Below are 57671 nucleotides of genomic sequence, written 5' to 3'. Positions count from 1 at the left end.
GTGCACTGGTCAGCTTTTCCCAACCATATACAACAAATCCCTCTTTTTCGTTTACAATAATTTTATACGGTGCTGCAACTGAAAAATTTGATACCCTTTCACCTGTAAACTTCCACCGCTTGCCCGTTATTACACATCTTAAAATTTTAACTCCAAACTGCTTTTCGAGTTCATCAACACCTTTATCTGAAGCCATAAGTAAATACCTCCACTTTGGTTTGACCTAAAAATAGAGATCTCTCTGTCCCTCAGCTGTTTTAGTATAGTAGTTCATGAAATCATCAAATATGGCAGGCATTTTCTCTCTAATTTCTTCTATTTCTTTGGTAATAATTTTCTCACCGATTTCTTTTGTTGTATCGCTTGCAAAATCGTCAAGCCATTCGCGATAGGTTATAACCGCGTTTAGTTTGCAAAATTTCCCTTCAGCTCCGGTTCTAAGCAGATCCATTATACATTGCCCAGTTCTTCCACACCTATAGCCAGCAGTACAAAAAGAGGTAATATGACCCATTTGGGCTAATTCTCTGACGACTTCATCAAGGCTTCGTGTATCTCCAAGGATAAACTGTTGTCGGTCGGCTTGCTGATTCGATCCCTCATAGGAATTATACGCGCCAAGTCCAATTTTGCTTGATGCATCCGTCTGCGTAATCCCATAAGGAATCAATGATCTCCTCATTTTGCTGTTTTCTCTTGCGGTCAAAATCATCCCGGTGTAAGGAACCGCCAGCCTTAGGACGGTAACTATTTTCCTGAAATCTTCATCACTTACCTGGTATTTACTATTCAATGTAAAGGGAGTGTTTTCAGCAGGTTCAAGTCTGGGAAAGGAGATAGTATGAGGACCAATACCAAACTTTTCCTCCAATTCTATTGCATGATGCAGTAGGCCCATGACTTCAAATTTCCAGTCATAAAGACCAAATAATGCGCCTATACCTACATCATCAATACCAGCCTCCAGGGCTCTGTGCATACAATAAAGCCTCCATCTGAAGTTGCCTTTTATCGTTGAGGGTGGATGAACCACGTTATAGGTATTGTGATGATACGTTTCCTGAAAAACCTGATACGTACCAATCCCTATCTGATTAAGTCGCTTAAGATCTTCAGTAGACAAAGGTGCCGCATTTACATTAACCCGCCGTATCGATGTTTCTCCCCCTTTTACAGAAGCTTTAACATTATAGATAGCCTCCATTGTGTTGGCCATATAATCGACGTCGCTTTCGGGATGCTCACCGTACACAATAATCAATCGTTTATGACCGATTGTTCCAGCTAGAACCTCTATTTCCCTTTTAACCTCCTCAACAGAAAGAACACCTCGCCTGACGGCGTTGTTATCGGTTCTCAAGCCACAATAAAGACAGTTATTTACACAGGCAGTACTGAGGTAAAGTGGCGCGAAGGTAACTATTCTGTTGTCATAAACCTTTCTTTTTATTTGGCCTGCAGCAACTTCCATCTCTTTCCACATCTCCGGATCCTCTACATTCAGCAGTGCAGCAGTCTCCTCAGGTGTAAGCGTCTCAATTGCAAGCGACTTACTAATAATATCTCTGATATACTTATTATCCGGATTAGAACCATTATTAAGTTCAGTTTCAATTTGTTTATCGTTAATAAAGTCACTACCATCGGGGCGAAGATATTTCTTTATCTGGTCTTCACGCACCCTGTTTTCTACCCACATTTCCTTGTTTAAATTACCCATCAATCTTTCCTATCTACGGCATCATTTACCGCTGTCCTTACAGTGTTTGTATTTTTTGCACTTATTATCTTATGTCTCTAAAGGGATTCGTAAGCCTCAAGAGCTGCAGGGAAAGGCTTTAAAACACGTTTTATAACGCCCTGGAGACAGGATATCGCCACTCCGTAATTTGTTATCGGAACACCCCAGTATTGAGCTTTGGAAAAGCGGGTTAAAACCTCTTTTCGTGAAAACATACACCCCCCGCAGTGTATTACAAGTGAATACTCCTTTAAGTTGGACGGAAAGTCCCTGCCACTGCATACATCAATATCCAAGTTAAACCCTGTGTGCTGGCGCAGCCACCCTGGTATCTTAACCCGACCGATATCATCTTTGGTAGCATGGTGAGTGCATGCCTCAGCGATTAAAACTTTGTCCCCTGGTTTAAGTCGATCTATTTGAGCAGCCCCCTTTGCTGCCGTTATCAGATCGCTTTTATATCTGGCAAAGAGAATCGAAAATGTTGTGCAGAGAATATCCTGAGGTGTTTCAGCAACCATTTTCATCACTACCTGTGAATCGCATACCACAAGGTCAGGTTTTCTTGAAAGCAAACAAAATGTATTCTGATACTCATTCTCCTTTACAACTATAACAGTACTGTTATTATCAAGAGCGTCTCTCATTGTCTGAACCTGGGGCAAAATAAGTCTACCTTTAGGAGCCTGAAGATCGATTGGTATTATAAGGACCGATACACCACCAGGAGGAATGAGATCCCCAATCAGGGCCGGTGGATTCAAATATTCTTCGGGAAGACATTCAACCAACCGTTCTTTAAAACTATTTACATATTCAGATCTTTCTTCATCTTTTTTGCATGAAGTAATGCATATGTACTTAGTAATCCTTTTAACAGAACAGATATAATTATCAGCAACCGGCTTTATATCACTCTTATTTACAATTATAATTAGTGGTACTTTATGTTTATTTGACTCCTCACTTACAAGTTGTTCATATCTACCCCATATCCCATTTTCCACAATAAGTACAAATACATCAGCTCTTTCAAATACAGCTTTAGTTCTTTTAATTCTTTTTTCAGAAAGCTGTGATGAATCATCAACCCCTGCAGTATCCAGAAAAAGAACGGGCCCCAAAGGCAAAAGCTCCATAGCTTTCTCTACGACATCAGTGGTTGTACCGGGTTGTGGTGATGTAATGGATACATCCTGACCGGATATCATATTAAGAAAACTCGACTTCCCTACATTAGTTCGACCAAACAGACCGATTTGAAGTCTCATAGACTTGGGGGCTTTTTGCATCATCTCCATTTTTCTCTCCAGTATGCCAAAAGAAGATAAAGAGGAAGAACACCATCTTTACCAATTGGAACTTTGCAATCACTTACTTTTGCTTAATGCCGATTTTACAGTAACTCCCGGAACAGAACCCAACTTTCCTGTAAGCAACCCAAGGTCGTCCGTTGAAGCATCTACCACCAGAGTTATGACACAGCAGTTTTTTTTATCATACGGCACACCAGTTCTTGCCACAATAACGTTTCCACAATCAGATAAGATTTTATTAACCCTATCTGCAGAATCATTTCTATTCTCTACTATTATTCCTACAAAACCGACTCTTGTTTCCATTTTTTTTACCCCTTACAAAAAAAATCCCACACGGCGCACTAAATGTGCGCAGAGCGGGATATTTTTTAATCAGTGATTTTCATTTTCTCTCCCCTTGGTTTCAGAGAACATTTCTCCTGACCGCAGGATAAATACGTTTTAAAATTACCAGCGATACTCCGGACGTGGAGTGTAAGAGGTATGGAGAAGCTGGTGAGATTTTTCACTCAACGGACTACCAAGATATTCTGCATACACTTTTTGAATTTGAGGGTTTTGATGTGAACAGCGTACATTTGATTTCACATCATCCTGATAAAGACCAGCAGCCCTATTATTCCGTTTCTCGTCATCTGCTCCATATGGCTGACCACCACCACCTACGCATCCACCGCGACAGGCCATTACCTCAACGAAGTGATAGGGTGGTTCTTCACCATTTTTTTCTGCAGCTTTGATTTTGTCGAGAACCGAAGCAATGTTAGCCATTCCATGAGCAACGGCTATTCTTACTTCTGTTCCATCGACATCTACTTTGGCTTCTTTTACGCCATCCAGGCCACGAGCTTCTGAAAAGTTTACATCCTTAAGCTCATTTTTGGTTATGAGATGGTATACAGTACGAAGCGCAGCTTCCATAACACCGCCGGTAGCACCAAAGATCGTACCTGCACCAGCATATTCACCCAAAATAGTATCAACCCCTTCGTCTGAAAGGTTGTTGAAGTCGATTCCCGAAGTCTTAATCATGCGACTTAATTCACGGGTGGTAAGTGAAACATCGATATCTTTCTGGCCACTTGAGAACATCTCTTTAGAGCGTAATATTTCAAATTTCTTTGCAGTACATGGCATTATAGAAACCATGAATATTTTTGAAGGATCTACACCTATCTTTTCTGCATAGTAAGTTTTAGAAAGAGAGCCAAGCATTGACTGAGGTGATTTTGCAGTTGAGAAATGAGGTATCATTTCAGGGTAATACTTTTCAAGATAATCAACCCAGGCAGGACAACAAGTTGTAATCATAGGAATCGGAGCCGTTTTTTTAGTAAACCTTTCAACAAACTCTGAACCCTCTTCCATGATAGTAAGGTCTGCAGCGAAATTGGTATCAAACACAGCCTTAAACCCAAGCTGACGCAACGCAGCATAAAGTTTACCGGTCTGAACAGTACCTGATGGCCATCCGAAGGCCTCACCTATAGCAACACGTACTGCAGGTGCAATCTGAACGATTGGGTAAACGTCCTCTTTATGAAGCGCATTCCAAACGACATTTTCTTCAGATTTTTCGTAAATTGCTCCTACAGGGCAGTGTGCACTGCACTGTCCGCATTTGATACAAGGACTGTCATTAAGATTAACATCTGCAGCAGGTGCGATGCGGGTATTTTCACCACGCCCTAGAAATTCTAGAGCCCATACATCTTGGCTGTTCTGGCAAACCTTTGCACATCTGCCACAAAGAATACACTTTTCAGGATTTAGAACCAGTGAAGATGTTGAGGAATCTTCCTGAAGGTCTCTGAGTCGCTGAGGAAATGTCATTTCTCTGATTCCAAATTCTGCGGCGAGACGCTGTAATTCACAGTTTTGATTCCTTAGACAGGTTAAACATTCATTGGGGTGAGTTGAGAGGATTAGCTCTATAACAGAACGCCTTACCTCTACAATTTCGGAATCGTGGGTAACGATATCCATTCCCTCTGCAACAGCAGTTGCACAGGCCCTAAGCATTTTTGGTGAATTCTTTGCTTTAACAATACAGATTCCGCATGCAGCCCATGCTTCCAAGTCTCTGTGGTAACATAGTGTAGGAATATTAACAGAAACTTTTCTGGCAGCTTCAAGTATTGTTGTACCTTGATCTACCGAGACACTTTTTCCATTTATCTTTAAATTTACCTTTTTCATTAACACACCTCAACGTTAAAAATTAGTTAGTGATCACCGCTGCAAATTTACATGCCTGTTCACAAACCCCACATTTTATACAAACGTCAGAATTTATAGTATGAATAGCTTTTTTCTGGCCTGCTATTGCATCTACAGGGCATTTTTTGGCACAGAGCCCACAGCCGATACATTTTTCCGGAATAATAGTATACTTAAGCAGATTCGAACACTTTTTTGCCGGGCATTTTCTTTCATCCACATGAGCCATATACTCATCTTCAAAGTACGTAAGAGTCGAAACTACCGGATTTGGAGCAGTCTGTCCAAGTCCACACAGCGAAGCTTTCTGCATAGCTTTACTGATCTGGCGCATTTTGCGAATGTCCTCTTCTGTACCTTCGCCCTGTGTAACCTTATCCAATAAATTATAGAGCTGTCGTCCCCCGATTCGGCATGGTGAGCACTTTCCACATGATTCATCCACGGTAAATTCCAGATAAAACTTTGTCACATCCACCATACAATCATCTTCATCCATCACTATCATACCGCCTGATCCCATAATCGACCCAAGTTTTTGCAGGTTATCATAGTCGATCGGTGTGTCAAGATAATCTGCAGTGATAACCCCACCAGATGGTCCACCGGTCTGAACTGCTTTAAATTTCTTACCATTGGGTATACCACCACCAATATCGTAAATAATCTCTCTAAGAGTTGTTCCCATAGGAACTTCTATCAGACCAGAATTGGTTATTTTTCCAGTTAAAGCAAAAACTTTAGTTCCCTTAGAATTCTCTGTACCTATTTTTGAAAACCAATCTCCACCCTTTGTGATAATTACAGGAATATTTGCCAACGTCTCAACATTATTTATAACTGTCGGCTTATCCCATAAACCTTTTACTGCAGGAAAAGGAGGCCTTGGTTTGGGCATCCCGCGCTTTCCCTCTATTGAAGCAAGCAATGCTGTTTCTTCACCACATACAAAAGCCCCTGCACCGAGTCTGATTTCTATATCAAAATCAAAACCGCTGTTAAGGATATTTTTTCCAAGCAAACCCATTTCCCTGGCTTGTTTTAATGCAATTTCAAGCCTTTCGATTGCAAGTGGATACTCGGCACGAATATAAATATATCCCTGGTTGGCACCGACGGTGCGTCCTGCAATAGCCATTGCTTCGAGAATAGAATGGGGATCACCTTCCAGTGTACTTCTGTCCATGTATGCTCCGGGATCTCCCTCATCGGCATTACATACCACAAATTTCTGATCACTTTCTACATCTTTTGTAAAGGACCATTTCATCCAGGCAGGAAATCCGGCTCCACCTCTTCCCCTAATTCCCGATTTTTTCATCTCTTCAATGACATCCTGGGGTTTCATTTCAAAGAGGGCTTTTTCGAGGCCCAGATATCCATCCCGAGCGATATATTCATTGATATCCTCAGGATTTATGAAACCACAGTTTCTCAGAACCACTCTGAACTGTTTTTGATAAAATTCTATATCGTCGATTCGGGCTCTTTCTTTACCTTCTTTATTATCATAAAGTAGTCTTGTAACTTTTCTACCCTTAATAATATGCTCACTTACCAACTCTTTAGCATCATCGGGTGTAATATGTACATAAAAGCTTTCATCAGGAAGTACCTTTACAATAGGTCCTTTTTCGCAAAACCCAAAACAACCGGTTTTAACGACCTGCGCATCTTCTGAAGCACCATGTTTTTCCAGCTCACTTAAGATATTTTTGTAAATAAGGTCTGCCTTACTGGACTCACATCCTGTACCACCGCACACCAAGATATAATTTTTATACTTCATTAGTCCCCCTGATTACTTGAGAATGTCCGCTGCAGGTTTATCGAATATGTGATCATTTACAAGAGCTTTTCCAACAACGTGCTCATTTACTATACGTTTAGCGATATCAGCTTTAACATTTCCATAAACAATAGCAGGCATATCCGGTACAATTACTTCTACTGTAGGTTCTGCATAACAAAGTCCCATACACCCGGTCTGGGTAATAGAGACATCAGTAAGGTTATTTTTATCAACCTCATCTAAAAATGCATCAAATGAATCTTTTGCTCCTGCAGCTATTCCACAGGTTCCCATACCTATAATTATCTGAGTTGTTTTACCCTCTGAATCCCTTTTACTGAGTTCTTTTTTCTTCTGCTCCCGCAGTTTTTTAAGATCCTCTAATGTTATTTTTGACATTCTCAAGTCCCCTTTTTGGATAAAGTCTTTTCCTGTGATTGCAGATACTTCCTGAGCGCTATTAAACTCTGTGCATCAGAAATGTCCCCCACGGCTGCAAGCAGTTCAGATTTTAGCACAGAATAGGATAATTCTCCTCTTTTTCTGTTAAACTTAATTTCACAGTTTTCTGACATGTTTATGCAGCTTAGAATGGCAGATGCGATATTGCCTAAAGGTGCCATATCCGGGTTGTCGGTAGAACAAGAAAAAAAGACAGAAGTTCCAACACCTTTCTCACTGGCAACATCAAAGGTAGCACCACATTGTGAAGCAAGCTGAGCCATAAAGGATATACCAAGCCCAACAGTTTCCCTGGTTTTATGTTTCTTGGCGTCAGTGAAAAAAGGATCTTTGACTTTCTTTAGTTCCTCCTGATCCATTCCTGTTCCATTGTCTGAAATATATAGCTTAACCCTGCCCTCTTCCTCTACTAAATCAACTATAACAAGACTGCTTTTAGCTTCGATTGAATTCTGAACAAGATCTACTATGTAATCTGAAAACGTGTAATGCATAGAAGTGAGTCTCAGGAATATTTTTCCAGAATTTCAGGTATTTGTGCACACTTAACTCCCCCGTATACCTCTCCATCAATAGTCATTACAGGAGCAAGACCACAACAACCCACACAACGTACTGCTTCGATAGTGAATTTTCCATCCTCAGTAGTGGAGTTCACACCGGTACCAAGGCGTACCTCAAGTTCTTTAATCAAATCTTCACCACCCTTAAGGTAACAGGCAGTTCCCATACACACAGAAATGATGTGTTCACCCGGTTTTTCGAGCTTGAAGTAGTGGTAAAATGTCATTACGCCATAAATTTTGGCCAACGGAACATTTAGTTCCTTTGAAACGGTAAAAGCTACATCTCTTGGGATAAACTTATAAATCTCCTGCACTTTATGCAAAATCATTATAAGATTACCCGGTTTATCTTTCCATTCTTTGATGAAATTACGCAACTCGGGCGTCAGCTCTGTAAGAACCGGCATGCTTTGAGGCATACGAAAACCTCCTGTGATCTGGTTATGGAATAGATGGAAACTGAGTATATCAGATGACTGTAAGAATTTATCGATATTGTGAATTTTGGCACATTAATTTGAACAGTTCTTCCAGCCATTCCGTAATATAACACATTAATTCATTAAATAAAAGTATTTTTCTCTATTGCGAACGGGTTTTCCATAAATTTATTTATCCTGTGATTAAGTTACTGCTGTAACAAAATAAAAAGGCTTCTCCAATGAAATTTTCTGAAATAATCGAGACGCTAAATGCCAGGGTGGTTTCTGAAGCATCAGATTTCAATTCCTGCCAGGTCTCAAGTGTAGTGGTGAGTGATCTAATGAGTGATGTGCTTGTATCGGATAAACCATCACCTTTAATCCTTACCTCTCTTTCAACCGATCAGGCTATCCGCACTGCAAGTATGGTTGATGCTTCCGGTGTTGTAATAACACAAAACAAACCACTGCCGGAAGGAATCGATAAACTCGCAGAGGAGCTGGATATAACTTTACTCCATACACCAATGGATAAATTTAAGGCCTGTGTTTTACTTGGAAAACTCCTTGAACGTAATGAGATAGAAATATAACAGCTTAATTACGATTTAAAGACATTTTTAATAACGAGTTTTTCTTCTATGACATCAACACCTCTTGATTCTTCCAGCTCTTCACTATTGGCTCTTGAGATCATTTTCAAGCTCAAGGTTAAAGATGCAATGTCTAAAAACCTTGTAACAGCGTGCAGAATTGATTCATTACGCCACGTACAACGTTTAATGAAACAACACAATGTCTCAGGTGTACCAATTGCAGAAAACGGCAGGCTTCTGGGCCTGATAAGTGTCGATAATATCTTAAGAGCCCTGGATTTTGGGTATATAGAGCATAATGTTGAGCCCTATATGACGAGAAATCTCATTGTACTTGAGGATGACATGCCACTTTCATTTGGTATATCGTGGTTTGAAAAATACCCTTTCAGACGATTTCCGGTACTAAACAGAGATGAGAAACTGGTAGGTATGTTAACCAGCCGCGATATTATTTTTAAACTCCTTTCGGAGTTAAATAAAGAAGTCGACCGCATAGAAAGCCGTATACCGCTCAAAAACATCTCTGATGAAGGCTATTACCATAGAGAATTTAAGGTAAATAAGTTCGATTTTAAGAATGGCGGGATCGCATCGAATGAATTTAGGAAAGTTTTGAAGATCAGGGAATATGATCGCCGAATTATCCGCAGAGTAGCCATAGCCTCCTACGAGCTTGAGATGAACCTGGTAGCGCATTCCGAAGGTGGTAATTTGATATTCACAATCGGAGACGATTATATTGAAATCATTGCCAAAGATCGGGGACCTGGTATACAGGATGTCCAAAAAGCGTTAACTGAAGGATTCAGCACTGCTTCTGAGTGGATAAGAAGTCTTGGTTTTGGAGCAGGAATGGGTCTGCCTAATACGAAACGCTCATCTGATGAATTTGAGATCCGGTCCCAGCAGGGGCTTGGAACTATAGTAAAAGCAAGATTTAACCTGAACAGTAAACCAGTAAATTCCAATAGTGATGAAGGTGGGTAAAAAGCCCATAACTTTTGCTAAAGTGAGGAAAAGAAATGAGAGCTAACCAACTCCAGCCAGAACTTGATTTGCAAAAAATGTATGAGTCTGATGACAGCGCAGAGATCGTAACCGGCTATACTTCAGACCTTCTTAGCGATGTCATGGCAAACGCTCAGGAAGATTCTGTGCTTATTACTATACAGGCACATGTGAATACCATCGCAGTTGCATCCATTTCCGGAATAAATGCTATAATTATATGCAATGACCGACCAGTAGGTGATGATATGATAGAAGCAGCACAAAAGGAAAACATTTCATTGTATAAAACTACAATGAATCAATTCACTGTCTCCTACAAAGTTTATGAACTGCTTAATAGGAAATAACTTTTATGCTTTGCAGGGCCGATCTTCATATTCATTCTTGCCTCTCTCCCTGTGCATCGCTTGACATGTCTCCATCGGCAATTGTTAAAACAGCTGTAGACAAAGGTCTAAACTGCCTTGCGCTTACCGACCATAATTGTGCCCTTAACTGTGCTACCATGGAGAGAGTGTGCAGAGAAGCCGAGGTATTCTTCATCCCAGGACTTGAAATCACTACTTCTGAAGAAGCTCATATACTCTGCCTATTTGAATCAACCGATAAAGCACTGGCCTTCAGTAAGGAAGTTTACACCAGAATTCCTGACGTTGAAAACGTACCAGAGAAATTTGGTGATCAGGTTTATGTTGATGAAGAGGATGGTATAGAGGGGATGGTAAATAAATATCTTGGCTTAGCAACAGATATTTCGGTTGAGCAACTTCGGGATATGGTTTTGGCATCAGAAGGACTACTGATCCCTGCCCATATAGACAAACCAGTTTTCAGCCTGATTTCTCAACTGGGTTTTATTTCCGGCCAGTTTAATGCTGTTGAACTTTCAAAAGCCTATATTAAACGTGGTCACCCCTTGAGTATAGCCAAACATTATACAGCAATAAGTTCTTCAGATTCCCATTACATTAGTGATATTGGAAGTATACATATCGAGTTTGCTATAGAATTTTCACCCTTTCACTCTTTAAAAAATGCCTTAGAACAAAAAAGTGTACAAATCAAGGAAACTGTTGCATAAAGAAACAAAGGTATTCAAAGCAGGAAAAAATGAGGAATAAATGACAACTAATAAAAACTGTATTCTAAGACTTTCACAATACAAAAGTGCTCTTTATCGTTTTAAGTCAATTGGCTTTGAAAAGATCTTTTCCAATTATTTGGCAGATGCAGTAGGTGTAACCAGTACTCAGGTCAGGAAAGATTTTTCACTCTTTGGTATTTCTGGTAATAAAAGAGGCGGTTACAGTATAAATTCTTTGATTTCTGAACTCAATAAAATTCTGGGAAAAGATAAAATTCAGAAGGTAATAATTGCGGGGGCAGGCAGCCTTGGAAGTGCTTTGATTAAATACAGAAATTTCGAAAAGGAGGGAATAAAGGTTGTTGCTGCATTCGATATTGACCCGGCAAAGCGCAACACAAAACTCTCAGTTCCAATATATTCACTGGAAGAACTTAGTAACTTTACACGAGAATATGAGATCGAGATAGGAATTCTAAGTGTACCCGAAATCGCTGCACAGCATACTCTTGACCTTATGGTAAAAGCTGGCATCAAAGGCGTTTTGAACTTCGCTCCAATTCAGCTAAAATCTCCGGATAACTGCGTTATAAATAATGTAAATCTTGAACTTGAACTTGAGAATCTAATTTATTTTGTTAATTTGCAGGCCAATGGCCAGAATGCAAAAACACAGTAGTTATCTCCACCTGCAGAGAGATTTTGCTCCCTCTGCAGGAGCAAGAGTAACTACTTCTTCTCAGACTTCTTCTTGGTTGCTTTTTTTCTGGTTGTTTTTGTTGTTGTTTTCTTAGCAGCTTTCTTTGTAGTTGTTTGTCCTTCTTTAACTTTTTTTGTTGTAGCCTTTTTAGCAGGTTTTGCTTTAGCTTCTTCAGCAGGTTTTGCTTTAGCTTCTTCAGCAGGTTTTGCTTTAGCTTCTTCAGCAGGTTTTGCTTTAGCTTCTTCAGCAGGTTTTGCTTTAGCTTCTTCAGCAGGTTTTGCTTTGGCTTCTTCAGCAGGTTTTGCTTTGGCTTCTTCAGCAGGTTTTACCTTCGCTTCTTCAGCAGGCTTTTTCTCCACCTCAGCCATAACTTGTCTCTCTGCTTCGATCCAGTCCTGAATATGATATCCATGCTGGCCACCTCTTTTCAAAAAAAGCTCAAAGGCCCTCTGTTCAATCATTTCCTTTACAGACTTCATATAACCTCCTCCTTTTTGCCTGCTTATATGAATTTATGGTGATTATAACTTACATCGGAGTGAAATTAAACAAAAATTAAGTATAAATAATTCCAGCGCCCCCATTCAACTGATTATCACCTTATCTGCACAGAACTTTTCCCCGCCCTTTTACTCAACCCCTTCCATTGAGATTGAAAATTAAATATTTTTATAAGTATATCGCACTATATAGTTAGTTACATCTTATCCACTCATGGTACTGTGGCCAATAAAAACAGGAAAAAAAACCTATCTACCAGGAGCACAACGTGTGCCCCTGAAGAGAACATCTTATCTTCTGAACCTCTTTCCTTTGATGAGATTGTTGATAAGGCGCTAAAACTATGTAAAAAACTTCCTGATTCCTGTTCTGCTTTCAGAATTCAAATTGGGGAACTGCGCAACCGGCTCGCCGAGGGACAGCTTCATCTTGCTGTTCTGGGACAATTCAACCGGGGTAAAAGTACCTTTATTAACGCTCTTTTGGGAATCAATATACTCCCTACATCCGTTTTGCCTATTACCGCGGCACAAACAAACATTAGATATGATACCAAAAATAGTTGTACAATTCATTTTTTAAACCAGAAACCAGATCTTAAAGTCACAGACTCCCTTAAAAGCATTCGCCAAACACTTAAAAAATACGTAACAGAGGAAAACAACTCAAATAACAGATACGGAGTAAAAAATGTTACCATCACCTGTGACAGCCCGCTTTTAGCCAATGGTACTGTTTTGGTAGATACTCCTGGTTTTGGCTCTACTTATATCCATAACACAAGAACCACTCTTGATCTTTTGGCCGAGTGTGATGCAGCACTTTTTCTTATATCAGCAGATCCTCCAATGACACAGACAGAAGTCGAGTTTCTTAAACAGGTCAGTCTTTATGTACCACAAATCTTTTTTATACTTAATAAAATCGATTTGGTTTCACCAACAGAAGCAAAAGAGCTGCACTCGTTTATTAAAAGTATCCTCATTAAACAATTAAATTATCAGTATGATACTCCTATTTTCCACACCTGTGCATTAAAAGGAGTAAAAGCTAAGCACTGCTCTGATACTGATCCAAACTGGGTTGCAAGCGGTCTTGATTCGGTAAAGAAAGAGGTGCTCGGTTTCATGTCCAGAGAAAAGTATTTTACACTCTCTGAGGGCTTAAACGACAAATTTGCAGAAGCATTACATGGGATCGAACATAGAATCAGTGAGGAGCTTGAGCTACATAAAGCACCAATAAATAAGCGAAATGAGGAGAAAAAAAGAGCTAAGGAAATATTAGAAAGTATAAAAAGTCGTATAGATAAGGAACTAGACATTTTTGATATAGAAAAAAATGCACTACAGAACTATCTAGACGAACAGATCACCAATTCTCTACCCAGAATAGATCAGGAGATTTATCAATCCATAGCAAACACAGTCAACACCACCCCCCGGATATCCAATGCTACAGCGATTCTTTCTGCCATGACTACCACAACACTTAAAAATGCTTTCGAGCGCCTTTACTTAAAGCTGATTAGCTCAGCAAACACCCACCTTCGTAAAGCTATCGATTCACACCAAAGCGAATATGCTATGATTCACTCGCTGGCACTGAACAGATCTGCAACAAAGGAACAGTACGATTTTACAGAAATAGATATCGAATCTTCTACCGATGACACTCTTTTCCAGACATCAGATATCCCCCTACCTTCATTAGGAAAATTTGCGTTGTTTAGTTCCCGAAAAAAACAAAAAGATACTATTCAACACTACTTTAATGAGCTGGCAAAAAAACAGATTGGAATTATGGCGGAGAAAATTCGTGAAAATTCTAAATTGATGATCACTCAAAGTGTCTCAGACCTGAAGACCCATTTTTCAAAAAAGTATGAAAAAGTGATTACCATTTTAGAGGAAACTGCCTTTAAAGAGACCACTTCCCCCCAAGAGACAGAAGCAGAGGCCAGAAGAATCAAAGAGCTCGAAAATATACTGGAATCTCTTTTTGAAATTAGGGGTGAATTAGCAAGTTAACATTATTTGCAGCTGATTTAAATTGTACAACATAAAACAGATACTCCTTTTCCCTGCCCCTCAATAAAACAGGCCTTCTATTTGCTTACTACATTAAGCGTAACCAGGAGGTTTTAAGTTGGCGAAAAGCGAGAAAGGTGAACAGGATTCAAGAGGGCGTCATGCCAAGACCCCAAGGCAGATAAACCTAAAGGGGTGGCGCGATATTCTGCTCAGGGTAAAGAATCAGATTGGTGAGCAGAGTCTCAGTGTAATAGCTGCAGGAGTTGCTTTTTATGGTTTTTTGGCACTTTTTCCTGCAGTGGCAGCACTTATTTCCATATACGGTATCGTGATTACGGTAGAGCAGGTAGAGCAGCAAATCAGAGCGCTGACCGAAATACTTCCCGAACCGGCACAAGTGCTTATTGAACAACAGCTCAGCCAAATAGTTGCTCAGTCTCCAACGGCTCTGGGTTGGGGAATGGTGATAAGTATACTTCTTGGTCTGTGGAGCGCAAATAAAGGAACCAAGAATCTTTTTAAAGGATTAAATATTGTTTATGAAGAGAAAAAAAAGCGAGGTTTCCTCAAAGAGAATGCGGTGTCTTTGCTTTTCACACTTTTTTTGATCATTATAATGATAATTAGTATGGCGCTGATTGTTGTTTTTCCGTTGGTTTTAAATTTTTTGGAATTACCCGGTTGGTTGCATACCCTTACAGCCCAGCTTCGATGGTTGCTGCTGGCAATTCTCGTTCTTTTCACCCTTTCAACTATTTATCGTTTTGCTCCTGTAAGACGTAGCCCCAAGTGGAAATGGGTCAGTTGGGGTGCCGTTTTTTCCACCATTGTGTGGCTCATTGGATCAGCACTGTTTTCATTCTATGTCTCAAATTTCGGTGCTTTCAACGAGACCTATGGCTCACTTGGTGCAGTCGTAGTACTTCTTCTTTGGTTTCTTCTAACAAGCTTTATTGTACTTATTGGTGGGGAAATAAACTCTGAGATGGAGCATCAAACCATCAGAGATACAACAAGCGGCCCCGAGAAAAGATTGGGCAAAAGAGACGCTTACGATGCAGACGATGTAGGAGATATCCCCTGAGCAGATTGTGCACTGTCTCAATCTGCTCAGGTTTAGCTTTCTTAATCGATCATTCCATTTAATTCATCGCTAATAGCTTCAATCTTCTTTTCAACCTCAGGAATTGCACTGTTTAGCTCTCGTTTCGGCTCTGTGCGGCAAGAAGCATAGAATTTAATTTTAGGCTCTGTTCCTGAAGGACGCACACTGATGATGCTCAAATCATCAAGAGTAAATTGCAGTACATTTGAACTTGGCAGATCAATATCCTTTTGAGTTGTTCCGGAAACAATGTTTAGGGTGGTTCCATCTCTATAGTCTTTCATCTGCTCAACACTTCTGCCTGCAAAGGTTTTAGGTGGTGTAGTGCGAAGCTTATCCATAAATTCCTTCATCTTTATAAGCCCCGATTCACCTTTGAAGGTTTTAGAGATAAGTGTTTCCTGAAAATAACCATACTCAAACCAAATCTCTCGAAGACGATCGAAAAGTGACTTTCCCTGTGTTCTGTGATACAGAGTCATCTCTGCAGTTAAAGTCGCAGCCGAAACAGCATCCTTATCCCTTACTTCTGTGTTTACCAGATACCCATAACTTTCTTCACCACCAAAAACATATTGTGGCCCATCTTTCTGTGATTCAAACTCTCTGATTTTTTCACCAATATATTTAAAGCCTGTGAGAGTAGTAAAACACAAAGCGCCAAAGTTCTGAGCTATAAGTTTTTGCAGCTCAGTAGTGACAATAGTAGAGATAAAAGCTGGTTTTTGCGGTAGAATCCCTAACGCTTTTTTGGAGCTAAAAATATAGTCGGTTAAAAGGACACCGAGCTGGTTTCCAGTAATGAGCCGTAATTGCCCCTTTTCCGGAGCGGCGATTCCCAATCTATCAGAATCGGGATCAGTTCCCATTACCAGATCAGCACCCGTTCGTTCCGCCAGCTCAAGTGCAAGGCGCATTGCGGAAGCTTCCTCGGGGTTTGGGTATTTAACTGTAGGGAAATTACCGTCGGGTTCTTTCTGCTCTTCCACAGTAATTACCTCAATTCCCATCTCCGATAACGCAGTCTGTACAGGAACTGTTCCGGTTCCATGCAAAGGAGTGAATACAACTTTTAATTCTTTGCCTTTAGAGCGGATAAGTTCAGGGCGGATTGCCTGAGCTTTAACCATTTCAATAAAAGGGATATCCACCTCTTTATCTATCATAACAAGTTTACCTTGTGATATTGCATCCTCTTTGCTTATTTCGTTTATTGGCCCCGATACCGCTCTTACCTCTGATATTATACCGGTATCATGGGGTTCTACCACCTGCGCCCCATCTTCCCAGCACACCTTATAGCCATTGTATTCGGAAGGGTTATGGCTTGCAGTTACAACTATTCCTGCTGTTGCACCAAGTTTACGTACAGCAAAAGATAGTTCAGGAGTAGGTCTTAGAGATGTAAAAAGGAATGTTTTTATGCCATTTCCACTAAGAACTCGTGCAGCTTCAAGTGCAAAGAGATCGGAAAAGTTTCTCGAATCGTAAGCAATAACAACAGAAGCGCTGTTTGCAGCTGCAGCTTTTTTTATATAATTTGCCAACCCCTGAGTGGCCCGACGTACAGTGTATGGATTCATTCGGTTATATCCACCACCAATTACCCCCCTTAAACCACCAGTTCCAAATGCCAGATCGGTATAGAAGCGGTCATTTAATTCTACTGTATCGTTTTTTTCAAGCAGTTCTTCTACCTGTCCTCTGAAAAAAGCATCCTGTTCCAGAGAAATATATTCCTTTGCTTTAGCTATCAGAGTATCGTTATCCATTGAATGCATCTCCTTGGCATATAGATGGTAATTAAAACAAACAACCTCAGTAGATCGTTTCAAATTAGAAACATTAAAAACAAACTGAAGGGAGAAAATAAGTCAGGACTGAGTGTAATGAGTAGGAAAAAAGGTAAACTTTTATAGATAGATCGGTGAGTGTATGAAAATTGAAGATTCAGAGGTTATGATAAGAAATATGCAGGTAAAAGTGTATTGGGGCTTAATATATAATTAAACCCCGCAGTATGAGATAGTTTTATTTTGAACCAACAAGAGGTTCTCTTTCGAATTTGAGTCCCGATTGCTCCGCCTTCTCAAATGCTTTTGCTGATCCCAAAGCTGTCACACTCCACCTTTGAGAATCAAGTATACTTTTCGCTGCATTTTTTAAACTATCAGTGTTAGCTTGCAAAATCTCATCCCTAATAGTTTGTCTTATTTCTTTGGAGTAATCACTCAGGCTATCCAGAGTTTCTCCTAATCCCTGACCATGAGGACTTTTAGGGGAATCCATTCGTCCAATCGCTCCAATTATACTCTGATCTATTTTTTCCTGTTCAATACCATCGGCAACCTCTTGTAAACCATTTTCAAAATGCTGTAATGTACTTTCCAGATTAGGATCCCGGTAGGAAGCGGTTGCAAATACAGGATGAAAAACAGACATAGAAGCCATACCACCGTATGCACCGCCCTCCACTCTAATTTTATCCCATAAATACCCGGTGGAGAGGTTTCGCGAAAGCAAAAAGAGATTTGCAAGCTGATGTGCACTTTTGTCCTGAAGTTTCCATGCCCGGGAAACAAAATTTACCGCAGAACTTATCTCTATGCCCCTGAGCCCCTCTTCTCTACCATATTCCTCCGGTGGAGGTTCAGTCTCGATACTTTGCTGAGGTAACTTTTCTGCAAATGTTTTCAACATATCAGAGAACTTTTCCGGTTCCTGCGCGGTTAGGGAAAAGAGAAGACTCTCTTTGTTCACTATTATTTTATGAAGCTGGGTACATGCTTCAATCACCTTGTTGATATCATCATTTTTTACCAGCTCATCAAGAAATCGAAGCTGTGAAATCCCACCCATGACCTCTCCGATATATTTTGAACGTATCAGTGCCGATGAAGCATTTGTCATTGCAAAGCTATGGCCTGAACTAATTACCGATGAGGCCATTTCGTTTCGCTCCTCTACCAAAAGATCCCTAATCTGTTTTTCATTAGACAGGTCTGGCTTTGTCAGAAGATCAGTAAATATCTGTAGCATCTCTGCAAAACGAGCTTCTAAAGATTTTCCATGAAAAAAGGCCATAAAAAGCAAATCCTGCTCTGAGGAGATTTTTGTCCTGCATACAGCAGAAGTATCTATTCCCCCGGTCGAAAGTGTAACTCTCTTGGCCATTTTTTCGTAAGAGTATTCACCAGCTCCACATCGATTCATAAGTTCTAAATAGATAGGAACAAAGTAGAGAAGATCTGCTGGCACCACACTTAGATCAAACCCTATGTCCAGATAAGTGATTCCCGAGGTAAATAGAGGGTGTGCCATAAATTTAATACCCTCAATCTCTTCTTTTTTGACCGGGACTTCTTTTAAATGTCGGGGCAAATCACTTTTTTGTAGCTTTGGCAATTTTGCTTTTTGCTCAGCCGAAGATTGTGACTTCTGCTGCTCTATTAATTTTTTAGTTAACCTATTATATTTTTCTTTTTCATCCTGAGTGATATTTGCGGTCAGTTTTTGCGATTGCTTTTGGGTCTGCAATTCAAGCTTTTCTCCCATCTTAGAAGAAGCAACTATGGTGGAAAGAAGGTTGTGAGGGTTATTAACCAGCTTTTCTTCGATTACTTTTTCAAAGTAGTTTCCGATTTTCATCTGTTCCTTTATATAATTCAGTGGTTTTTCAAAGGCAAGGTGTGCCACGGGATCACCTCCATGAAGCCAGGATCTGTAAGCCCGCTCAGCAAGTCGTAAACTATAAGGGAAATGACCGCCAGCAACTTCCCTTCTGCTGAATTCAACCTGACGCAAAGCCCCTTCAAGCAGTTGTTTATCCATTGAATGGAGCTCTGTTTTAAGTGTTTCAAAAATCAGTTCCTTAATCTTTTCAGCATGTTCTGGTTTGGTTTTCCTTAATCCGACCGCAAAGCTGCTTTGAATCAACTCAGCATCAAAACCAGTAACATCGTCCAGATCTTCCCCTAATCCCGAATCAACTAAAGCCCTTTTAAGAGGAGAGGTTTCGGTTCCCAGCAAATAGTGAGAGAGGATACTGCCAGTAAGTGTTGTTACCGGATCTTTACTATCCCCGAAAATCCAGCTAACAGAAACAGTTGCCGTGCCATCGTCTTCTTTGGGGGCCGGTGCTTCTATGACTGTGCTTTTTGGTTTGTCCCAAAGCGGCTGAGGAGAAACGGTGGAATCAATTTGAAGGTGATCGTAACTTCCAAGATAATTAGCATCCAAAAACTGAAGTGTTTTTTTTGATGGAATATTTCCATAAAGGAAAATAAAGGAGTTTGATGGGTGGTAAAATTTTCGGTGAAAATCTCTGAACTGTTCATATGTTAAATCAGTAATACACTCAGGATCACCTCCGCTCTCAAAAGCATAGGTAGTATCTGGATACAGCGCAGACATAGTGCGCCTGAAAACGTGGCTTGAAAAATCAGAAAAGACACCTTTCATTTCGTTATACACAATTCCCTTGATCCCAACGGGGTTATCTATATCTTCCACATCAAAATGCCATCCCTCCTGATAAAAAGTATTTTCACTGAGTAAGGGATTAAAAACGGCATCACAGTACACATCCATAAGATTGTAATAGTCTTTTTCAACCTGTGAAGAAACCGGATAAACAGTTTTATCAGGATAAGTAAGGGCATTAAGAAAAGTCTGAAGTGAACCCTTAAGCATCTCCTGAAAAGGATCTTTAACAGGAAACTTTTTTGAGCCACAAAGAACAGAATGTTCCAGAATATGTGGTACTCCTGTGCTATCATTTACAGGCGTTCTGAAAGCAACAGAGAAAAGATTATTTGGATCTGAATTAAAAAGGTGCATTAAACGGCAAGCAGTTTTAACATGAGTAAATATGTAGGCGGTTGAACGTAGCTCGGGAATTTTTTCGACCCGATCCAGCCTGAAACCACTAATTTCTTCAGTTAATTCAATATCCTGTACAGGCAGATTCGTTTCACTCATGTTTTCCTCTTTCTTTGGCTTTAGGTACAATCTTTTCGTTTTTCATTTATATAAAAATAAAAGAACATGGCTTAAGAGGCAATTATCAAAGCTCCAAGCAAATTAAAAACCAATACTAACATCCGAGTGTTTAGAGGACGAAAAATTAAAGAAGATCAGAAATAAACCCAAACAGGCTTTGTCATTTATATATATTATTCTACTATGCCCATAATATCATTTTACAAAAGCATCATATTATTATTCTCTTTATCTAAATTACTATGTGGAGTATTGTACTTATTTCTCACCAAAGACTAAGCGAAAATTTCTTATATTTTTTTAAAGTGAAAAACACTAAAAGTAGTAACTTTAATGCATCGGCCCCAGGAGCGGTTTTTTGCCACTCTAAAAGTTGGTAAGATTTTTGCTGCATTCTTTCCGTCAGATTAGATCTAAGCATTAACTCTGATGAGAAGCCAGATGCTTGAATTAGATCTGGACAATTTTTTTGGGGCAAACACTATTCATCATTTAGGTTAACGGAGCATTGAAATGAAAACACCCAAGATACTATTAGTAGACGATGAAGAGGCAACACTTTTTGGTTATTCAAGGTTTCTCACAAAAGCAGGCTACTCTATAGAAACAGCCAAAAGCCTAAAAGAAGCCAAAAGTATTACACACGGCAAAAGTTTTGATGCGGTATTGCTTGATTTGAAGCTACCGGATGGAAATGCAATCGACTGGATAGCAGAACTAAAAAGTGCTCATCAAAATACGGCTATAATAGTTATAACCGGTGTTAGTGATATTGCAACAGCAGTTAAAGCTATTAAGCTGGGAGCCAACAACTTTCTCACCAAGCCACTCAATATGGAAGATTTAAATATAAGCATCAAAAAAGGTCTTGAGTTTGAGGAGTTGAAGAAAAGAGATTTCGTACACCAGCGACTTAATCCCAAAAATGGGGATCCCTATTTTGGCTCCAGTCCAGTCATAGAAAAGGTGATTCAGTACGCAAATGTTGCAGCAATGAACCATACAGTTGTGCTGCTCTGCGGTGAAACCGGGACGGGTAAGGGTATTCTTGCTCGCTGGATTCATGATCACAGTGCCAGAAAAAATGAAGCGTTTGTGGAGGTTAACTGCTCAAGTCTTAAGGGTGAGCTTCTTAGAAGTGAACTTTTCGGTCATGCCAAGGGAGCTTTTACCTCTGCTATTAAAGACCGATCAGGACTAATTGAGGTGGCCGATGGTGGTACTTTATTTCTCGATGAAATTGGAGACATGGACCTGGAAGTTCAAACTCAACTTCTAAAAACCATAGAGGAGAAATCATATAGAAGAATCGGTGAAAACAAGGTCAGAACAAGTGATTTCAGACTCATTTGTGCTACTAATCGAAATCTCACCGAAGCATCAAACAAAGGTACATTCAGGAAAGATCTATACTACAGAATCAACATATTTCCCATTTCTTTGCCCTCCCTGCGAGAGAGACGCGAAGATCTACCCGGGCTTATTAAACACATGCTTATGAGTTTTGGGTATGATCAGTTCCCTCTACAACAAAGTGTTATTGACACCCTGGTCAGATATGAATGGCCTGGTAATATCCGTGAGCTTAGAAATATGCTTGAAAGAGCACTTCTTTTATCCCAAGGTAAATCGTTAAACTGCTCACATTTCCCTGGCCTTGAAGGTTCCACACCACTTAACCAGGACAGCTCTACACCAGAAGTGTGGAATCTTGACGATCTGGAAAAATTGCATATAGTAAAAGCATTGAAACATTTTGGGGGCGATAAATACGAAACCAGTAATGCCCTTGGTATTTCACTTTCCTCGCTGTATAGGAAATTGGATAAAATGCAGCAACACGCTACTGCTTAAAATCGTTTTCTCAGAATTATTCCTATTTTAAAAAATAACCCTCCGAAAAGCAGGAGGGTTATTTTTATTTTCGCCCACTCTAAGCATTATTTAACCGGCATAATCTTTGCTTAATTGTACCATGCTAAGTAGAATTTCGCTAAAGTATCTAGTAACTCTATTTAACCGGAGAAAAGTATGCCTAACGAACGCTATAAAGACTTTCTAAGTTTTGCACTACAACGTTCAACTGAAAATACCCATTTTTATGAAATACAAGCTAAGCTTTGCCACAATACAATTAACCGGCGTTTTCTTTACTATCTTGCAGCCAAAAGCCGAGAACTGTATGTGAAAACTAATCTCAAATCCGCTCTACACAATTACAGTGATCTCAAAGAGTACAAACAAGGAGAACTTAAACAATTTAATTTTCCTCTTTTTTGCTTGCAAACAGACCAAATCTGCTCAGTTGCTAAAAAATTAATCCAAAAAGATATAAAGCTGTATAATGATCTTGCAATATTTGAAGAAGATAAGCAGACCAGAGAACTCTTGATTTTTCTCTCTGAAATAGCCAAACAAATGTTACGAGATGTTTTGGAAACCAGCAAAGATTTTATAACATCTCAACATGAACATAAAGAAAAAGAAATAGTATACAACAAACTACCCAATGCCAAAGCTTTGTGTGTTTAACATATTGTCAACCTAAGAAGTTCATTTTTAATCTGCTGCACTTGCCGTTTTTAATGGATAAAAGTTGGCTGTTTCTTTTCCCTCTATTTAGCTGGAGTTTCACACAATTTCTAATCAATCTTTCACCTCATGAATTTAAGCTGTCACATCTATGGGGTTATAGTATTTTAGCAACATGTGGTATTCTTTTTTCTGTAATGATTCATGAAAGCGGCCATATGCTCGTTTCTGTCCTTAAAGCAGGTGAGTGGCCCAAACGTACCATTTACCTTTTTGGTAGTACCGGTCAAAATCCATATAACCCCTATGACCTTTTAACCGTTCTCTCCGGCCCACTCTTTAATTTCCTTTTTGCGCTGTTCCTATCTTTATTTTTTTTAGTTCCTTCAGTGCAGATTACAAACTCTGCTTTGTCAACTATTATAACCTGTATAATTTATTTCAACTTTTTTTTAGCAGTGATAAACCTGATTCCAATACCCCCAATGGATCTGAGCCATCTACTCCACAACTATTTGAAAAAAAAGAGGGGTAACGTTGAGTTGCTTTTTTGGGCGGGTACTATAACCAGCCTTGTTCTTTTTACCTCAGGTATTGCTCTGCTACTTAAAGGTCGATTTATTTTTGGTTTATGGACCCTGATAATAGCTATACTCCAAAACAGTTCTCTTTATAATTCATACCAAACAAAAAAATTACAGGATTTTTTTAGAGGAGAAAAGGTCCAGAAATATATGAGGCGTAATCCCATTATTGTCCCTGGGTCTGTTTCACTGAGTTTTTTTAAAAAAGAATATCTTTCCAAGTATCATTTTGAAACTTTTCCAGTAAATGTTGCAGGTTCACTATTGAAACAAGTAGACATTTCAAGTTTTAATTCAATACCGGAGATGCTTTGGGAAGAAAAGAAAATTTCTGAAATAGCAGTAAACTGCGATGATTGCAATAGTTTAAGCATTAACAGTGATGTTGTTGATGCATTAGTGCTAATGAAAAATCTTCAAAAGGGATGTGTAGTAGTAACAGATAATTTTGGAAATCTTGCAGGTGTGTTATCCTGCAAAGATCTTATCCCCTATATTTCAACGAAAATAGACCTTTCACCTCAGTAACCTCATTTATTTATTTCCTACTGCTTTTCCCTACGCAGAGCAAGCATTGTAATATCATCATAGGGAACAGTACCCTCGCTATGCTCACTCAGAGTTTCTTCGACTTTTTCAATAATCTCACAAGCAGAAGCATAGGGTCTGTTAATCAGTTTTGAAAATTTTGTTTTGGTGAAAAACTCGCCATTTGCATTTCGTGCTTCAATAACTCCATCAGTATATAAGAGGATCATTTCTCCGTGGTTTAATGTTAGCTTCTCCTGATTAAAATCAAGCTCATCAGAGATACCCACAGCCGGTCCTGTTGGATCAAGCCACTTTTTAATCTCTCCATTTGCTCTAAGCAAAGCTGGGGGATTATGACCAGCATTAATATAGATCACCTCGCCAGTTTTTGGATCAACTACAGCAAAGAACATGGTTGCATACATAAACCGTCCTGTTCCGGTGTGGTGATGAAGTGCGATATATTTGTTGGCGAAATCGACTGCACTAAGGGGATCTTTGATGCTCTCTGCTGATTGCTCTGTAAAAGCCCTGATAAGAGTCCTGATAAGAGACATAAATAGTGCAGCACTTACATCCTTTCCCGAAACGTCGGCAATAACATAGGCAGCCCGACCATCTTTTAACATAAATGCATCATAAAAATCACCGGAAACTTCTCTTGCAGGTAAAAACAGCGCTTTGGATTGCCATCCTTTTATCTGCGGCAATGAGTCAGGGAGAAAAGAGGACTGAATTTTTCTTCCCAGCTCTAGCTCCCGTTTTATTGCTTCCAGATAAGCATGTTCCTGCTCCCGTAACTTTTGAAGCTGTTGATTTGTCTGCTCAAGGGTAATGGCCTGTTCCTGAACTTTTTTCATGAGCAATGCGCCTTGCAATGCTCCACAAAGGTGCTGGCTTAATATGTGAAAAACAAAACCCTTACAGCACGTTGATCTAAACAGTGCAAACCCCAGTTGTTCATGTTTGAAGTATAGAGGTTGAATGACCAGTTGCCACGGAGCACTGAGTTTTTTTAATCCCCCGGGCAGTAATTCCCTGCTACTGAAGCTGATATTTTTGGGAAGTGGACTTTTCTTTCCGTCTTTGAGAGCAAAAATAGTGTTGGAGGTATTAAAATTTTCACTGTTTTTGTCATATAATGAGAGATAAAACTCATCTATTCCTATTTTGGGAAATTCACGTTCTATTGCTTTGCTCAAAGTAGGAATGTCAAAGGAGTTAGCAATTGCCTGCCCTGCGGAGCGCAGAAGTGCAGCCTGTTGTTCTTCAATGAGACGTTTATGTGTTTGCACCCGCACAGCAGCTTCACTGAATAAGTTGTAGGCATCATGCAGAAGCAAATCAGCCCTTTTTAGCTTATCACCAACCAAAGTACCCACAAATCGCCTCATAGCAGCCAGTATTTTCTGCCACTGCAAAGCATCTTCTCCTGCCAAAACAATTGTCCTGACTACTCTGTTTAAAGCAGGTAAGAAAACTCCATCACTATCATTTTCCACCTCATCGATAAACGCTTCGACGAGTCGTTTAAGCTCATCCCCTGAGCCAATTTTTTCCTCAATCAAGGGTTCAAACATTTTCAATGAATTGATTAGCCACTCACATTTTTCCTCATGTGTTTCGATCCCTACTGGGTCAGGTAAATCACTATGAATGATGTTTAAGGAGTGCTGAGGGTTAATAAAACATCCACACGACTGGCGTATTACCAAAGGTGCATCAAGCACTGTACGCATTGGAACACTTCCACCCTCAATAAGCGTAGTAAGTATATCCACAGCAGATTTACCGATTTCATAGAATGGCTGCCTTACGGTAGTAAGAGGTGGTGTGGTTAGTTCCCCCTCTTCGATTCCATCAAAGCCGGCGACAGCAACATCTTCAGGAACCCTTATACCCGATTCCTGCAGAGCAGCAATAGCACCCAACGCAGATTCATCATTTACGGCAATCAGTGCATCAAAAGATATTCCACGTTGTAAAAATTTCTTTGCAGCACGCCCGCCCCCCTCTCTGCTAAAATCTTCAGCAATTACCCTGTCGCTTCCCCCTTCAAGTCCATATTCAAACATGATCTTCTGAAAAAGCTCCTGTCGCTGAGAAGCATCCACATTACCCTGAGGACCACCGATAAAGGCGAACCTGTTGTGACCGTGAACTGTAACCAGATGCGATATTACACTCCTTACACCAGAGGAGTTATCGATTAAAACAGCGGGGATATCTTCAAGAGTAGGGGCCAGGGTAACGATAGGAATTCTGTTGAATCGCTCTAAAAAAAGCGAAAACTCTCTATCGGATATGAAATTTTTCAAAGTTCCAGATATAATAAGGCCATCGATGTTTTCGACCGGTATATGATTATAAATCATATTAGACTGAAACTCATAAGGGTTCCAGGGTGATATGCGCAGTGTCCCACCCTCATAGCAGATCAGGTTAGCATCATAAGACCGCGCACCATCAGAAATACCTGGCCAGATTTGAGAGTAGTACAAACCACCAAGACCTTCAATAAGCAAGCAAATCGTTTTTCTTGAGTTCTTCATATCCTTCCAGTTTTCAGAGGTCCTATTAAAAAGTACTATAATAATACATAAAGGTCGAATTTTTTTTCCAATAACAGTAGTAATGTTTCAGTTTTTTTTTATAACGGCCATAAATGTCATCCTTTTGTCGTTGTTATAAGCAGGGGAGGGGGAGGAATTCACAGGATTAGCGGGGAGATACATAAAAAAACGGAAACCGTTCGGGCAGTTAAATTGGGGGGGCTGACCCGAACAGCTCCGAAGTTTTCAAAAATTTTAGTGACCCTTGTTTAAAAATAAGTTCATTATAAATGAACATTCCTCCCTTTATTTGATTTCTATATCCTTTTGTTTCAACCATTTGGAAACCTTTTTTCTTAATCAGTGTATGTTGTTAAATAGTTTTGAATCGGGAAAAAAACACATTCAATTGCATTGGGCATTCACTTTGCTACTATACGTAGTAGTTAACTGAAACAGTCCAATTTACCTGGAGGTAATGTGAAATACATTTCAGAATTATTGTTGGCAATGCTTTTTTTTACCGGTTTTTTCTCACCAGTTTACAGTTATATTGATATGGGAACCGGCAGTTATGTTCTGCAAATTATTTTAGCTTCATTTTTTGGTGTTCTTTATGCAGTAAAAATTTATTGGAAAAAAATCCTTTTAGTACTACGAAAGCCAAAACGTCAAAGAGTAAGAAGTGAATTTCAAAATGATTGAGGGTAGGGTTGAATCATCCTTCAGGGATCCTGCTGGTTTTGTCTTCTCAAGAAACGGCATACTGTATCGACAGATTAATAAACAGTACAGGCATCAATACAACTACCTGTTAAGCTCCGGATTGTATGAGGTTTTAGCGAAACAGGAGCTACTGATAAGACACAAACAGGTTGATATCGATCCATTTCATCCAAATTCATCTCACCTTATAATAAAACCATATACTTTACCTTTCATCTCCTACCCTTACGAATGGTGTTTTAACCAACTTAAAGATGCGGCATTATGCACTCTTGAAATTTTAGAACACTCAATCAAACATTCTATGATCCTTAAAGACTGCAGTGCTTATAATATTCAATTTTTTAAGGGCAAAGCAGTTTTTATCGATACACTCTCCTTTGATTCATACAAAGCTGGCGATCCCTGGGTTGGGTATCGCCAGTTTTGCCAGCACTTTCTGGCGCCACTTTTACTTATGTCTCATAAAGATCCACGCATGGTACAGCTGCTGCAGTCCAATGTAGATGGTATTCCTGTCGACCTTACAAGCAAACTTCTCCCCTTCTCTACCTGGCTTAGCCCATCTATTTTTTTGCATATTCATCTACATGCGAAACTTCAAATGAGATACCGTACACAAAAGCCTTCCAAACAGAAGAAAGCACTTCCAACCCGCTCACTTTCAGGTATGATCGCCCATCTTAAAGGAATAATCTCCAAAATGCCCTCTCCGCCTGCTAATAAGACCTGGATAGAATATTACTCACATTTTTCCTATTCACAATCTTCTTTTTCAGAGAAAAAGGAGGTGATTTCAAATTATCTTGATCAGACCAAGCCTGCCACGCTGTGGGATTTAGGTTGTAATGACGGAACATTCAGTAGACTTGCCCAGGACAAAGGTATTTTGGTTACTGCTTTTGATAGTGACCATTCGGTGATTGATAAAAATCATACTCTTAATAAGGCAAAAAACATAAGGGGCGTACTTCCTTTAGTAGCAGAATTAACTAATCCCAGTCCGCCATCAGGGTGGGCCAATAAAGAACACAAGAGCCTTGAGCAGCGTGGGCCTGCAGATTGCATGCTTGCTTTAGCCCTTGTACATCATATAGCTATCGGTAATAATGTTCCCTTTGAAATGATTGCACAGTATTTCTCCAAACTGTGTAAAGTATTAATCATAGAGTTTGTTCCTGTATCAGATCCTCAGGTCAAGCAACTACTTTGCACCCGCTTCGATTCTTTTGAATGGTACTCACAACCAAATTTTGAGCACTCATTTATGCAACACTTTAAAATAGGTAATATCTATCAGCTAAGGGAAAGTTTGAGAACGTTATATTTAATGGAGAGGATTTAAAACAGGCAGGTTGAATAATGAGTGATGACCGGGAAAATATCCCGGCCACCTGAAAAACTTATTATCCCATTGTAACACTTACTTCATGTGTCTTGTTGTCTTCAAATATGGGCACTATCTGCGAATCGATCTCTTTTCCATCTACAACAACCTTCTTTACCCCCTTGCATACTCCCTTAGGGTTATGGATTGTGATTTTGTAGGTAGCATTACGGAAAAGACGCTCTATTGAGATTTCATCCCATTTTGATGGGATACATGGGTTGATTTCCAAGCCATTGTAGCGAGGTTTCAGACCCAGTATATACTTACTTGCCGCCTGATAGGTCCAGGATGATGTTCCCGATAGCCAGGAGTTTCTTGCAAGTCCAAACTGCGGGTGTTCATCTCCAAGAATGTTCTGCGGATATACGTAAGGCTCACACTCATACTCATCAATTACGTCATTTTTCGCTGCCGGATTGATTTGATTATAGTACTCGTAGGCATGCTCCCCGTTACCAACGATCGCTTCAGCTATCATAACCCAGGGGTTAGTATGGAGGAATATTCCGCCATTTTCCTTTGCTCCGGGAGGATAGGTGGTGATTCCACCCTTTGATGGATCATAGCCGTTAAATCCCGGGGTGCTCAATTTGATTCCATTTGAAGTATTGAGTTTGCTTCTTGCAGAATCAAGCGCAGTCCTCGCACGATCTTTAGGGGCATACTGAGCATACACAGGCCAGGACTGAGCATTAAGATAGATTTGCCCATGGCTGTTTTCTTTTGATCCTAAAGGTGTGCCGTCATGATCAAAATATCTTACATACCATTCACCGTCCCAGGCGGTTTCATTTAACCTTTTTTCTATGAGCTCATAGTCCTTTTTATACTGGTCTGCTTTTTCCTTTATTCCAAGATGTTCTTCAAGCTCTACCATCTCAAGAAGAGCCCTTCCATAGAGGCATGCGTTGAAGATAGACTCAGCGCCAGTGGGAAGATTCACACAATCATTCCAGTCAGCAAAACCAAGCAATGGAAGCCCATGTTCTCCTATATTGCTTTTGGTGAACTGAAGCGAACGATAAAGGTGTTCTTTAACCGAAGTAGCTTCATTCTCGGCTCCATCATAATACTGCACCGATTGTTCGAGAAAATCCATATCGCCGGTTTCTTTAACATATGCAGTTACTGCAAGGACAATCCAAAGATGATCATCACCATAGTACTGTGGGCGATCGGGCATCTCATGAGCATCACCATTGGTAGCTTCCATACTCATTGGGTTAAACTGATGCATCGCAGAGCCATTTTTATTCTGAACTGAAAGCAGTTTAACTATAAGCTCTTTTGCCTTTTCGGGCATGTGATCTACAACACCCATTATATCCTGAGAGCTGTCGCGAAATCCAAGCCCTCTTGTACCCAGCCCAAGTTGGTAGTAGGAGAGATAGCGAGACCAGTTGTAGGTAATGAAACACTGGCGGGGGTTATGTACATTAAACATGCTGTTAAAGGCTGCATCCGGTGTATGAGCCTGATATTGTGAAAGATATTTATGCCAAAATTCTTTAAGATCTTTAAACGCCTTATCAACTTCATCCTTTTTGCGGTAACGCTCAATGGTATCCTTAGCCTTGAGCATATTTTCATCCTGTCCCAGCTGAGTTATTACTCTTTTCTGCTCCCAGGGCTTCAGTACACCCAAATGGTGAAGCAGCACAGCTACGTTGTCACCACGATGAGCCTGATAGTTACTTAATTCGTCATTTTGAAGAGAGAGCGGGTTAGCCCATGTTCCATACTCGTTATCACCCAAAAATTTTGCTCTATCAGTTTCAAAAGACGAAGCCGCAGTATCAGAGGTGAAGTAATTAATTTGTCTGTCTCTGTTCATAAAAGCATATTGAATCAAAACACGCTGGTTATCGGCATTAGAGAAGCACCGTGACTGCATGGTTTGAGGTACCCAGTCAGCATTGGTAAGCTGTTTTACGGCATCGAAATGAGTATATTCTACTACGGGAATAAGATCAATCTCCTGAGGGGTATCAGAAATATTTGTAATACGGATATCTCTGATTTCAACTTCCCCATCAAGCGGAACAAAAACTGTGCACTCGGTTCTAATCCCATAGTACTCTGATACTATACGACTGTATCCCATTCCCACATGGCACTCGTATTTGTCATAATCATCGAGCGTAGGCACAAAGAAAGGAGAAAAAACTTTATAGCTGTTACCCTTTTTGATTCTTATATAAAGAGTTTCTCCCTTGAATTCAGATGCTGGCATCTGCTGAATGTATTTGGTGATCCTGTTAAGCGAAGGATCTCCTTTGCAGATCAACGCCCCACCAGTATGGTCTACAAACCCACCAAAAGAGAGGGTACCGATATAATTTATCCATTTTACCGGTGTCTTTGGATTAGTAATTATATACTCTCGTGCTGCATCGTCAAAATAACCATATTTCATAGTCTATCGGTCCTTTCTATGAACCATGGGCCAAAAATTTAGTACCAGATAATTTACAGTAATAGCATAATATATATATTTAATAGGCCGATTCGTATAAATACCGAAGATTTTGACGTTTTTTCCACCTTTAGCACTAAACACAAACCAAAGATCTTAGATTTTTGCACACTTACATCACACTGATTTGCCTCAAATATGATTTTTGTATTTTTAGCACCATACCATCCCCAAAAGGGTAAAAATTTTTATATATTCCAGTACGAAGTTTGTTTTCAGCTCTATACAAAAAAATTGAGGTAAAACAGACCTCAGACCTCTTAAAGATTTTTGAATCATGAAAACGAGAGTAGATTCGATGTATCTTAAATCACTGTTTGTTACCACACTGCTTTTGCTTCTAAATGTCTCCTTTTACGCTACGGGGGAGCAAATAGAAGTATCGATATCCCCGGACAGAGCTCACTACAGTAGCTTAGATACCGCTATTGTTTCAGTTAAAGTCTCTATCCCACCAAATCACTATCTATATGCAAATCCCTTAGGTCCTGGAATCGGCAGACCTCTGGAATTTTCTGTTAGTCAAAGTGAAGGAATACACTGGGTCGAAGTAAAAAGTGATAAGCCGGAAAAGTTTCATCCACCCGTTGGAGATTGGGTCTGGGCATACGAAAACACTGCATTCTTTTTTCTAAAAGGAGTTATAGAGCCCGATTTTCTGGGAATGATTGAAGGTTCAGTTACCATAGATGCCCTTATTTGCGATAAGGCCTGTGTCCCGGTAAAAGGTACCGCCAAGTTTAATTTTGGTGTTAAACAGCACAGTAGCCCTGAGCGGTTTTCAAATACCCCTTCAAGTATCTCCCGATATAAAGAAGCTGTTACGATGGATTTTAAAACAGCGGACCAACAAGCAGCTATTCAACCATCACCAGGTCAGACACAACTATCTCTTTCTCTTGAAGGATTAGATGCTTTTGTCGAAAATGATGCTGTTGAAACAGAAACAGCCCCCCCTCATGAATGGTCATACACTCCAGTTGAAAACAGAAGAGATTTTAATCTTATCATCGCACTGTTATTCTCTTTTCTTGCGGGGATAGCGCTGAATATAACCCCGTGTGTATTTCCTCTTCTCGGTATGAAAGCGCTCTCGCTATCACAGGGTGCAAGTGAAAATCGCAAAGAAACCATAAAGCGAAGCATATCATTTTCAGCTGGAATTATTTTCGTCTTTTTGTTACTTGCCTCACTTGCTTCTTTTGCCGGCTTTTCCTGGGGAGAGCAATTTCAGAATCCAAAGATAGTTGCCGTTATTATAGCTTTTGTTTTTCTTTTTGCGCTGGGTATGTTTGACCTTTACACGATTTTACTGCCTCCTTCGATAACCAATTTAGGGCAGGGTGGCGGCAAAAGTAGTGATTTTTTTAAGGGTATGATGGCCACTGTGCTTGCCACCCCATGCGGTGGTCCTTTTCTTGGAGCTGTTCTGGCGTGGGCACTGCTTCAACCAACACTGCTTATATTCTTAATTTTTCTTACAATAGGTGTAGGAATGGCTCTTCCCTACATACTTCTTTCTTCTATTAAGTCTTTGGTAAAAATATTACCAAAGCCCGGAAGATGGATGCAGGATTTTAAACATCTTATGGGCTTTTTCCTGCTTGGCTTTGCCATTTACCTTATGACAACCTTACCTTCTGAAATGATTATAAGCGTTGTTATTTTATGCACTGTACTTGCGTTTTCGGTACTTATATACAGGAGATTTGCTCCATTTAGTGCAAGCGCAAGCAGAAAGGCTAAAACGGCAGCTTTCAGTTTACTTATAATTATACTCGGAATCAATATTTCATTTAAATCGATGGGTGTATCCGACACCCCAGATACCCCCCAACCCTATACCACTGTATCATTGGATGAATTGATTGGTGAGCAATGGGTAGATTTCACACCATCAAGGTTAATTGAAGCCCATGAGTCTAACAAAAACGTAATAGTTAATTTTACGGCAGACTGGTGTATGAACTGCAGACTCAATAAAATAATGGTATTTGAAACAGAGGAGGTAAAACAGCTTTTCAGGGAAAAGAATGTGGTACTTTTAAGTGCGGATATTACAAGATCAAACCCACGTGCTGAAGAACTTTTGCACCATCTTGGTTCAAGAAGCATACCCTTTCTTGCGGTTTTTCCAGCCAGTTCACCTCAGGAACCCATAATTTTACGAGACATAATAAATAAAGACAATTTCTTAGAAATTCTTAATGATCTTTAATTATGAAAAAGAACAGGTTTTGTGAAACTCTTATTTACTTTTATTAAAACCCTATTGCGTTAATTATGGCCGAAAGTAAGAGTATTTCCGGCCATAAGTTATGAAATCACGCTTTAATTGATTCCACCGGCTGGACACTGTATTCTTTTATAAACTCTTCAACCCTTCTGTGAGCTTCTTCATCGGTACACTGACGTGGTGGATGTTTGCAAAAGTAGGAAGAAGGGGGATACAGAACTCCACCCAGTCCGGCATTCAGAGCCAATTTACAGCAACGGATAGAATCTATGGCAACCCCTGCAGAATTAGGTGAATCCTCTACTGAGAGTCGTAGTTCCATGTTCATGGGAACATCACCAAAAAGCTTTCCCTCCATACGGATAAAACAGATTTTCTGGTCGTTTTGCCATGGAACATAGTCTGATGGCCCTACGTGAATATCCCGATCTTCAAGCCTTTGTGCGGTAACAGCCTGCACCGCTTCAGTTTTAGATTTTTTCTTTGATTTTAACCGATTTTTGTTAAGCATATTCAAAAAATCGGTGTTCCCACCAGTATTGAGTTGATAGGTTCGTTCTAGCTTTACACCACGTTTTTTGAACAAATCTGTAAGTGTGCGGTGGGTAATAGTTGCACCAAGCTGGGCTTTAATATCATCACCAATTAAGGGGAGGTTGTGCTGTTCAAACTTTTTAGCCCAAACAGGATCACTGGCTATAAACACGGGAATGTTATTTACAAAAGCAACTTTTGCATCCAGTGCACACTGGGCATAAAATCTGGTAGCCTCTTCAGATCCCACGGGCAAATAGTTAAGCATTATTTCAGCACCGGAATCTTTAAGGCTTTTAACTACTGCATCACAATCTTTCTGAGGAGAATCGCTAAGCACAAAAGTATCATTTTCATCATAATTTTTCATATGTTGCGAATAGCCATCAAGCACAGCGCCCATTTGCACCTTCACGCCGGTTTTGGGCATATCAGGGCAAAACACCGTAGTGCAGTTGGGTTTGGCAAAGATCGCATCATTTATATCAAGCCCTACCTTACGCTTATCGATGTCAAAAGCGGCTACAACTTCGATACTATCGGGGGTATAACCACCAATATCCCAGTGCATCAAGCCGATGGCCTCTTCAGCACTTTTTTGACGATAATATTCTATTCCCTGCAAAAGAGAACTTACACAATTCCCAACCCCCACAACCGCGACTTTGATTCTTTCCATACGATGCAACTCCTCCCTGGAGATCAATTGAATGTTAATGTGTTATCGCCTTTAAGTTGGTTCTATTATCAAAAGCCCATCAGTATTTTCCGGAATTTAAGAACAGACGGCCTCTTAATTTCAGAAAAATCACCTAATGGGCTTTTCAGGCGTGGTAATTAAACCAGAGTAGAATTGTCGGTCGCAATTATCATGCCATAGCAGAGCTTACCGATAAGGGTTTGAATAACGCAGGACACCAGATTCCATAGCAAACCAAAGATTGCCGCTCTGATCCATGTGCATGCCAAACACCTGTGCAACCGGGGGACCTAAACGAGCAATATCATCAACCCAAATCTCCCCATTAAAACGCAACAAGCCAGTCCTGGTCCCAAACCATACTCTACCACTGGTATCTACCATAATAGAAGTGATATCTGGTTCTATTCCCATAAAGACACGCCATTCATTGCCATCAAAGCTATTCACATCTCGTTCACCAACGGCTGCCCAAACAACGCCTCTGCGCTCATCATACCCCAGCGCCTTTGTGTCATTCCAGCTTAGACCACTTCTCATATCATGAGTTGTCCAGGAAGTACCATTGTACTCAGAAATTCCTCTGTTAGTACCAAACCATACAGTGCCTTTGCTGTCCACCACCAGTGCCTGAACTTTATCACCTGCAAGTCCGTCCTCAGTGGTAAAAGCTTGCCAGCTACCATTACTATATAGTGCAGCCCCGGATTCTGTACCGACCCAGACCCCGCCATTAGGGGCAGCAGCCACCGATAGTACATTGTTTCCAGGAAGCCCGTCTTCTTCTGTGTATGAGCTAAACGAGTTACCTCTTCTTACAGCTACTCCTTCGGGGCTCCCAAACCAAACATTCCCGGAAGCATCAGTCACAATTGAGGTCACCCCAACCCCTGTAACCGAACCTAATTGGGTATAATTTTGAACCCGCTGTTGTCTCAACGGTTGTGCAACAACTTCTTCATCAGTAGCATACCATAGGGTCTGCCCCTGAAGAGCGAATGTATTTACGGGGAGTGGGGCTGAAAAAATCTGCCATTCAACTGGTGTTTCATAGGATATTGAGTCAGCTACTACCTCATCGCCCTGAACAGAAAAAATAGCACTCAAGGCAAGGACCGGAATTAAACGCTTCAACATAAAAACCTCCTCATGGTATAACTTTGAAGCCGCCCTGTTAGAACATATAAAGAAAATGGAAAAATAATTAGAAATATAAGAGCTTTGAGCACCCAAACGCAAGTTCGGGTGCTCAAAACAGTAGTGTCTACCTACAAATAACAAAATTTAAATCATTCAGTTATAAATCCAGAGTAGAGGTATTCAGGTGCCTGGACCAGTTGTTGGTACGTCCAGTAATTACCAAGAACCTTTTTGATATAATTTCTTGTCTCGGTAAATCCTATATCCTCAATGAAAAGATCGTACTCTGAATCTCCGCTGCGATTTTTCCACCTCCTGGCATTATTTGGCCCAGCATTATAAGAAGCGAGCATAAGAGGGATACTGTTATCAAAGTCATTTAGACGTTTTCTGATATAATAGGTGCCAAAGCGTATGTTTAAATCAGGATTGTACAGGTAATCCACTTCAAACTCTTCCTCAAGATTACCCGCTATTAACTCCCCTGTTGCCGGCATAATCTGCATTAACCCAATTGCACCGGCAGGTGAAACAATTTGATAGTCAAAGATACTCTCCTGACGCATCACAGCGCTCACCAGTAAGGGATCAACATCAAAATACTCTGAATATTCAACAATCCTATCGGAGAAAAAGGCAGGGTACATTATATTATATACCGCTACGGGTAATTTTTCTCTGTGCTCCACCGGGATACGCCAGGCAAGCCTTCTTGCTACACTAAAAGCCTGAGCCTCAGCACCGCCCATCGAAAACATAGTAGCCAACTCAAACTGCAGACTCAGGTTTCTATGATAGTTAACCTCCATCTCCCTTAGAAAATGAACTGCATCCTCTGCCCGCCCCATCATTATTAGCATAGCACCCAGACGCAAATTGGTGCTATCTTCCCTGGACAGTGTTTTTTTCCCGGAAGGCGATATCTTATCAAGCCATGTTCGCACATCTTCAAAGTCAGCAGCAGGGTGAAACGTTAAATCACTTACTACCTCCCCTTGCTCATCTAATATCTGACGAGCTCTGTGAGCATAATAGTCGGCAGGATCAAGCCTGATTAAATCTCTAAATACTTTTGATGCCTCTTCATCAAGATCTAAGGCAAGTAGGTTTTTACCCTGCCAAAACATAGCGGCCCAGCGCATTGTTGAGGAGGGAAACTGACGCTGAAAAGTTCTTAAAACTGAGAGTGCGCTTTCATACTCTCCCACACGATAATGAGTCAAGGCAAGACGGATATGTGACTCATGAACCCTTCTGCCACTTGATCTGGAAATTATTCTCCTGTAATAAGATGCAGCTTTGGCAAAATCATTTGCTTCTTCGCTCTGCCAGGCTCTTAACCAAAGGATCTCCCCGGAGCTTGCGCTTGCCGGATAAAGCTCAAGGTGGCGGTCATACCAGCGATTAGCGGTCTGGTGATCACCCAAGCGCCGATGAGAACGGGCAATCTGCATTATTATTTCAGATTTGTTGCCAAAGCGCCTGTCGTATTGAGAATAGAGATCTGCAGAGCGTTGGTACTGGGCTCTTGAGTAGGCGATATCTGCCTCCAGACGTAAAGCCTGAGACCCTGAAACAACATCCGTAAAATCGCTCCGTTTGCGTGCATCTGAGAGCAGACGATCTGCTGTAGCATGACTTTGGCAGCGGTGAGCCCTTTGAGCCAATGAGAATATAAGCTCTGTAGATAATTCTGAGTTAATACTCCCCTCACCCACAAACAGATCGGCTATTAGCCTGCATACTTCCCGATTACTTAGATTAGGTAATGAGGAATTAATCAGAGTGTTTAGTTCTTCCCATTTTTCCTTATCTGCTAACGAAAGATATCTATTTCTAAACTTTTCAGCATCTACTTTTTCGTACTCTGATGCCCAGGCCTTATAGTCACGAAACCAAGATTCATCAGACTTTAAGGAATCCTGGCTAACTAATTTATGTACCTGTTCAAACACCTGAAACCGAAACCGCTCCGGCAGTGAATAGCTTAATACTGCTCCGTAAGAGGTCAGCGCAGACTCTACATCCCCTTTTTCTGCTTTGATAGTTGCAATCAGCTCATGTGCAAGTGGCACCAAATCACCATCCTGGGATACCACAAACTCAAGATGTTCTAATGCCTTCTCAAAATTATTCATGTTAGCATAAAGTATCCCTTTTTTGAAAAAGTGAAAAGATGAGTCCGCAACCAAACTGTCTTTTTTGGCCTCCTCAAGTGCCTGCTCAAACCTTCCTTCTCTGATATGTGATATGCCGCTCCAGCTAACCGGTTCTGGCAAAAAGGCAGAGAAAACACTCAAAGACAATAATAGTATCGTAATAAACCCAATTTTTGCTTTCAAGTTTCACCCCTAAATTTAGACATTTATATAAAATCCATAGTACTTATTAAAATTGATTAATGTTCAGTTTTTTTTCAAGAAACTTAGTGCCTGCAAAACTGCACCATTTATATTCAGAAATATACTTACAACTCTCAGTAATGCTTTTTTCCTGCAAACAATAAGACTTTGTGAGAAGCTAATGAAGAAGTGCACGCTTTTGCTATGCATTTTACTAATTTGTATAGAGTTTTATTGCACTGATGGGCGCAAAAGAGATATTATTTTTAGCCCGGACGGGAAGTGGCCAGATACTGTTACCGTTGCTTTTTATAATGTAGAAAATCTTTTTGATTTCGTTCTGGATGGCACCGAGTATCGAGAATACAGACCAGGAGCTTTCAACTGGACTGAAGAAATTCAGCAAAGAAAGGTTAGTCTTACAGCAGATGTAATCGAAGCTCTTGAAGCAGATCTGATGGGGTTATGCGAAGTCGAAAACATCAGGGTATTACGAGAACTAAATGATACTTTAAAAAACAGAGGTGCCCATTACCCTTACCTCAGTGTTGCAAAGTCCACTTCTGCTGTTACTACTGCCCTGATGTCCCGTTTTCCAATAATCAGATTCAGAAGTCATCCGGTTCATTTTGGTTCATCACACAGGTATCGCTCTATACTTGAAGCAGATGTACGGATTGAGCAGGATAGTTTAAAGTTGTTTATCAACCATTGGCCTTCAAAATTCAATGAAGAAAGCAGTAGACTTAAAGCAGCTAACATACTTAAACAAAGACTGAATTCCCTCCCCGAAAACACTGAATATTTGATACTAGGTGACCTCAACTCAAACTATAATGAACACACTACCTTCCATACAGAAGGATTTAATGATACAAGGGGCAGAACCGGTATCAACTACGCACTTTCTACTGCTCAGACTTCACCCGATTGTTTTACCATAAGGTATAAGAGACCAAGTGATATGGTGGAGCCAATGGGGAGGTTTATTCATTACAACCTCTGGCTTGAGTTACCCGAGAATGAAAGACGGAGTTATGTTTTCAGAGGTTCAGGGCAGACTCTTGATCATTTTTTACTTCCACCAACTCTTTTTAATACTACGGGCTTTTCCTACCTTAGTAACTCTTTTGAAGTTTTCTGCTGGGAAGGGCAACTTTTAAGAGATGACGTTCCCTTTAGATGGCAAATGCGATTCAGGGGCAACCAACGGTATCATGTTGGAGAAGGTTACTCAGACCACCTTCCCGTAAGAGCCCAGTTTGTTCGCCACCCCTTCACTTTTGACTCCACCACAATTTATAAACCGTGCTCATTGAAAACTGTACCAGGAGTTTTTGGAAGCGGTAGAGATGGATGGGTATCAGCAGACACACGATTCAAAGTTCAACGTGATACATCGGTAGCGAAACTGGGAAAATACAGCTTAAAAGTAAGCGGTTTTCATAGTCAAAGAAATGTAAGTGCTGCTAAGTGTCGTTTTTTCTGCAGTAAAAGAGCTAAAAACGCGTCTACAGTACAGATGTACATTCGCGGTACAGGCAAACTTTCTTTCAGACTAAGAGGGGATCAGCAGGATTGGATTTACTATAATTACCCTGACTTTAAACCCGCATCCCACCCCCGTTATCCACTGGTCACAACTGGTTCGTTGTGGAAAAGAATCTCCTTAGCCCTTCCAGAAAACATTGAAGTTTGTGATTCCATAGAACTGGAAATAAGAGCAGGAAGAGCTCAGTCTTTTCATTTTAATGTTGATGGTGTTTTTCTTAAGTAGCCCCGGGTGTGGTTTCATTTCACCAACCCGGTGCGAATACAAATCCCCAGTGCCTTCCGTAATCAGGGCGCTGAAATGGATGGGCGTAATAAACTTGTAAAATCAGGAGCCCCAGAATATTTATTCGTGCAGCTGCACCGGTACTAAATACTGGTACTCTATTATTAATATTTTCGGTTTCCCAACGCAAATCAGGCCTCTGATCTGCAGTCCAGGCAACCCCCCCATCAAGAAATCCAGCCAGTTCTACAGGTAGATATGGAAAGTTAATTATCCCAAACTGCTCTGTTCCAATTAAGGGAAGTCGTAACTCAAGATTAAACACACCGACTCTTGAACCTATCAGCCTGTCGAATTCAGGACATTCTGAATAGTCATTATCTACCCCACACCCCCTAAGATCGTAGGTAAATGAGCTATAGCCCCTTACCCAAGTTTCCAGGCCAACAAACAGTGGTGAAAGCCTCTGTGATTCTGAATCTCCCAAATATCTGCCATAATGAAGAAATCGATATGCTACTGTGAATGGATTAAGAAAAAAGTATTGGCGGTAATCTGCTATAGCAGTTAAAAAGTTTAATGTTCCGGTTGTGTGCTCTAATTCATAACGATAGCGTCTTCCGGCCAAGGGTCCGGTAAAACCGGTGAACGAGAAGTCTCCAACAAACCCAAGGGAATTTTGAATCAGGTTCAATGAGCGGGGCTCGTCAAGTTGAGCCTCTCTCTGATCATCTAAAATACCATCCCTAAATACATACTCTTCTGCAGAGTAATCATAGCTGTATCTGGTTAACCCTCCTGTGAATTCAAGCCTTCTGTTTATCGAGAACGGGTACTCAAGAAACAACCGTGCACGATTTTCATAAAGTCGCTGTTGGATCAGTTCGTAGACTTCAACCGTTTCTTCACCTTCACTGCCCCTCTCGCCCCTAATCCATGATGAACGATAAGGGATTCTGCTGAGATTAAGACCAAAGTTAGTTCTTCTTCTTTGATACAAATAGAGCCCTTCAGCAGCGATATCGTTTATATTGCCATTTATCTGCAATCCCAATCCAAGCATATGATCCCCAAGCATATCACTGAAGATAAAACTTGCTCCTCCACCTACACCCATTCCATACCGATTAGCAGCAACACCAACCGCAAGCTGTCCAACATGATGCAGTCGCAGTCGTGGGGTATAATTTCTTACCGTGAATTCCGACGCATCAACAAGTCCCTCTGAAGGTTCAACCAAATAATTATCTACCGTGGAGTCGGATCGTAACTGAGGTGGCAAAGAAACAACTCTTGTATAATCTTCCCGGTTTTCTTTAAAAATTTCACCTTCCAGCTCATCGGAGTTTAATCGTTGAATTTTATACACACCTTCAGTAAACACCGACAGTAACATCTCCTCTGTTTCCCAGGACAAAGACATCGCGGGTGCAAGATCGGTAAGACCGGAAATTCCTGTGGCAATATTGGTTACTCGGTAAAACTCCCCGTTTTCAAAGCTATAACGATATATATCACTAACCCCATCGGGATCTGCAATCATAAAGAGACTTTTTCCGTCTTTTGAAAATTGAGGGTTTATATGTTTAGCCCACGGAGCAATAGAAACCACTTCTGTGTTACCGGTGCGTATGTTAAACAATGCTATTTGCTTTTTTCCAAAGGACAGTGATTCCAAATCACTATGTGGTCCCTGGTCTGTTGCGTAGGCAATAACGTCTCCATTTGGTCCCCATGCAGGCTGAATCTGAGCAAACTTATCATCGGTTATTTTCCAAATGGAATCTGTTTCAATTTCATAGAGGTATAAATTACTGACAGCTCCCATGGTTCCACTTAGTGCCATGTATTTTCCATCAGGAGACCATGCCAGCCCGGTAATTTCTTCTACCTCTTCGATTGAAACGATTGTTTCTATAGTGGCTGAATTTACATCAATAAAAGCAAGATCATTTCTACCTTCTCTAAATACCACAAATGCAAGTTTTTCCCCATCAGGAGACCATGTACCGGATGAGTTTATAAATCTCAGTGCATCGAAATGATCATCGGTCTGAGAACTAACCAGTCTTCTATCAACCGCTCCACTCTTTGCATCTGCAATGTACAGATCGATACTAAAGATATCTTTAGTTGACATAAAAACGAACTTTGAGCCATTAGGACTGATAACCGGAGAAAGGTTAATGGCATTGTCATTAATTACTGTTTCGCCTACATCCAAAGGCGATACTCTCCCCTGCAGCGTTGGCTCAAAATGATTAACTGCCGATTGACGCCATCTATTTGAAACGGAATCGATAGGACTACCCAATGCTCTCCTGTAGCCCCCATACCAGCCATGCGTTAACACATTATTATATAGAGTTCCTACTGCTCTATCACCCCAAACCCCTCCTATGTAAGCAATAATTGCGTGACCGAAGCGATAGGGAAAATACCGTCTGTGGGTACCAATGGCCTCAAAATCGGGTACATCATCTCGTAAAACAGCATCCCTCATCCACATTGCAGTATGAGGAGACAGGCTACCAAGGGAAAGGTATTCGGCCATGCCTTCAATAAACCATAAAGGCAACTCACCCATTCTCCCCAAACCGGCTTCATTTGCCCTCATCAGCTCAAACTGAAATGCGTGAACCAGTTCATGCCCAAGTACATGATCATTATCACTGTTTACACCAGTTAAAGGCAGGATCACCCTGTTCATCAATCCCTCAGTGACACCACCTGTAGTCTGATCCAGCATGCCTCCAATGGTATTCGTTTGCTGAAAGTGAGCATGTGTTGAGTATAAAATTACCGGTTGGTTATCCGGCAAGCCTCTGCTGAAAATTTTTTCCAAACGTGTATTCCACCTTTCAAGCATTCTTGCAGCATCTGTAGCAGCGTCCTGCTGAGAAGGGTAAAAATGCACATCCATGTTTTCTGTTTCAAGTACTTTAAAATCGAAAACATGATACTGTACTTTGTTTCGCCCAAAATACTGTGCTTGTGTAAATGAATAAGCCAAAAGAAAACATAGCAGAAGCATTGATTTGTGATACATACTATTCAATCCTTTTTTGAAACTCTTTTATTTCTACTCACACACCTTTTTAAAAAACAAATCGTATGCCATTATAATCGGTTTTATTTCTTTTTTCACTGTGGCATATGCTTTGCCCTTATTATTATGTATATACACTATTTGCACCCAAAGGTAATGGGTATCTTGTAAAAGGAGTTAAATACATGACCGGTTTAAAATATTCAGCATCCGTTCTTTTCTTTACTCTTCTTATTTACTCCTGTGCTCCCGTACCCACCCAACCACAAAATGAGGTAGATGTAGAGTATGAGTTTGCATGGGATTTTCTCAATGTTTTCTTTTTATTTCAAGAGCGGCTTCCAGAAGAACCGTTTCAGTTTGAATCACCAACTGAGCTGTACGAAAGTGTAAATGAACCATATACGGTTTATTACGCTCCCGGGGAAAGAGAAGATTTAGATGACATGCTTACCACCAGTTCGGTGGGACTTGGGATACGTATCGATTCTGTAGAAAACGGTTTTGTAATCACAGAGGTATTTCCTCAATCACCTGCAGATGAAGCAGGGCTCAGGGAAAACGATACAATAATAGCAGTGGATGGGGTTGATGTAAGAGACTTCTCTTATGATCAGTTTATGCCACTGATCGACGGTCAGCGTGGTGATCAGGTGACAATTACTGTCAGGCGCAATTCAGAAACAGTAGATATCACCGTTACTTTGGATCGATTCGTAGCCCCTTCCGTTTTCGTGGATAGTCTTGATGAGAATATTGCCTATATCTATATTTCTTCATTCTTCTCTTCTACTATAGTAGAGGGTGGAACCGCACAAGAGTTTCAAGATGCACTGAATGAAACGCAATGGGCAGAAATAACCATTCTTGACCTAAGAGACAATCCCGGTGGAGAGGTAGAGCCCTGTGTACTTGTGACCAGTCAATTTTTGGAACCCGGTACACCAATTGTAGAAACAAGAGAACGCAGACTAATACCCGATACAGTTGAAGGTGAAACTGTGGAAAGTACATGGGTAGCATTGGATGTTCAGAACAATGCTATTGACAGAGAGTTTATTTTACTTGTGAATGAATTTACAGCCAGCGCTTCTGAAATCCTGGTTTCCTCTTTACTCGCAAACAGAGATGACATTATATCCGTTGGTTCAACCACTTTTGGCAAAGGAAGGGGTCAGGCACTGAGCGTTACTCCACGATCCGGACTTGCAGTGGTAACCTATGCTATGCTTGAACCCGCAAACGGCGTAGCATACGATATGATAGGAATAGAGCCTACCGTTGAAGTACAGGAGGATGAAGATCCTCTGGAGGTTGCTTTAGAAATTGCAGAAAATAATCTGGCCCGTTATACTTCTGATATAAGATTCAGGTATTTACGAAGAATATTTTTCCTGCATCAAAGCCAGAGCAGAAGAGTTGGGGTACCTCTAAGTATCATCAGAAACTCGCTGTATTAGATAATCAATGGAGTGAGGTGAATTTTTACCTCACTCCTGTGCACCGTACCATTCCCTGTTATCATAGACCAATTTCTTTAAAACTACTAAAGCAATGGGATAAAAAACCATTGAGCCAACCCAAAACCTATTAAAAAGCATAATTGTTACTACTGAAGCAACATTCAGTAGTAGATATAATAGCTCACCAATCACAATAAAACAGCCTGTTATTTTTACTTTTGTGGCAAATTTTAATGTACTCCGGTTGTAGAGTATCCACACTACAATCCAAAGGGCCAAAAGTCCTAAAAATGTTATGGTCTGTGCTGTGTAGGGATCTATTAACGGAACTGAGGAGAGACTAAAAAGAAGCACCGGGAAAAGAAGTTGAAGTGATGGAAACAGAAGTTTAATTCCCAACACATTCAACCTTAGCGCCCCTACATTAACCACCACCTTTTTTTACCTGGTTTCTTACTGCTTCAGTGGCTTTTTGAATTGTTTCCTGATCCCCAAGATAATAATGCCTTATGGGCTTTAACTCTTCATCAAGTTCATACACAAGTGGGATACCTGTTGGAATATTTAAATTTGGAATATCCTGATCGGCTATGGAATCCAGATGTTTCACCAATGCACGAAGGCTATTTCCGTGCGCTGCAATAATGATACGTTTACCAGCCTTAATACCGGGTACCAAAAAATCCTGCCAGTATGGCAAAAAACGCTGCACTGTATCTTTAAGACATTCGGTAAGGGGAATACTGTCAGGATCAAGATCTTTGTAACGCGGATCTGAAGCCGAATTCCTTTTATCACTACTTTCGAGCTCAGGTGGCCTAATATCATAACTTCGTCTCCAGATATGCACCTGCTCATCTCCGTATCTTTGTGCAGTTTCGGACTTATTGAGTCCCTGAAGAGCCCCGTAATGCCGCTCATTGAGACGCCAGGAACGATGGACCGGTATCCACATCAAATCCATCTCTTCTAAAACTATCCACAACGTCCTTATCGCCCTTTTTAAAACTGAGGTAAACGCAATATCAAACGTATATCCCTCTTTTTTTAATACCTCTCCGGCAACTTTAGCCTCATAGAGTCCTCTGTCCGAGAGATCTACATCTGTCCAACCAGTAAAAAGATTCTCTTTATTCCAGGTACTCTCGCCATGTCTTAGTAGAACTATTTTATACATACTTCCTCCCTGATTAGGAACAAAAGCAGAAACCATTCCACTTTTAATGACCAATTCTTTTTGGGTCTGCAGCCGATCAGGCATTTTAATATAGAAAGGTAAAACCTGAGCTTCATGCATGAGACAAAAAAAAAGCCGGACACATCAGGGCCCGGCTTGAATTTTCAAACTTATTTTATAACAAATTAACGACGTCCAAATTTAATCTCACCTTCAGCCACTTTTTCTGTTTCAGTTACTCCATCATTTTTGTCGGACAAAATGTCCTGAGATGAATTGGTGTCTGAAGAGTTATCACTTGTTGGGGTCTCGGTATCACCAGAATCCTTCATCTGACGCCGTTTGACCACAAATTTGCGCCCATGCTGTGTATCTTCTGAAGCGGGAACATCCTTTATCCCACTATCAGTTGGGTTATTCACTGCTGGCGCAGGCTCTGAAGCTGGTTTTTGGTGAGGAGTCGCAGATGATTCCTCCTGTTTACCAGCCTGTTTTTTTGAACCATCTTTTCGATTATTGCGTTCCTGCCAGTTGGAGCGACGATTTCGGTTCTGATCATTATTTTTGTTATGGTTTTTCCTATTGCCTTTTCTTTGGTTCTCTTTTGATGCTCCGGATTGAATCTGACGGCGTGCATTTTCCTGATCACGTTCGGCATTTTTAAGCTTCAGGTTAATATCCCGAAGTGATTTTTCTACCGGATCGACTGCAGAAGATTTTTGCTGTGAATTCTGATTACCGCTTTTCTTACGATTATCATGGTGGGGTGATTTTTTATTCTTGCGAAAATCATTCCCTCTTTTCTCCTGGCGAGTATTGTTATGCTTTGGATGTCTTGTTTTTGAATCCCTATAATTTCGATCCGGTCTCTTTTTTATGCTGAGAACGAGCGCAATAGTAATTAATTGCAGTACGACAACGAGTAACGTTGTATATACTAGTGCTGCTGATTCCATAAGATTAATATCTCCATAATTCTTTAGTTATTACCTTATAAAGGCTTTGAATTTTTACGGATACACCTTTTCTTAGTTGATCATTATACTTTCACGTGTATCCCGGTTTATTGTTTATGCAAACGGTGTATAATATTTGTGCGATCGTATACCTATTTCACAGTAGCCGATACTTATACAATGAAACACTCCTTATCTGCCTTCTCTCCTTTCTGCCTTTCATACCAGGCGGGGTTTGGTTTAACTACTTATTGCCTTCCCGGCCCTGTGATTGAGATAGTATCGCAAAACATTATAAAATAGAGGGAATGTTGACTCAACTCTTTTTGTAATTACTGTTGAGTTTTTCATTCTCAGAGAGAATGTCTTTAATTACCCTCATCTTTTTATTCATTACGAATAACTTGCTCCAAATGAAAATGAGATTTAAAGAAAATGTTAAAAAAATTAGTACCCAGAGTATTTTTATTATTTCCGTCATGGGAGATTCATTTCAGTAGGCAGGTAACATCTATCTCTTCGGAAGATACTTTCTGCCAATTTCCTTAGCAATACGCCTCATTTTCAATTAATTACACAAAAACCAACCATTTAAGGTCGTAAGATTGTCCGAATGTTCTGTGGTAGCAAAAATGCTCCACGATGAATTTCATCATTATAATACCTAAGACTATCTCCAATCTGCTCATACCGTTTATGAGAAAAGGTATCCAGGCCATCTTTTTGGATACTGGCTACTAAAAAACTACATATTCCTTCAGGAAATGTGCGCATAAACGATATATAGGATTTATACTGAGCAAAAAGAGATGATACATTCATAATAGCCCGACGCAAAAACTCCTCACGCAGTATTGGGGAATCGGTCTGAAATACAGCCAAGCCCTCACTATTCAGTCGATTTGCAACTAAACTATAAAAGTCAGCTGATTCAAGGGAACGAACAGGACCACCCGGATCATAGGAATCCACCAGTATCAGATCAAATGTGTTACTTGAATTTTTTAGATACTGATACCCATCATCTATAATTACCTCTGTTCGGGGGTCTTTAAAACCTGGTTTAAACTGCGAAAAATAGTTTTCAATCGTTTCCTTCACCAAACCATCGATCTCAACAACCACAACCCGCTCTACACACTGGTACTTAAGGACCTCTTTTAGACAACCACCGTCCCCACCACCAATAATACAAACGGTTTGGGGATTTTTGTGCATTATCATGGCCGGATGAACCATCATTTCATTATAGGGTTCGCTTCCCTTTTCAGTAAGAACAATGCTCCCCCCAAGACATAATACCAGGCCAAAACGGTAGGTATCATACACTTCAATTTTCTGAAATGGACTGGAACCACAGAACACAGACTGCCTGGCTTTAATCGTAAGCCCTGAGCGCCCGTTTACCAGGTTTTCAATCCATATGGAGGTTTCATTTACTTCTGAACACTGGATTTTGCTATTCACACCAGGAAGGCTCCTTTATAATTCCAATTGCCTTATTACTAATATAATAATTCATCTACTCAACTACCACGACTTTAGCTTTCTCAAACCCATTAAACTCAGATGCACTGGCCGTAGTATACGCTCCCATCGACTCAAAAAGCAGCAAATCGCCAATTTCCATCAGTGGCAAACTGATATTTTCATACAAAACATCGATAGAATCGCACGTGGGACCTGCAAGAACCGAGTTGTATCTGGGCCCCTCTTTTGCCACAAACATGGGATAATCTGCATGATCATACACTTTTCCGGAAAACGATCCATACACCCCTTCATCCAGATAATACCACCATACGCCATTTCTCAACGAGCGTCCCATAATCCTTGTAGCCAAAGACATTGATGGTCCACTCAGTATTCTGCCCGGTTCCGCAATTATCCTGTAATTAGAAAAATAACGACTAAGATAATCGTTAATGGGCTGACAAAATGCGGCCATTGGTAAAACCGGAGACAGATATTTGATAGGAAATCCCCCTCCAATATCGATTACCTCCAGATTAATTCCTTCAAGAGCAGCCTTGGTACATATATCTCTGCAATATTCAAGCGCCTCGATGTACTTTAACGAACTCTCGTTCTGAGAACCGGTATGAAAACTTATTCCCTTTACCCGTATACCCAATTCATGTGCTTTTCTGATCAGTTTGAATGTCTCTTCAGGCGCGACACCAAATTTATGAGACAAATTAACCAAACATCCCGGGTTTTGAATGCTCATCCTCACAAGCAGTTCCACATTTTCCCTGTAAGGTAGAAACTTAAGCAACTCATCCTCGTTATCCACCACAAAAACGGTGATGCCATACTTTAGGGCATAGCGAATATCGTTGTCTCGTTTAATAGGGTGAGTGTGTATACACCTGGTTGCAGAAATCCCCTGTTGCTTGATTAAATCGATCTCACCATTTGAACAAACATCAAAAAAACTGTTTTGGGAATCGAGAATAGATAGTATTTGCGGGTGGGCATTTGATTTAACTGCATAGTATAAATCTACCCCCGGAAGCGCCTCACTAAGGGTTCTGTAGTTATCTTTAAGCCTGCTTTTAGATAGAAATAGAGTTGGTGTGCCATGCTCAGCCACCAACTCCCGGACTCTTAAGAAATCCATAGAACAGAACGATCTCGCTTTCCTAAGCTACAAGATGAAGTTATCCGGAAAATCTGGTTCCGCATCGGTAATAATACGGGCAGGCTGTTTCAATATTTCCTCAATATATGGATAAGTCACGAGCATAGAGCCATGGGTGGCCCCGTTATAGAGCTTTAAATTCTCTATACCATATTGTTTCAATCTGCTTTCTATGGTTGAAGCCTTTATAGAAGCGATATCAACCTCATCTGAAGAGAGACTTATTGACCACAGCACCGCATACATTTGAATATAAGTGTATAGTGGATTTACGTGAGCAAACGTGGACCCAAGAGTTTTTGTTATACATCCAAAAGCTACCGGTCGTGATATTGGCGACTCAGAGTGCATCACAAACATTCCTGCCCGGTCTTTAAAGGAACGTTTGATTATTCTGAAAAAATCATTGGTATAAAGCATCTTTGATGGCCCAAACGGGTCAGTCATATCCATTATTACTACATCGAATTCACCCGGATGTTCATCAGCATACTTGCGTCCATCTGTAACATTTATATTCACCCTGGGATCATCAAAAGAGCCTGCATGGACACTCGTTAAATACTCTTTTGAAAAATTTATCACCCCTTCATCCAACTCTGCGTGCTCTACTCTTTTTACGGTCGGATACTTTAACACTTCACGGAGAATCCCACCATCCCCACCACCTATTACAAGCACACTTTGTGGGTCGGGATGAGAACACATGGCCGGATGCACCATTGGCTCATGGTACATAAACTCATTACTTTCAACCACCTGAGTGATATTATCGAGCAACAAAACTCTTCCAAACTCTTCAGTGTCGATCAATTCAATATTCTGGTACTTTGTTTTAGTCTTTTTAAGAGTCTCTTTAACGGTATAGTAATATCCAAAGTGTGGATTCAGAGCCTCTTTGAACACCCGATCTTTTTTAACAGACAACTAAACCTCCTGGCCAAAGATATTCCTGCATTCAAATATTTCCTGCATCTCCTTTTTCAGGAGCGCCTTAACTCTCTTCTTTTCAGTTTTTGAGAATTTATCGTATTCAGAGCCAAACAAGTAACTCTCAAGCTTAAGATTTTTAAGCTTCATCTTGGTATGAAAGATATTATCCGAAACAACATTTATGTCATAAGCTGTATAGTTATCCAATATTTCATCAGAGATATAGTCCTGAATCGAAGTGATATCATGATCTATATAGATCTTTTTACCTCTCACATCTCTTGTAAAACCGCGCACTCTGTAATCCATCAATACTATATCAGAATCAAAGCTATCTATGAGAAAATCCAAAGCTTTAAGGGGCGATATCATACCGCAGGTAGATACATCAATATCAACTCTGAACGTAGCGATTCCGTTTTCAGTATTGTTTTCAGGATAGGTATGAGCCGCAATGTGACTCTTATCCAAATGCGCAACGACATCGCCTTCTTCACGGGGATGATGACCCTCGTTTATAAGAATCGTAACGCTTGCCCCTCTGGGGTCATAATCCTGAGTGGATATGTTGACAATTTTTGCCTGAATGATATTTGTAACCTCTTCGAGAATACTGCGCAGCTTCTCTGAATTATACTCCTCATCTATATATTCAAGATAATCAATCTGACTTGATTTAGATTTAGCGTGGCATATATCATAAATATTAAAACTCAATGACTTAGTTAAATTATTAAAGCCCTGAAGCTTTATTTTTCTTCCTCTGCACCTGTTGATCATTCTCTCTCACCCCCCTTATATCTTCCGAAGGTCACTAATTCTGGTGATCTACTATCTTTTTTCTGGTGTTGAAGTGATCAGATTACTGGTTTTGAAGTTTTTCGCACTCAACAGTGCGGTGTGACTTTTTTGATCAGCGTATCAGTAGAACAGTTTCTTCATTAAAGTTCATTTATATACAGCGGTTTATACCCGCGATATTTCTTAGAAAAATAATTCATGAGAATCACTTCTGTCTTTTTATTTGTAGCAATGTTTATAATCATCCTGTCGGAGAAAAGGCGGCTCATATGTATTCCCCGCCCCGAATCATCCAACACCCCAGCACCACTTATCTGACGTTCGATTTTTTTCAGTACGGTTTCTTTTGTTAATCGACCCTGATTATCCACCACCGATACACCATACTTCTCAAAATCATAGGCGCAATCTATATGTATGTACTCACAAGATTCTAACTGGACCTCAGAAAACTCGGTATACTTTTCTGTTCCATCTTCAAGAACCGGAGCATGATAAATAGCATTGGTAACAACCTCATCCAAAAGAAGAAGCATATCACCGGCAGTACCAAACTTTTCCTTGAATAGCCCTGTAATCTCCTCTCTTACCTCACGGGCGCTTGCAGAGGAGGTGATACAAAATGTCTTAAAAACCGCAGCATCCGATTGCAGGTACCGGCAAATGCCGAAAATTTCCCCGCTTAGGAGACTCCGTATAATCGATTCCAATTCAGAAAAATTAAAGGGTACGGTTTTGGGAATAATATTGCTGACTGAACACTCCCATGCAATCTTTATATAATCATCTACATTATAGGCGGTAATTAGAGCAGTTTTAATATCAGGGTACCGTTTTCTAATCTCCTTAAGAAGAAGTGGTCCACTTATTCCAGGTAAATTAATATCTGAGATAACAAGATCAAACTGCTCTTCTTGCAAGAGACTGAGAGCTTCAGTTCCATTTTCTGCAGCTTTAATATCGTAGCGGGATTCCAGATAATCCACAAGCATGGTTCTTATGGATAGTTCATCATCTACAACCAGTAATTTATACATTTAAAAGTTCCAGTACACTTGTTTCAACAAATCCATCGGCATTACATGGCAGGGCCACATAGAACGTGGTCATTCCATCAAAACTGTCAAAAAATAATTTCCCCCCATGCTCCTCTACAATACGATAACAGATACTAAGCCCAAGCCCGGTACCCTGCCCGGGGGCCCGGGTAGTGAAAAAGGGATCATAAACCTTGTTTTTTATCTCCCTGGGAATACCCTTACCATTATCAGCAATTGAGATCAAAACGACCTCATCCTGCTTTTTGGTAGATATGGAGATAAAGCCATTATAAGCCCGCCCCAGTGCATTTACCCTCTCTTTTTCTTCCTTTATCGATTGCACTGCATTGGTCATGATATTTATTATTACCTGTTCAATCTTGCCCGGATCACAACTAATCAGGGGCAGTTGGGGGTCAAAGTTATAACTTTTTTCCACCTCTGCGGCACCAGGAAAATGAATCGCGTTCATAGTCCTGTCTATAAGCTCATTTATGGAAACATAGACCTTTTCACTATCATGTTTTCTTGAAAGCCTCAGAAGGTCTTTCATAATGCCTGTGGCTCTGTCAGAATTTTCAAGGATTATACTTATGCGACTGACACCCTTATCATTAAGACCATACTTTTGGGGCATTTGAAGCATATTCATGGCTGTTCCGCTTATACCAGACAAGGGATTATTCATCTCATGAGCGATTCCGGCGGTCATTATACCTATACTTGCCAGCTTCTCGGAGCGAATAAGCTGCTCTATCATCGAATTTTCTTCAGTAATATCCCTCACGTACTCAATAACATTAACAACAGAGCCGGATTTATCACGGATTGGGTAAACACTAAGGCTATAGGTTCGTAACTCTTCTTTTCTCTTAAGGGTAACATGAGAGTTAACCAGCGCTTTTCCTGTTCTCCTCACCCGCTCAACCGGACACCATTCACATTTGCCACTTTGAGCCCACAGTTTTGACCAGCAGCTATGACCGGTAAAATCTTCAAAATTACCACCCGCAGCTGCTCTGTAACTCTCATTAACCTTTATAAGCTTTAAATCGGGGCTGATAATCGAGACATAATCGGTAATTGTGTGAAACACCGCTTCCAGATTTTTGTACTCCGAATCTGAAACGAGAAGGGCTGCATGAACCCTTTTACCTTTACTTCTAAAAAAAAGGAAGCCGGCGGCAAAAAAAAGGCAGAGCAGAAACAGTGAAGAAAAATAAAAAAAAGTACCCGACATAGACCTTTTGCGATTCCTTTTTAATCCAAAAGTTATCAGATTACGGGATAGCCGAAGTAGAAATCACCATCAAGAATTACAAAATAAGTCTGGACAGGGTATTTAAAACACTATGAGTAAACGGTAAGGAAACATTTTCAATCCCCAGAAGGATCAAAACCATTCCCATGGTAAAAAGTATGCCTGCAAGAAGAAGGAAATTAACCAGAAGGAAAATGATACTTCCCCGGACACTTCTTTTGCTCTTGCTAACAAATAAACGCCACCCGAAATTCGAAAGAAAACGTGTCACAGAAAATATCCTTTACCATTGCTCATCGATTCTCTTTTTAAGAACAGCCCTGTCCCCCTCAGAAAGCTGTTTTTCAAACAGTTTCTGGATTACCAACGTAGAGTAATTATCATAGACTCTGGTAACTAAGCCCAAAAGCAGTATTTCATTCAGTTGATCATCGGCGTTGTCGTAGACAGCAAATATATCACCCTTAACGACTCCGTCACTTTGTCCCTTATCTATAAGAAACATTTGGTTCATATGGGGAAATCTGGTTTCCTGGACCCTGCTAAGAACAGCAGCATCGATGCTCACCGGCGCATCAATAAGAGTTTCATATTCGATGGAGTCAAACTGTCTGGCCGGCATAACCCACTCATTGCCTTTAACCTGACCCCACAGTCTAATTACCTTAGCTCTAAATTCCCTGCCATCAGCACGCTCTACTACAGCTCGCCCCTGACTTTTTTTGAGCCAGTAGCGCTTGCCATCATAGCGCATGCTCTTAATTTGAGCGATCAGATCAACAGTATCTCCTACCCCAAATGCCTCAGCATTAGCTCCGGTTATGGTGACATTGTCATGAAGCTGAAATACAGCTCGTGAATCCGCCGGACGATTTAAGACCCCTTTGGGCCTGTCTTTTCGTTCCCAGAGAAAAGCACTGGATGCCAGCAGATTGCCCGATATGTAAGTGTAATCATCAAAAGCGAAGGGTTCCCATATTACGGCACTGTCCTCTTCATTAATTACTTCCTGCTCCATGCCATCCGCTTCCTCAGTGTAGCCATGCGTTAGAGAGAAGAACAGTGCACCGATACAGGCCTGCACAATAAGCTGCTTTTTTAATTTTTTCATATTCATATTCCTATATAAATATGTTATAACCAAAAGCCTTGTCAATGATTAATTTAAGCGTTTTCTTGACCTCAGTGATGGCAATAACATATTTATGACTGTTTTGTATAACCTAATTATAAGGTCGGATACTTTTTTTAGCAAGTAAAAGATTAAAAAGCCACAAACGCAGGCTGTTCAGTATGCACAAAACGAGGAGTCAGAAAAAGGAATGTCCAAACAATTGAACTCTGGTAAGTATTCAGAAATAATACAAGGCGGCGTATGTGCTGCAAGGGGCTTTAAAGCAGCAGCGGTTAAAGCGGGCATCAAAGTGAGCGGCAAATCAGATCTGGGAGTAATTTATAGTGAATACCCATGCGCTGCTGCCGGAACCTTCACCCAGAATGCCATACGCGCATCGAGTGTGGATTGGTGTCATACCCTTTTGCCATCAGATGCAATACATGCAGTGGTGTGTAACAGCGGATGCGCAAATGCCTGCACCGGTGGAAAGGGGGCAAAAGACAATGAAAGCCTGGCCACCCTTACCGCTTCGGCACTTGGAATTGATCACCATTCTGTTTTGGTTGCCTCTACCGGAGTTATCGGAGAGCTTCTGCCTATGGAAAAGATCTCTTCAGCTATACCCAAAGTGGTCAGCACCCTCTCTCCTGATGCCGGCCTTCAATTTGCCAAAGCCATTATGACTACCGATCTGGTGAAAAAAGAGGCGGCCGCAAAAGTTTCTACCCAAAGAGGCTCTTTTCATATTGGTGGCACCACAAAGGGCTCCGGAATGATTCACCCCAATATGGCTACCATGCTCGCCTTTATATGCACTGATGCAAAGATCGACAGCAGTCTTCTAAACGATACCATAAAAAAGGTGGTAGACCAGACCTTTAACAATCTGACCGTTGATGGAGACACTTCGACCAATGATATGGTTCTTGTGCTGGCTAACGGGGTATCGGGGACCACCATTACACAAAGCAACATTGCAGCTTTCGAGGAGGGGCTCTTTTTGGTCTGCAACGATCTGTGCAAACAAATCGCCGCAGACGGAGAGGGGGCTACAAAGCGGGTTGAGATTAACGTCACCGGGGCAAAAAGCGCTCAGGATGCCCAAAAGGCTGCTAAAGCTGTGGCCAACTCAAATCTCACCAAGTGTGCTCTGTTTGGAAATGATCCCAACTGGGGAAGAATTGCCTGTGCGGTAGGGTACTCGGGTGCAGAGTTTTCGAAAGTCAAAATGTCCATAAAGCTCTGCGGTATTGAAGTATTTGAAGATTTGCAACCAGCGAAGTTTGATTACAAAAAGGTGCATCAGTTACTAAAGGAAAAGGTGGTACCAATTGACATCGATCTTGGTATCGGAGAGTGTGGCGCGGTAGCGCACACCTGTGATTTTAGCTACGATTACGTGAAGATAAATGCAGAGTACCATACCTAAGATGTTGGCACCATCCCCGGTGCCAACATTTTGTACTGTTTCTTAATCGGTGATAACAATTGGCGCTTTCACAGTAGTTTCACCGGCACGCAGTACAGCTGTGTATGAACCACTTGCAAGCGACTGAGGTAATTGTACCTTATGTATCCCGGGGCCTTGTCCCTTTGATCGGTATACATTTAGCCTGCGGCCGTTAAGTGTATAAAGATCTACAGAAATATCCCCTCTGCGCGGCAAATGGTAGGTGAGTAGATTACCGGCATTTATACTCAGAGACATTGAACTATTCTTCATATGATTGTGTGTTACAGAGGTAGGATTAGCAATAACAAACTCTCCCTCAGACCAGGGCCCTGAATGATCTAAAAGCCTCTCTCGTACTCTCCAGAAATAGGTATTTCCTCCATCAAGCCCCGACACAGTAAACGTTGTATCCAGTATTTCTTCTTCATAGACAACCAAAGAATCAAAATCACTTGAACGAGACAGTTCCAGCTCGTAGAAGTCACAATTTCTTTCCGGTCTCCAGGTAAATGCCACCGGAATACCAGAATCTAAGGTGTCTTCAACAGGTGAAACCAGTTCAGGTCCTCGTAATCGGACACCATCATCTATAGCAAGGTTATCGATCCATAAGGTGCCGGTTTCGTTAGCATATCCCATGATTTCCCAGGAGATCCTCGTAGTCTGTGAAAGATCGTAATGTACATAACCTCCCCATTCTTCTGGTTGTGCAAGTTCACCGGAGCCCTCGGTTCCACCTGTAATATGCAGGGTATAATACTCCCAATCATCGCCGACCGACAGATCGTATCCATAGTATGCCCCATCGGTTACATTGGCAGTTTCCAGTCTGAAACGTACCTGAATAGGTTCCTCAGCTTTGGCCCAAAAGGAAAAAGAACGTGCATAAGACATACAAAAGGTGTACCCGTCAGGAGCAAGTTTGGTCCCCATTACTACCCGGGGGAGCAGGTCGAAGTAACCATCCGTATCTTCAATTGGCTCACCCATGTGGTAGCTTAGTTTTGCGGAATATTTTGAGTTGTATCCTGGAGTATAGGAGCCCTCAAAAACCAACTCGTCTCCATCTGTACCCGCATTGGTAACCGTTGATGTTCCGCCAATGTAGGCATCACAAGAGAAATACCACTCGTGCCCCAGCTTATTTACATTGGTCCCATCTTCCAGATCATCGATCACTACATAAGAAAACAGTGCAAAAGGGGTACTCAGCACAGAGCAAACAGCAAACACTGCCACATACTTACTGTTAAATAGTTTCATCACTACAGTCCTCCGTTTTTTGGGGTTATTATGCCACATGCTTTAATGATGAATGAAAAGTTTTATAGTGCTTAAATAATTAGCTTTCAGTGTTTTATATTTTTTTATCACAGGGTAGATGCTTACTTTTGTGTAATATATATAGGTTGGCAACTATACTCAAGTTTTTTTTACAGGCTGGTAAATTAATCACACCCTGAGATATCGCCAGCCATACTTTTGACTCACTATCCCACACCCTGAGGGATCGCCAACCAAACTTTTGCCTCACTATCCCACACCCTGAAGTATCGCCAGCCAAACTTTTGTCTCACTATCCCACACCCTGAGGGATCACCGGACAAACTTTTGTCTCTCAATTCCACACCCTGAGGTATTGCCGGCCAAACTTTTGACTCACTATCTCACACCCTGAGGGAACGCCGGACAAACTTTTGT

Annotated in this window: 46 protein-coding genes (1 of these 46 running past the window's edge); 16 read left to right on the top strand and 30 right to left on the bottom strand. The window is 40.7% G+C overall.

Translation table 11 applies throughout. The features are described from left to right. The 9 genes from QA601_09470 to QA601_09430 all read right to left on the bottom strand — a co-directional run. On the bottom strand, positions 1-196 hold the 5' portion of the coding sequence (locus tag QA601_09470) for a hypothetical protein (GenBank protein ID MDG5815307.1). It extends 47 nt beyond the left edge of the window; 196 of the gene's 243 nt are visible here — the first part of the coding sequence; the start codon lies at positions 194-196; its stop codon lies off the left edge, out of view. A 27-nt stretch (positions 197-223) separates the two neighbouring features. After that, positions 224-1720, bottom strand: coding sequence for a [FeFe] hydrogenase H-cluster radical SAM maturase HydG (gene hydG / locus QA601_09465; protein ID MDG5815306.1), 1497 nt, complete (start codon positions 1718-1720; stop codon positions 224-226). A gap of 77 nt (positions 1721-1797) precedes the next feature. Further along, positions 1798-3042, bottom strand: a complete 1245-nt coding sequence (gene hydF / locus QA601_09460; protein ID MDG5815305.1) for a [FeFe] hydrogenase H-cluster maturation GTPase HydF — start codon at positions 3040-3042, stop codon at positions 1798-1800. Positions 3043-3111: 69 nt separating this feature from the next. Continuing rightward, the gene (locus QA601_09455) at positions 3112-3363 is read right to left on the bottom strand and encodes an iron-only hydrogenase system regulator (GenBank protein ID MDG5815304.1); all 252 of its coding nucleotides are present in this window, start codon (positions 3361-3363) and stop codon (positions 3112-3114) included. 144 nt (positions 3364-3507) lie between these two features. Next, positions 3508-5259: an NADH-dependent [FeFe] hydrogenase, group A6 gene (locus QA601_09450; GenBank protein MDG5815303.1), complete on the bottom strand. Its 1752-nt coding sequence runs from the start codon at positions 5257-5259 to the stop codon at positions 3508-3510. A 22-nt stretch (positions 5260-5281) separates the two neighbouring features. Next, positions 5282-7069, bottom strand: a complete 1788-nt coding sequence (locus QA601_09445) for an NADH-quinone oxidoreductase subunit NuoF (GenBank protein MDG5815302.1) — start codon at positions 7067-7069, stop codon at positions 5282-5284. 12 nt (positions 7070-7081) lie between these two features. Next, positions 7082-7471, bottom strand: coding sequence for a (2Fe-2S) ferredoxin domain-containing protein (locus tag QA601_09440; protein MDG5815301.1), 390 nt, complete (start codon positions 7469-7471; stop codon positions 7082-7084). A 2-nt stretch (positions 7472-7473) separates the two neighbouring features. Beyond that, positions 7474-8028, bottom strand: a complete 555-nt coding sequence (locus QA601_09435) for an ATP-binding protein (protein MDG5815300.1) — start codon at positions 8026-8028, stop codon at positions 7474-7476. Between the two features lie 11 nt (positions 8029-8039). Beyond that, on the bottom strand, positions 8040-8519 hold the full coding sequence (locus tag QA601_09430; protein ID MDG5815299.1) for an NAD(P)H-dependent oxidoreductase subunit E: 480 nt from the start codon (positions 8517-8519) through the stop codon (positions 8040-8042). A 242-nt stretch (positions 8520-8761) separates the two neighbouring features. On the opposite strand from QA601_09430, the gene QA601_09425 reads away from it, so the two are divergent. From QA601_09425 to QA601_09405, 5 genes are read left to right on the top strand one after another with little or no spacing between them, the layout of a single operon-like run. Then, positions 8762-9115, top strand: coding sequence for a DRTGG domain-containing protein (locus tag QA601_09425; protein MDG5815298.1), 354 nt, complete (start codon positions 8762-8764; stop codon positions 9113-9115). 48 nt (positions 9116-9163) lie between these two features. Further along, the gene (locus QA601_09420; GenBank protein MDG5815297.1) at positions 9164-10108 is read left to right on the top strand and encodes a CBS domain-containing protein; all 945 of its coding nucleotides are present in this window, start codon (positions 9164-9166) and stop codon (positions 10106-10108) included. Between the two features lie 35 nt (positions 10109-10143). After that, positions 10144-10479: a hypothetical protein gene (locus QA601_09415; GenBank protein MDG5815296.1), complete on the top strand. Its 336-nt coding sequence runs from the start codon at positions 10144-10146 to the stop codon at positions 10477-10479. A gap of 5 nt (positions 10480-10484) precedes the next feature. After that, positions 10485-11213: a PHP domain-containing protein gene (locus tag QA601_09410; GenBank protein MDG5815295.1), complete on the top strand. Its 729-nt coding sequence runs from the start codon at positions 10485-10487 to the stop codon at positions 11211-11213. A 40-nt stretch (positions 11214-11253) separates the two neighbouring features. Then, entirely contained in the window at positions 11254-11895 is a 642-nt protein-coding gene (locus tag QA601_09405) for a redox-sensing transcriptional repressor Rex (protein ID MDG5815294.1), read from the top strand. 50 nt (positions 11896-11945) lie between these two features. On the opposite strand, the gene QA601_09400 is transcribed toward QA601_09405, so the two are convergent. After that, positions 11946-12395 (bottom strand): DUF2934 domain-containing protein, encoded by a 450-nt coding sequence (locus tag QA601_09400; GenBank protein MDG5815293.1) that lies wholly within the window; start codon positions 12393-12395, stop codon positions 11946-11948. 243 nt (positions 12396-12638) lie between these two features. On the opposite strand from QA601_09400, the gene QA601_09395 reads away from it, so the two are divergent. Next, positions 12639-14447, top strand: a complete 1809-nt coding sequence (locus QA601_09395) for a dynamin family protein (GenBank protein MDG5815292.1) — start codon at positions 12639-12641, stop codon at positions 14445-14447. A gap of 118 nt (positions 14448-14565) precedes the next feature. Further along, positions 14566-15534, top strand: a complete 969-nt coding sequence (locus QA601_09390; protein MDG5815291.1) for a YihY/virulence factor BrkB family protein — start codon at positions 14566-14568, stop codon at positions 15532-15534. Between the two features lie 41 nt (positions 15535-15575). Here QA601_09390 and QA601_09385 read toward each other — a convergent pair whose 3' ends face one another. Both QA601_09385 and QA601_09380 read right to left on the bottom strand, forming a co-directional pair. Beyond that, positions 15576-17327, bottom strand: coding sequence for a phospho-sugar mutase (locus QA601_09385; GenBank protein ID MDG5815290.1), 1752 nt, complete (start codon positions 17325-17327; stop codon positions 15576-15578). Positions 17328-17586: 259 nt separating this feature from the next. After that, the gene (locus tag QA601_09380; protein ID MDG5815289.1) at positions 17587-20535 is read right to left on the bottom strand and encodes an insulinase family protein; all 2949 of its coding nucleotides are present in this window, start codon (positions 20533-20535) and stop codon (positions 17587-17589) included. Positions 20536-21069: 534 nt separating this feature from the next. On the opposite strand from QA601_09380, the gene QA601_09375 reads away from it, so the two are divergent. The 3 genes from QA601_09375 to QA601_09365 all read left to right on the top strand — a co-directional run bounded on the left by QA601_09375 (position 21070) and on the right by QA601_09365 (position 24200). Then, the gene (locus tag QA601_09375) at positions 21070-22410 is read left to right on the top strand and encodes a sigma-54 dependent transcriptional regulator (protein MDG5815288.1); all 1341 of its coding nucleotides are present in this window, start codon (positions 21070-21072) and stop codon (positions 22408-22410) included. A 177-nt stretch (positions 22411-22587) separates the two neighbouring features. Next, positions 22588-23088: a hypothetical protein gene (locus tag QA601_09370; protein MDG5815287.1), complete on the top strand. Its 501-nt coding sequence runs from the start codon at positions 22588-22590 to the stop codon at positions 23086-23088. Positions 23089-23141: 53 nt separating this feature from the next. Then, positions 23142-24200 carry a hypothetical protein gene (locus tag QA601_09365; GenBank protein MDG5815286.1) on the top strand — a complete coding sequence of 353 codons (1059 nt, stop codon included), beginning with the start codon at positions 23142-23144 and terminating at the stop codon, positions 24198-24200. A 17-nt stretch (positions 24201-24217) separates the two neighbouring features. Here QA601_09365 and QA601_09360 read toward each other — a convergent pair whose 3' ends face one another. Then, positions 24218-26755: a SpoIIE family protein phosphatase gene (locus QA601_09360; protein MDG5815285.1), complete on the bottom strand. Its 2538-nt coding sequence runs from the start codon at positions 26753-26755 to the stop codon at positions 24218-24220. A gap of 480 nt (positions 26756-27235) precedes the next feature. On the opposite strand from QA601_09360, the gene QA601_09355 reads away from it, so the two are divergent. Together QA601_09355 and QA601_09350 are read left to right on the top strand one after the other, a co-directional pair. Further along, positions 27236-27460, top strand: a complete 225-nt coding sequence (locus tag QA601_09355; protein ID MDG5815284.1) for a hypothetical protein — start codon at positions 27236-27238, stop codon at positions 27458-27460. Further along, complete coding sequence (locus QA601_09350; GenBank protein ID MDG5815283.1) at positions 27441-28826, top strand: hypothetical protein; 1386 nt, start codon at positions 27441-27443, stop codon at positions 28824-28826. Before QA601_09355 ends, QA601_09350 begins: the two co-directional genes overlap by 20 nt. 61 nt (positions 28827-28887) lie before the next feature. Here QA601_09350 and QA601_09345 read toward each other — a convergent pair whose 3' ends face one another. Next, positions 28888-31287, bottom strand: coding sequence for a hypothetical protein (locus QA601_09345; protein ID MDG5815282.1), 2400 nt, complete (start codon positions 31285-31287; stop codon positions 28888-28890). Between the two features lie 337 nt (positions 31288-31624). Here QA601_09345 and QA601_09340 point away from each other — a divergent pair, with 337 nt between their 5' ends. Further along, positions 31625-33565, top strand: coding sequence for a thioredoxin family protein (locus QA601_09340; protein ID MDG5815281.1), 1941 nt, complete (start codon positions 31625-31627; stop codon positions 33563-33565). Between the two features lie 106 nt (positions 33566-33671). Here QA601_09340 and QA601_09335 read toward each other — a convergent pair whose 3' ends face one another. From QA601_09335 to QA601_09325, 3 genes are all read right to left on the bottom strand, one after another. Further along, positions 33672-34796 carry an inositol-3-phosphate synthase gene (locus QA601_09335; GenBank protein ID MDG5815280.1) on the bottom strand — a complete coding sequence of 375 codons (1125 nt, stop codon included), beginning with the start codon at positions 34794-34796 and terminating at the stop codon, positions 33672-33674. Positions 34797-35003: 207 nt separating this feature from the next. Beyond that, entirely contained in the window at positions 35004-35954 is a 951-nt protein-coding gene (locus tag QA601_09330) for a two-component regulator propeller domain-containing protein (GenBank protein ID MDG5815279.1), read from the bottom strand. A gap of 152 nt (positions 35955-36106) precedes the next feature. Beyond that, positions 36107-38299, bottom strand: a complete 2193-nt coding sequence (locus tag QA601_09325; GenBank protein MDG5815278.1) for a transglycosylase SLT domain-containing protein — start codon at positions 38297-38299, stop codon at positions 36107-36109. Between the two features lie 181 nt (positions 38300-38480). Here QA601_09325 and QA601_09320 point away from each other — a divergent pair, with 181 nt between their 5' ends. Further along, positions 38481-40076, top strand: coding sequence for a hypothetical protein (locus QA601_09320; protein MDG5815277.1), 1596 nt, complete (start codon positions 38481-38483; stop codon positions 40074-40076). A gap of 19 nt (positions 40077-40095) precedes the next feature. On the opposite strand, the gene QA601_09315 is transcribed toward QA601_09320, so the two are convergent. Next, on the bottom strand, positions 40096-43125 hold the full coding sequence (locus tag QA601_09315) for a hypothetical protein (GenBank protein ID MDG5815276.1): 3030 nt from the start codon (positions 43123-43125) through the stop codon (positions 40096-40098). A gap of 185 nt (positions 43126-43310) precedes the next feature. Between QA601_09315 and QA601_09310 the strand changes: the two genes are divergently transcribed. Beyond that, positions 43311-44585, top strand: a complete 1275-nt coding sequence (locus tag QA601_09310; protein ID MDG5815275.1) for a S41 family peptidase — start codon at positions 43311-43313, stop codon at positions 44583-44585. Positions 44586-44615: 30 nt separating this feature from the next. On the opposite strand, the gene QA601_09305 is transcribed toward QA601_09310, so the two are convergent. The 11 genes from QA601_09305 to QA601_09255 all read right to left on the bottom strand — a co-directional run bounded on the left by QA601_09305 (position 44616) and on the right by QA601_09255 (position 54511). Continuing rightward, positions 44616-45023 (bottom strand): hypothetical protein, encoded by a 408-nt coding sequence (locus tag QA601_09305; GenBank protein ID MDG5815274.1) that lies wholly within the window; start codon positions 45021-45023, stop codon positions 44616-44618. Continuing rightward, on the bottom strand, positions 45013-45765 hold the full coding sequence (gpmA, locus tag QA601_09300) for a 2,3-diphosphoglycerate-dependent phosphoglycerate mutase (GenBank protein MDG5815273.1): 753 nt from the start codon (positions 45763-45765) through the stop codon (positions 45013-45015). The genes QA601_09305 and gpmA overlap by 11 nt, the downstream gene beginning before the upstream one ends. A gap of 185 nt (positions 45766-45950) precedes the next feature. Continuing rightward, complete coding sequence (locus QA601_09295) at positions 45951-46721, bottom strand: hypothetical protein (GenBank protein ID MDG5815272.1); 771 nt, start codon at positions 46719-46721, stop codon at positions 45951-45953. A 591-nt stretch (positions 46722-47312) separates the two neighbouring features. Continuing rightward, a complete protein-coding gene (gene speE / locus QA601_09290) occupies positions 47313-48188 on the bottom strand; it encodes a polyamine aminopropyltransferase (GenBank protein MDG5815271.1) in 876 nt (291 codons plus the stop codon). A gap of 55 nt (positions 48189-48243) precedes the next feature. Next, positions 48244-49344, bottom strand: coding sequence for a type III PLP-dependent enzyme (locus QA601_09285; GenBank protein MDG5815270.1), 1101 nt, complete (start codon positions 49342-49344; stop codon positions 48244-48246). 27 nt (positions 49345-49371) lie between these two features. Beyond that, positions 49372-50292, bottom strand: coding sequence for a polyamine aminopropyltransferase (speE, locus tag QA601_09280; protein MDG5815269.1), 921 nt, complete (start codon positions 50290-50292; stop codon positions 49372-49374). Next, entirely contained in the window at positions 50293-51078 is a 786-nt protein-coding gene (speD, locus tag QA601_09275; protein MDG5815268.1) for an adenosylmethionine decarboxylase, read from the bottom strand. A 161-nt stretch (positions 51079-51239) separates the two neighbouring features. Continuing rightward, entirely contained in the window at positions 51240-52136 is an 897-nt protein-coding gene (locus QA601_09270; protein MDG5815267.1) for a response regulator, read from the bottom strand. Further along, positions 52129-53379, bottom strand: coding sequence for an ATP-binding protein (locus QA601_09265; GenBank protein MDG5815266.1), 1251 nt, complete (start codon positions 53377-53379; stop codon positions 52129-52131). Before QA601_09265 ends, QA601_09270 begins: the two co-directional genes overlap by 8 nt. A 76-nt stretch (positions 53380-53455) precedes the next feature. Continuing rightward, positions 53456-53671 carry a hypothetical protein gene (locus tag QA601_09260; protein MDG5815265.1) on the bottom strand — a complete coding sequence of 72 codons (216 nt, stop codon included), beginning with the start codon at positions 53669-53671 and terminating at the stop codon, positions 53456-53458. Positions 53672-53683: 12 nt separating this feature from the next. After that, entirely contained in the window at positions 53684-54511 is an 828-nt protein-coding gene (locus QA601_09255) for a hypothetical protein (protein MDG5815264.1), read from the bottom strand. Positions 54512-54722: 211 nt separating this feature from the next. On the opposite strand from QA601_09255, the gene argJ reads away from it, so the two are divergent. Continuing rightward, positions 54723-55946, top strand: coding sequence for a bifunctional glutamate N-acetyltransferase/amino-acid acetyltransferase ArgJ (gene argJ, locus QA601_09250; protein MDG5815263.1), 1224 nt, complete (start codon positions 54723-54725; stop codon positions 55944-55946). Between the two features lie 42 nt (positions 55947-55988). Here argJ and QA601_09245 read toward each other — a convergent pair whose 3' ends face one another. Beyond that, positions 55989-57236: a fibronectin type III domain-containing protein gene (locus QA601_09245; GenBank protein ID MDG5815262.1), complete on the bottom strand. Its 1248-nt coding sequence runs from the start codon at positions 57234-57236 to the stop codon at positions 55989-55991. Between the last annotated feature and the right edge of the window lie 435 nt (positions 57237-57671).

It is taken from the genome of Chitinispirillales bacterium ANBcel5 (assembly GCA_029688955.1).
Classification (GTDB): domain Bacteria; phylum Fibrobacterota; class Chitinivibrionia; order Chitinivibrionales; family Chitinispirillaceae; genus Cellulosispirillum; species Cellulosispirillum alkaliphilum.
The sequence above is the reverse complement of the archived record's forward strand: the minus strand, read 5'-3'. Positions and strand labels throughout refer to the sequence as shown.

Coding starts and splice junctions, on each gene's coding strand:
- hydG (MDG5815306.1), bottom strand. CDS start 1,720: ATGGGTAATTTAAACAAGGAAATGTGGGTAGAAAACAGGGTGCGTGAA.
- hydF (MDG5815305.1), bottom strand. CDS start 3,042: ATGGAGATGATGCAAAAAGCCCCCAAGTCTATGAGACTTCAAATCGGT.
- QA601_09455 (MDG5815304.1), bottom strand. CDS start 3,363: ATGGAAACAAGAGTCGGTTTTGTAGGAATAATAGTAGAGAATAGAAAT.
- QA601_09450 (MDG5815303.1), bottom strand. CDS start 5,259: ATGAAAAAGGTAAATTTAAAGATAAATGGAAAAAGTGTCTCGGTAGAT.
- QA601_09445 (MDG5815302.1), bottom strand. CDS start 7,069: ATGAAGTATAAAAATTATATCTTGGTGTGCGGTGGTACAGGATGTGAG.
- QA601_09440 (MDG5815301.1), bottom strand. CDS start 7,471: ATGTCAAAAATAACATTAGAGGATCTTAAAAAACTGCGGGAGCAGAAG.
- QA601_09435 (MDG5815300.1), bottom strand. CDS start 8,028: ATGCATTACACGTTTTCAGATTACATAGTAGATCTTGTTCAGAATTCA.
- QA601_09430 (MDG5815299.1), bottom strand. CDS start 8,519: ATGCCTCAAAGCATGCCGGTTCTTACAGAGCTGACGCCCGAGTTGCGT.
- QA601_09425 (MDG5815298.1), top strand. CDS start 8,762: ATGAAATTTTCTGAAATAATCGAGACGCTAAATGCCAGGGTGGTTTCT.
- QA601_09420 (MDG5815297.1), top strand. CDS start 9,164: ATGACATCAACACCTCTTGATTCTTCCAGCTCTTCACTATTGGCTCTT.
- QA601_09415 (MDG5815296.1), top strand. CDS start 10,144: ATGAGAGCTAACCAACTCCAGCCAGAACTTGATTTGCAAAAAATGTAT.
- QA601_09410 (MDG5815295.1), top strand. CDS start 10,485: ATGCTTTGCAGGGCCGATCTTCATATTCATTCTTGCCTCTCTCCCTGT.
- QA601_09405 (MDG5815294.1), top strand. CDS start 11,254: ATGACAACTAATAAAAACTGTATTCTAAGACTTTCACAATACAAAAGT.
- QA601_09400 (MDG5815293.1), bottom strand. CDS start 12,395: ATGAAGTCTGTAAAGGAAATGATTGAACAGAGGGCCTTTGAGCTTTTT.
- QA601_09385 (MDG5815290.1), bottom strand. CDS start 17,327: ATGGATAACGATACTCTGATAGCTAAAGCAAAGGAATATATTTCTCTG.
- QA601_09380 (MDG5815289.1), bottom strand. CDS start 20,535: ATGAGTGAAACGAATCTGCCTGTACAGGATATTGAATTAACTGAAGAA.
- QA601_09375 (MDG5815288.1), top strand. CDS start 21,070: ATGAAAACACCCAAGATACTATTAGTAGACGATGAAGAGGCAACACTT.
- QA601_09370 (MDG5815287.1), top strand. CDS start 22,588: ATGCCTAACGAACGCTATAAAGACTTTCTAAGTTTTGCACTACAACGT.
- QA601_09365 (MDG5815286.1), top strand. CDS start 23,142: ATGGATAAAAGTTGGCTGTTTCTTTTCCCTCTATTTAGCTGGAGTTTC.
- QA601_09360 (MDG5815285.1), bottom strand. CDS start 26,755: ATGAAGAACTCAAGAAAAACGATTTGCTTGCTTATTGAAGGTCTTGGT.
- QA601_09345 (MDG5815282.1), bottom strand. CDS start 31,287: ATGAAATATGGTTATTTTGACGATGCAGCACGAGAGTATATAATTACT.
- QA601_09340 (MDG5815281.1), top strand. CDS start 31,625: ATGAAAACGAGAGTAGATTCGATGTATCTTAAATCACTGTTTGTTACC.
- QA601_09335 (MDG5815280.1), bottom strand. CDS start 34,796: ATGGAAAGAATCAAAGTCGCGGTTGTGGGGGTTGGGAATTGTGTAAGT.
- QA601_09330 (MDG5815279.1), bottom strand. CDS start 35,954: ATGTTGAAGCGTTTAATTCCGGTCCTTGCCTTGAGTGCTATTTTTTCT.
- QA601_09320 (MDG5815277.1), top strand. CDS start 38,481: ATGAAGAAGTGCACGCTTTTGCTATGCATTTTACTAATTTGTATAGAG.
- QA601_09315 (MDG5815276.1), bottom strand. CDS start 43,125: ATGTATCACAAATCAATGCTTCTGCTATGTTTTCTTTTGGCTTATTCA.
- QA601_09310 (MDG5815275.1), top strand. CDS start 43,311: ATGACCGGTTTAAAATATTCAGCATCCGTTCTTTTCTTTACTCTTCTT.
- gpmA (MDG5815273.1), bottom strand. CDS start 45,765: ATGTATAAAATAGTTCTACTAAGACATGGCGAGAGTACCTGGAATAAA.
- QA601_09295 (MDG5815272.1), bottom strand. CDS start 46,721: ATGGAATCAGCAGCACTAGTATATACAACGTTACTCGTTGTCGTACTG.
- QA601_09285 (MDG5815270.1), bottom strand. CDS start 49,344: ATGGATTTCTTAAGAGTCCGGGAGTTGGTGGCTGAGCATGGCACACCA.
- speD (MDG5815268.1), bottom strand. CDS start 51,078: ATGATCAACAGGTGCAGAGGAAGAAAAATAAAGCTTCAGGGCTTTAAT.
- QA601_09270 (MDG5815267.1), bottom strand. CDS start 52,136: ATGTATAAATTACTGGTTGTAGATGATGAACTATCCATAAGAACCATG.
- QA601_09265 (MDG5815266.1), bottom strand. CDS start 53,379: ATGTCGGGTACTTTTTTTTATTTTTCTTCACTGTTTCTGCTCTGCCTT.
- QA601_09255 (MDG5815264.1), bottom strand. CDS start 54,511: ATGAAAAAATTAAAAAAGCAGCTTATTGTGCAGGCCTGTATCGGTGCA.
- argJ (MDG5815263.1), top strand. CDS start 54,723: ATGTCCAAACAATTGAACTCTGGTAAGTATTCAGAAATAATACAAGGC.